The organism is Bacillus sp. ISL-77, assembly GCF_018613105.1.
In genome coordinates this window covers 57,672-108,316 of the sequence record NZ_JAGGQY010000032.1, presented here as the reverse complement: position 1 = coordinate 108,316, position 50,645 = coordinate 57,672, and the positions used below count along the sequence as shown (strand labels likewise).

General features: G+C 37.0%; 52 protein-coding genes (1 of these 52 only partly in view). 40 read left to right on the top strand and 12 right to left on the bottom strand.

The genetic code is table 11. The features are described from left to right. Nucleotides 1-30 precede the first annotated feature (30 nt). Entirely contained in the window at nt 31-453 is a 423-nt protein-coding gene (locus J7E77_RS12680) for an alpha/beta fold hydrolase (protein WP_251028060.1), read from the bottom strand. Nucleotides 454-951: 498 nt separating this feature from the next. Here J7E77_RS12680 and J7E77_RS12675 point away from each other — a divergent pair, with 498 nt between their 5' ends. Genes J7E77_RS12675 through J7E77_RS12650 form a run of 6 tightly spaced genes read left to right on the top strand, consistent with a single transcriptional unit; the run spans nt 952 to nt 6,194 of the window. Further along, entirely contained in the window at nt 952-2,586 is a 1,635-nt protein-coding gene (locus J7E77_RS12675; RefSeq protein WP_214714782.1) for a long-chain-fatty-acid--CoA ligase, read from the top strand. A gap of 18 nt (nt 2,587-2,604) precedes the next feature. Further along, nucleotides 2,605-3,384, top strand: coding sequence for an SDR family oxidoreductase (locus J7E77_RS12670; RefSeq protein ID WP_214714781.1), 780 nt, complete (start codon nt 2,605-2,607; stop codon nt 3,382-3,384). 36 nt (nt 3,385-3,420) lie between these two features. Then, entirely contained in the window at nt 3,421-3,903 is a 483-nt protein-coding gene (locus J7E77_RS12665; protein ID WP_214714780.1) for a hypothetical protein, read from the top strand. After that, nucleotides 3,887-4,510, top strand: coding sequence for a hypothetical protein (locus J7E77_RS12660; RefSeq protein WP_214714778.1), 624 nt, complete (start codon nt 3,887-3,889; stop codon nt 4,508-4,510). The genes J7E77_RS12665 and J7E77_RS12660 overlap by 17 nt, the downstream gene beginning before the upstream one ends. Nucleotides 4,511-4,532: 22 nt before the next feature. Beyond that, on the top strand, nt 4,533-5,099 hold the full coding sequence (locus J7E77_RS12655) for a polyhydroxyalkanoate biosynthesis repressor PhaR (RefSeq protein WP_214714776.1): 567 nt from the start codon (nt 4,533-4,535) through the stop codon (nt 5,097-5,099). 21 nt (nt 5,100-5,120) lie between these two features. Then, entirely contained in the window at nt 5,121-6,194 is a 1,074-nt protein-coding gene (locus tag J7E77_RS12650) for an alpha/beta fold hydrolase (protein ID WP_214714774.1), read from the top strand. Nucleotides 6,195-6,271: 77 nt separating this feature from the next. Here the strand turns inward: J7E77_RS12650 and J7E77_RS12645 are convergent, their stop codons facing one another. Then, nucleotides 6,272-7,054: an alpha/beta fold hydrolase gene (locus tag J7E77_RS12645; RefSeq protein WP_251026790.1), complete on the bottom strand. Its 783-nt coding sequence runs from the start codon at nt 7,052-7,054 to the stop codon at nt 6,272-6,274. A gap of 334 nt (nt 7,055-7,388) precedes the next feature. On the opposite strand from J7E77_RS12645, the gene J7E77_RS12640 reads away from it, so the two are divergent. From J7E77_RS12640 to J7E77_RS12630, 3 genes are all read left to right on the top strand, one after another. Then, nucleotides 7,389-8,528, top strand: coding sequence for a sensor histidine kinase (locus J7E77_RS12640; RefSeq protein ID WP_214714773.1), 1,140 nt, complete (start codon nt 7,389-7,391; stop codon nt 8,526-8,528). Next, nucleotides 8,525-9,124, top strand: a complete 600-nt coding sequence (locus tag J7E77_RS12635) for a response regulator transcription factor (protein ID WP_088086152.1) — start codon at nt 8,525-8,527, stop codon at nt 9,122-9,124. Before J7E77_RS12640 ends, J7E77_RS12635 begins: the two co-directional genes overlap by 4 nt. 239 nt (nt 9,125-9,363) lie before the next feature. After that, entirely contained in the window at nt 9,364-10,596 is a 1,233-nt protein-coding gene (locus tag J7E77_RS12630; RefSeq protein ID WP_214714791.1) for a multidrug effflux MFS transporter, read from the top strand. Nucleotides 10,597-10,648: 52 nt separating this feature from the next. On the opposite strand, the gene J7E77_RS12625 is transcribed toward J7E77_RS12630, so the two are convergent. Continuing rightward, nucleotides 10,649-11,497 (bottom strand): alpha/beta fold hydrolase, encoded by an 849-nt coding sequence (locus tag J7E77_RS12625; RefSeq protein WP_214714772.1) that lies wholly within the window; start codon nt 11,495-11,497, stop codon nt 10,649-10,651. 362 nt (nt 11,498-11,859) lie between these two features. Here J7E77_RS12625 and J7E77_RS12620 point away from each other — a divergent pair, with 362 nt between their 5' ends. Continuing rightward, nucleotides 11,860-12,054, top strand: coding sequence for an IDEAL domain-containing protein (locus J7E77_RS12620; protein ID WP_214714770.1), 195 nt, complete (start codon nt 11,860-11,862; stop codon nt 12,052-12,054). A gap of 79 nt (nt 12,055-12,133) precedes the next feature. Here the strand turns inward: J7E77_RS12620 and J7E77_RS12615 are convergent, their stop codons facing one another. Then, a complete protein-coding gene (locus tag J7E77_RS12615; RefSeq protein WP_214714769.1) occupies nt 12,134-12,388 on the bottom strand; it encodes a hypothetical protein in 255 nt (84 codons plus the stop codon). 126 nt (nt 12,389-12,514) lie between these two features. On the opposite strand from J7E77_RS12615, the gene pabB reads away from it, so the two are divergent. The 6 genes from pabB (at nt 12,515) to J7E77_RS12585 (ending at nt 18,984) form a co-directional block, all read left to right on the top strand. Next, nucleotides 12,515-13,906, top strand: a complete 1,392-nt coding sequence (pabB, locus tag J7E77_RS12610) for an aminodeoxychorismate synthase, component I (protein ID WP_214714767.1) — start codon at nt 12,515-12,517, stop codon at nt 13,904-13,906. 6 nt (nt 13,907-13,912) lie between these two features. Further along, nucleotides 13,913-14,506 carry an aminodeoxychorismate/anthranilate synthase component II gene (gene pabA / locus J7E77_RS12605; protein WP_214714765.1) on the top strand — a complete coding sequence of 198 codons (594 nt, stop codon included), beginning with the start codon at nt 13,913-13,915 and terminating at the stop codon, nt 14,504-14,506. 2 nt (nt 14,507-14,508) lie between these two features. Beyond that, complete coding sequence (pabC, locus tag J7E77_RS12600; RefSeq protein ID WP_214714763.1) at nt 14,509-15,375, top strand: aminodeoxychorismate lyase; 867 nt, start codon at nt 14,509-14,511, stop codon at nt 15,373-15,375. 2 nt (nt 15,376-15,377) lie between these two features. Then, nucleotides 15,378-16,148, top strand: coding sequence for a nucleotidyltransferase domain-containing protein (locus J7E77_RS12595; protein ID WP_214714761.1), 771 nt, complete (start codon nt 15,378-15,380; stop codon nt 16,146-16,148). Between the two features lie 159 nt (nt 16,149-16,307). Then, the gene (locus J7E77_RS12590; RefSeq protein ID WP_251028059.1) at nt 16,308-17,957 is read left to right on the top strand and encodes a copper resistance CopC/CopD family protein; all 1,650 of its coding nucleotides are present in this window, start codon (nt 16,308-16,310) and stop codon (nt 17,955-17,957) included. A 448-nt stretch (nt 17,958-18,405) separates the two neighbouring features. Beyond that, entirely contained in the window at nt 18,406-18,984 is a 579-nt protein-coding gene (locus J7E77_RS12585) for a hypothetical protein (RefSeq protein WP_214714759.1), read from the top strand. Between the two features lie 55 nt (nt 18,985-19,039). Here J7E77_RS12585 and J7E77_RS12580 read toward each other — a convergent pair whose 3' ends face one another. Beyond that, a complete protein-coding gene (locus J7E77_RS12580) occupies nt 19,040-19,684 on the bottom strand; it encodes a YczE/YyaS/YitT family protein (RefSeq protein ID WP_214714789.1) in 645 nt (214 codons plus the stop codon). 183 nt (nt 19,685-19,867) lie between these two features. Here J7E77_RS12580 and J7E77_RS12575 point away from each other — a divergent pair, with 183 nt between their 5' ends. The 11 genes from J7E77_RS12575 (at nt 19,868) to J7E77_RS12530 (ending at nt 33,566) form a co-directional block, all read left to right on the top strand. Beyond that, nucleotides 19,868-21,049: an LL-diaminopimelate aminotransferase gene (locus tag J7E77_RS12575; protein ID WP_214714757.1), complete on the top strand. Its 1,182-nt coding sequence runs from the start codon at nt 19,868-19,870 to the stop codon at nt 21,047-21,049. A 148-nt stretch (nt 21,050-21,197) separates the two neighbouring features. Then, the gene (locus J7E77_RS12570) at nt 21,198-21,647 is read left to right on the top strand and encodes an SRPBCC family protein (RefSeq protein ID WP_214714755.1); all 450 of its coding nucleotides are present in this window, start codon (nt 21,198-21,200) and stop codon (nt 21,645-21,647) included. Between the two features lie 89 nt (nt 21,648-21,736). After that, the gene (locus J7E77_RS12565) at nt 21,737-22,879 is read left to right on the top strand and encodes a cadherin-like beta sandwich domain-containing protein (RefSeq protein ID WP_214714753.1); all 1,143 of its coding nucleotides are present in this window, start codon (nt 21,737-21,739) and stop codon (nt 22,877-22,879) included. A 178-nt stretch (nt 22,880-23,057) separates the two neighbouring features. Then, nucleotides 23,058-25,817 carry a phosphoenolpyruvate carboxylase gene (gene ppc / locus J7E77_RS12560; RefSeq protein ID WP_214714751.1) on the top strand — a complete coding sequence of 920 codons (2,760 nt, stop codon included), beginning with the start codon at nt 23,058-23,060 and terminating at the stop codon, nt 25,815-25,817. 295 nt (nt 25,818-26,112) lie between these two features. Beyond that, the gene (gene adhE / locus J7E77_RS12555; protein WP_214714749.1) at nt 26,113-28,716 is read left to right on the top strand and encodes a bifunctional acetaldehyde-CoA/alcohol dehydrogenase; all 2,604 of its coding nucleotides are present in this window, start codon (nt 26,113-26,115) and stop codon (nt 28,714-28,716) included. A 237-nt stretch (nt 28,717-28,953) separates the two neighbouring features. Then, the gene (locus J7E77_RS31170; protein ID WP_285290556.1) at nt 28,954-29,085 is read left to right on the top strand and encodes a hypothetical protein; all 132 of its coding nucleotides are present in this window, start codon (nt 28,954-28,956) and stop codon (nt 29,083-29,085) included. A gap of 197 nt (nt 29,086-29,282) precedes the next feature. Then, nucleotides 29,283-29,720 (top strand): helix-turn-helix transcriptional regulator, encoded by a 438-nt coding sequence (locus tag J7E77_RS12550; protein WP_214714747.1) that lies wholly within the window; start codon nt 29,283-29,285, stop codon nt 29,718-29,720. Then, nucleotides 29,701-30,300, top strand: coding sequence for a hypothetical protein (locus J7E77_RS12545; protein WP_214714745.1), 600 nt, complete (start codon nt 29,701-29,703; stop codon nt 30,298-30,300). Before J7E77_RS12550 ends, J7E77_RS12545 begins: the two co-directional genes overlap by 20 nt. Before the next feature lie 368 nt (nt 30,301-30,668). After that, nucleotides 30,669-31,811 (top strand): coiled-coil domain-containing protein, encoded by a 1,143-nt coding sequence (locus tag J7E77_RS12540; RefSeq protein WP_251028058.1) that lies wholly within the window; start codon nt 30,669-30,671, stop codon nt 31,809-31,811. A 274-nt stretch (nt 31,812-32,085) separates the two neighbouring features. Further along, entirely contained in the window at nt 32,086-32,916 is an 831-nt protein-coding gene (locus J7E77_RS12535; RefSeq protein WP_214714743.1) for an undecaprenyl-diphosphate phosphatase, read from the top strand. A 221-nt stretch (nt 32,917-33,137) separates the two neighbouring features. After that, the gene (locus tag J7E77_RS12530; protein WP_214714741.1) at nt 33,138-33,566 is read left to right on the top strand and encodes a CotY/CotZ family spore coat protein; all 429 of its coding nucleotides are present in this window, start codon (nt 33,138-33,140) and stop codon (nt 33,564-33,566) included. A gap of 64 nt (nt 33,567-33,630) precedes the next feature. On the opposite strand, the gene J7E77_RS12525 is transcribed toward J7E77_RS12530, so the two are convergent. Beyond that, the gene (locus J7E77_RS12525) at nt 33,631-34,437 is read right to left on the bottom strand and encodes a glycerophosphodiester phosphodiesterase (protein ID WP_214714739.1); all 807 of its coding nucleotides are present in this window, start codon (nt 34,435-34,437) and stop codon (nt 33,631-33,633) included. Between the two features lie 250 nt (nt 34,438-34,687). On the opposite strand from J7E77_RS12525, the gene J7E77_RS12520 reads away from it, so the two are divergent. Both J7E77_RS12520 and J7E77_RS12515 read left to right on the top strand, forming a co-directional pair. Then, nucleotides 34,688-34,783, top strand: coding sequence for a YjcZ family sporulation protein (locus tag J7E77_RS12520; protein ID WP_026566235.1), 96 nt, complete (start codon nt 34,688-34,690; stop codon nt 34,781-34,783). A gap of 33 nt (nt 34,784-34,816) precedes the next feature. Beyond that, nucleotides 34,817-34,942, top strand: a complete 126-nt coding sequence (locus tag J7E77_RS12515; protein WP_374102968.1) for a YjcZ family sporulation protein — start codon at nt 34,817-34,819, stop codon at nt 34,940-34,942. Between the two features lie 26 nt (nt 34,943-34,968). Here the strand turns inward: J7E77_RS12515 and J7E77_RS12510 are convergent, their stop codons facing one another. The 3 genes from J7E77_RS12510 to J7E77_RS12500 all read right to left on the bottom strand — a co-directional run bounded on the left by J7E77_RS12510 (nt 34,969) and on the right by J7E77_RS12500 (nt 37,654). Beyond that, nucleotides 34,969-35,391 (bottom strand): YkvA family protein, encoded by a 423-nt coding sequence (locus J7E77_RS12510; protein WP_251028057.1) that lies wholly within the window; start codon nt 35,389-35,391, stop codon nt 34,969-34,971. A gap of 125 nt (nt 35,392-35,516) precedes the next feature. Beyond that, nucleotides 35,517-37,250, bottom strand: a complete 1,734-nt coding sequence (locus J7E77_RS12505; protein ID WP_251028056.1) for an AAA family ATPase — start codon at nt 37,248-37,250, stop codon at nt 35,517-35,519. Between the two features lie 143 nt (nt 37,251-37,393). Then, nucleotides 37,394-37,654: a hypothetical protein gene (locus J7E77_RS12500; RefSeq protein ID WP_098933116.1), complete on the bottom strand. Its 261-nt coding sequence runs from the start codon at nt 37,652-37,654 to the stop codon at nt 37,394-37,396. Between the two features lie 201 nt (nt 37,655-37,855). On the opposite strand from J7E77_RS12500, the gene J7E77_RS12495 reads away from it, so the two are divergent. The 4 genes from J7E77_RS12495 to J7E77_RS12480 all read left to right on the top strand — a co-directional run bounded on the left by J7E77_RS12495 (nt 37,856) and on the right by J7E77_RS12480 (nt 42,206). Further along, nucleotides 37,856-39,436: a peptide chain release factor 3 gene (locus J7E77_RS12495; RefSeq protein ID WP_098933115.1), complete on the top strand. Its 1,581-nt coding sequence runs from the start codon at nt 37,856-37,858 to the stop codon at nt 39,434-39,436. Between the two features lie 231 nt (nt 39,437-39,667). After that, complete coding sequence (locus J7E77_RS12490; RefSeq protein ID WP_214714733.1) at nt 39,668-40,135, top strand: hypothetical protein; 468 nt, start codon at nt 39,668-39,670, stop codon at nt 40,133-40,135. Nucleotides 40,136-40,386: 251 nt separating this feature from the next. Continuing rightward, complete coding sequence (gene sigI, locus J7E77_RS12485) at nt 40,387-41,133, top strand: RNA polymerase sigma factor SigI (RefSeq protein WP_214714732.1); 747 nt, start codon at nt 40,387-40,389, stop codon at nt 41,131-41,133. After that, nucleotides 41,130-42,206, top strand: a complete 1,077-nt coding sequence (locus J7E77_RS12480; RefSeq protein ID WP_214714729.1) for an anti-sigma factor domain-containing protein — start codon at nt 41,130-41,132, stop codon at nt 42,204-42,206. The genes sigI and J7E77_RS12480 overlap by 4 nt, the downstream gene beginning before the upstream one ends. A 123-nt stretch (nt 42,207-42,329) precedes the next feature. On the opposite strand, the gene J7E77_RS12475 is transcribed toward J7E77_RS12480, so the two are convergent. Next, complete coding sequence (locus tag J7E77_RS12475; protein WP_214714727.1) at nt 42,330-42,533, bottom strand: alpha/beta-type small acid-soluble spore protein; 204 nt, start codon at nt 42,531-42,533, stop codon at nt 42,330-42,332. A 150-nt stretch (nt 42,534-42,683) separates the two neighbouring features. Continuing rightward, complete coding sequence (locus J7E77_RS12470; RefSeq protein WP_214714725.1) at nt 42,684-43,037, bottom strand: DUF3905 domain-containing protein; 354 nt, start codon at nt 43,035-43,037, stop codon at nt 42,684-42,686. A 136-nt stretch (nt 43,038-43,173) separates the two neighbouring features. On the opposite strand from J7E77_RS12470, the gene J7E77_RS12465 reads away from it, so the two are divergent. Both J7E77_RS12465 and J7E77_RS12460 read left to right on the top strand, forming a co-directional pair. After that, on the top strand, nt 43,174-43,335 hold the full coding sequence (locus tag J7E77_RS12465) for a hypothetical protein (RefSeq protein ID WP_166257651.1): 162 nt from the start codon (nt 43,174-43,176) through the stop codon (nt 43,333-43,335). Continuing rightward, entirely contained in the window at nt 43,335-43,472 is a 138-nt protein-coding gene (locus tag J7E77_RS12460) for a hypothetical protein (protein WP_168242602.1), read from the top strand. The genes J7E77_RS12465 and J7E77_RS12460 overlap by 1 nt, the downstream gene beginning before the upstream one ends. Nucleotides 43,473-43,492: 20 nt before the next feature. Here J7E77_RS12460 and J7E77_RS12455 read toward each other — a convergent pair whose 3' ends face one another. Beyond that, nucleotides 43,493-45,238, bottom strand: coding sequence for a B12-binding domain-containing radical SAM protein (locus tag J7E77_RS12455; RefSeq protein ID WP_214714723.1), 1,746 nt, complete (start codon nt 45,236-45,238; stop codon nt 43,493-43,495). A 235-nt stretch (nt 45,239-45,473) separates the two neighbouring features. On the opposite strand from J7E77_RS12455, the gene J7E77_RS12450 reads away from it, so the two are divergent. The 5 genes from J7E77_RS12450 to J7E77_RS12430 form a co-directional block, all read left to right on the top strand. After that, nucleotides 45,474-46,202, top strand: a complete 729-nt coding sequence (locus J7E77_RS12450) for a FadR/GntR family transcriptional regulator (RefSeq protein ID WP_214714721.1) — start codon at nt 45,474-45,476, stop codon at nt 46,200-46,202. Between the two features lie 311 nt (nt 46,203-46,513). Next, nucleotides 46,514-47,233 carry a (Fe-S)-binding protein gene (locus J7E77_RS12445; protein WP_214714718.1) on the top strand — a complete coding sequence of 240 codons (720 nt, stop codon included), beginning with the start codon at nt 46,514-46,516 and terminating at the stop codon, nt 47,231-47,233. A gap of 45 nt (nt 47,234-47,278) precedes the next feature. After that, on the top strand, nt 47,279-48,703 hold the full coding sequence (locus J7E77_RS12440) for a LutB/LldF family L-lactate oxidation iron-sulfur protein (RefSeq protein ID WP_214714716.1): 1,425 nt from the start codon (nt 47,279-47,281) through the stop codon (nt 48,701-48,703). Nucleotides 48,704-48,705: 2 nt separating this feature from the next. Continuing rightward, entirely contained in the window at nt 48,706-49,425 is a 720-nt protein-coding gene (locus J7E77_RS12435; protein WP_251028055.1) for a LutC/YkgG family protein, read from the top strand. Nucleotides 49,426-49,704: 279 nt separating this feature from the next. Further along, a protein-coding gene (locus J7E77_RS12430; protein WP_214714714.1) for a 2-oxoacid:acceptor oxidoreductase family protein crosses the window boundary here: on the top strand, nt 49,705-50,645 show its 5' portion. Its footprint extends 73 nt past the window's final position; 941 of the gene's 1,014 nt are visible here — the first part of the coding sequence; its start codon is at nt 49,705-49,707; its stop codon lies beyond the right edge, outside the window.

The following is a 50,645-nucleotide window of genomic DNA, read 5'->3' as shown; positions in this document are numbered from 1 at the left end:
GCCTTTTGTCTACAATCTGGAGGGGAGGAATCATCCTCCCCTTAACTTACTTTTGAGTGTTTTTTTCAAAAAATTGCGAAGAATCCTGTTAAAGGCATCCTTTTGCTCTAACTTTGCAATATGACCAGTATTCCTTATAATGACAAATTCAGAGTGTCGAATTTTTTTATGCATTAAAAGCTGCATCCATACAGGAATTACTGAATCATATTGCGACCCCATGATTAACGTAGGGACTTTAATTTTAGGAAGTAAATTTAAATTATTGACTTCTAGACAGGCTTTAACTGATTTAAGAAAGACTTCATGGTTTGGTTTGTAAAATTTTTGAAAGTCTTCATAAATTTTTCCTTTCCATGAATTAAGTGAAATACGTGCAGCTATGTCTTTTGGAAGACTAGGATTAATTGAAAGTGAACGAACTCTCCGATAGTTTGATAGATATTTTTTCATTAGTAATGTACTCACCATGTCCATGTAAATCAGGAATAATCAAGTCATACTGATCCGCAAATTCAAACTGATTGTTCCAGCCCTCCTTTACCTCCCCAAGACCATGAATAAAGACCAAAGGTTCACCTTCACCAAAACGTAAGTAAGGAATTTTAGAGCAACTAATAGACACCTCACTCAAATTTCACCATTTGGACAATGTTGGAATAAAAAAATATTCCGACAATTTTCGCTATATTTTTAGTAATTGCAAAAATAGCTAGATAACTAATGCTTGGTATTCTAGAGGCTCGTATTTGGTCTTTCGAGGAAACGTGGATTTTTGTTGAATTTTGTCGAGGGTGCGAGGTTTACAAGTTTTCATTTAACTACAATAATCGTAACTATATTAATATTTTAATTAAGGATAATGACGAAAGATTGGAAGAATTTGCAGCCTTATTTATACGGAATATTTATTATTTGACATTAAATCATCCTAAGGAGGCAACGTATCTAATGGTTTATCAGCAAAAACCGTGGTTAAAAATTTATGACCCAAGTCTTGACGAGCATGTAAATATTGAACACAAATCACTTTACGATTTTTTACAAGGTTCAGTAAACCTTTATAACGAAAAGCCTGCATTCACCTTTTATGGCAAGGTTTGGTCCTTCAACGATACAAAAGTGATTACAGATCAATTTGCGTCTGCCTTACATCGAACTGGATTTGCTAAAGGTGATCGTTTATCTATTATGCTTCCAAATTCCCCGCATTACATATTCATGCTTTTTGGCACTTTTTGTCTTGGTGGAATCGCTGTTCAAGTTAATCCAATGTATGTAGAAAGAGAAATTGAACATGTATTAAATGATTCTGGCTCAGAATACATAGTCGTACTAGATGCATTTTATCCAAAGATTAAAGCAATTCAATCAACTACATCTTTAAAAAAGGTAATCGTTGTCAGTTTCGGTGGAGCTAGAATAGACCTTGCTGAAGGCGATCATTATTTTGATGAATTCCTGCATAAGAAAGTAAATATTCCAGAGGTTGAGATTAATCATAATGAGGACGTAGCACTTTTACAATACACAGGAGGAACGACTGGTGTTTCTAAAGGTGTTATGCTTACTCATTACAATATTCTAGCCAATGTCACCCAAGTTTGTGATTTTAGCTATCGGCCATGTAAAAATTTACCTGATGATTTGAAGATGATTACGGTTCTGCCAATGTTCCATGTTTATGGACTCTCTAGCATTGCGCTATGTGGTATTAGGGAAGGGGCAAATCAAATCGTTTTACCTCGCTTTGATTCTAAAGAAATCATGGAAACAGTAAAGCGTGAAAAACCATTTCAAATGTCAGCTGTTCCAACCATGTTTACTGCATTAAACAGTCAATCAGGTTTAGAAGAAAGCGGATTTAATGATTTATACTACATAAGCTGTGGTGGAGCACCGCTGCCCGTTGAAACTGTAAAAGCCTTCGAGAAGAAAACAGGTGCAATGCTTTATAATGGCTATGGTCTTTCCGAGTCAGCTCCAACAGCCATTTTTAGTCCACCATTCGTCCCGAGGAAATATGGAAGTGTTGGAATTCCTGTCCAAAGTACGGTCGCAAGAATAGTTCATGAAACGGATGACGGATATGTCGATGCACCAGTTGGAGAAGAAGGGGAATTAATTATCCAAGGTCCGCAGGTGATGAAAGGCTATTGGAACCGCCCAGAAGAAACAGCCAAAGTATTAAAGGATGGCTGGCTGTTTACAGGTGATATCGCAAAAATGGATGAAGACGGCTATTTTTATATTGTAGACCGGAAGAAGGATATGATTATTGCGAGCGGATACAATGTTTATCCTAGTGAAATCGAGGAAGTGCTTCATCATCTAGAAGCTATCGAAGAGGTGCTTGTCATTGGTGTCCCAGATTTATACCGCGGTGAAACCGTAAAGGCATTTGTCAAATTGAAAGAAGGATATACCATTTCTGCAGAGGAAATCAAACAATTTGGTAAGGAAAACCTTGCCCCATATAAGGCACCAAAACTAGTAGAAATACTTGAGGAGCTTCCAAAATCATCTGTCGGAAAACTTCTTAGAAGAGTATTAAGAGACCAAGAGAAATCAGGGGTTAAAGCCTAATAGAGAGGGAGAGATCCGATGAATAATCAAGAACTTTTCAGTTTAAAAGGGAAAACGGCTATTATCACTGGCGGCGGAAGAGGCTTAGGACAGCAAATCGCAGTCGCATATGCGGAAGCAGGAGCAAATGTGGTGGTTTGTTCACGTAATCTTGATGCCTGTCAGCAATTTAGTGAAGCCCTCAAAGAAAAGGGGGTTCGTACGCTAGCATTAAAATGTGATGTATCCATTCCAAACGATATCCAACTTGTCGTCGACGAAACCATGAAGGAATTTGGACGGATTGATATTTTGGTTAATAACAGTGGTACCAGTTGGGGAGCACCTGCATTAGAGATGCCTGCCGATAAATGGGATAAGGTAATGGATATTAACCTTAAGGCGGTGTTCCTATTTTCTCAAGCCGTTGGAAAAATAATGGTGGAGCAAAAGGCTGGTAAGATTATCAACATTGCATCAATTGCTGGCATGGGCGGTCAAGATCCATTAGTAATGGATGCGATTGGTTATGCTGCAAGCAAAGGCGCTGTCATTACATTAACAAAGGATTTAGCCGTTAAATTAGCACCATTTAATGTTCATGTGAATGCAATTGCCCCTGGATTTTTCCCGACTAAAATGGCTAAAGCCATCTTGGACTATTCAGGTGAAAAAATACTTGAGAGAACACCAGCAGGCCGTTTTGGTTCTGATGATGATATGAAAGGACCTGCACTTTTCTTAGCTTCGGATGCTTCTAACTATGTGTATGGTCATGTACTTGTCGTTGACGGGGGCACGACTGCCAGTGTACAGTAAAAGGTAGATACTGACTGGTAGTTAAGAGGGGTATAAATGAAGTACACCCATCAAGAAATGGATGCTTTTTATAAAAAGCTTGAAAAAAAATGGAATGAACAAATCCATGCCCGTACCAACAAACGCAGCTTTACTTTAGCTTTTGGGAGGGCATTGGAAGTACATGTGAAACAGATAAGAATTCACAAAAGGTTAACAACTAGGTGGTTAAAGCATTTAGACCTTCCGAATAAGGATGAAATAAGTGCAATTTCTGTAAGAATCGTAGATTATGAGGAAAAATTAGATTTTTTTGATGATGCGATCTACGATATTAAACAAAGCCAGTTGAAGAACAATACCCAGTTAAGAATGGTTCGGAAGTCATGTGAAGCCCTACTATCCGTTTTAGAAATGGAAGTAAAGGATATCCACGACTGCAAGATAAAAAGCCTAGAATCAGAGCTTTTAGAATTAAAACAATTATTTTTTACAAATCATTTAAATTTGGAGGAGAATAACAATGACGAAAAAAACTGAAACTGTACTAGAAGTTGAAAACCAAGAAACTGTGGTAGATGGGGAAAAGGATTTAACAAGTCTAGACCTTGTATGGAAACTTGGCTTTAATGAATTGGATGCCTGGGCAGAGCGCTTTAACAAACAGGATGAACTTTTCTTAGAGGCTGTAAAGAACTATGTGGAAAAGCTTAAACAGAATCAGGAAAATGCTATCACGATTGCTGCTCAATTTGGCATGGAACTTAAAGGGTGGGAGAAAGCAGCACGCGAAGAATTGCTTGTGACCACAACTTCACTACAGAACTTTTTTCCAGTGAAATCCTATGAAGAAATTAACCAAGTAGTAGATGACATTCAAAATAAAACTGCAAATCTATTATTAACACCTACTCAAGCGTTAATAACTGGTCAATTGGAAGTACTAGATAAATATGTGGAAACAGTTGAACAATATATTGCTTATCGAAAAAATGGCAGAGAAAAATATATTGAGAGTGTAAAGAAAACTAGCAATGTTTTATTTGAAAATCAAAAAGTATTTGTGAACATGTTAACTAAACAAGTCAAAACAGCGATGCTGCCATTTCAAAATTATATGAAGGACGTAACCGAGCAACCTAAATAATAACAATATAGGAGTGTAAGTAATGTCAGGTAAAAAACCTTACGATCCATATGAATCCCTTCATAAGTTAAGTTTATTGTGGGAAAAACAGATTAATGATTTTATCTATCTGTTGACTGATAACAAAGATTTCGTGAAAACGTCCAAATTTGGGACTGAAATTAATTCCCGTTTTCTGGAGGAATTAAAAAAGAATCAAGAAGCACTTGCTAGTGTACTAAATTTGCCTACTAAAAATGATGTCTCTAATGTTGCTACTTTAACGATCCAAGCAGAAGAGAAAATTGGAGCACTTGAGGAACAAATTTGGGAACTTCAAGATTCCATGAAGACGCAAAGCAAAGAGATTGAGAGTGTTGTAGAAATTTCCAAAGAAATTATTAAACTGACAAAGCAGCTTAAAATGGAATTAGTAAAAACGAAAAAAGAGCAGATAGACACAAAAGAATTACATGCCGAACTTCAAGAAATGAAGTTTGAAATCATGAAATTAACAAATTTTAAAGAAGAATTTGAGACTTTAAAGGGTCTTATTCTTAAAGGCACAAGTACGGAACAAGAGTTAACTGGATCAGGCTCATCCAAATAAAAATGAAACGGTGGTATGACATTGTCAACTGAAACACCATTAATGGGGTTCATTCCCGAATTGGATTATCAGAAAGAAATGGAACGTTGGGCTAATGTCTATAAGATTTTAAGTGAACCTGAGCCTAAGACAGGTCAGACTCCAAGAACTGAAGTATGGAAAAAAAATAAATCAGTTTTATGGTATTATCCTCCAAAACAGAAGAAGTATGAGATTCCTTTGTTTTTCGTGTATTCGTTATTTAATAAACCCTACATTTTAGATATAGACCCAAAGACAAGTGTAATTAAGAACCTAACCGACATGGGCTATGATGTGTATTTATTGGATTGGGGTACACCAGGCTATGAAGATAAAAAAATCGGTCTTGACACCTATATCGAGAAATATTTAAAAACAGCGGTGAAACGGGCTGTTCGCCATTCTGGAGTAGAAGAAATTACATTAATTGGCTACTGTTTAGGCGGGACGATTGCCGCAATCTATGCATCGATTGCGGAAGAACCAATAAAAAATTTAATTGTTGCAACCGTACCAATTGATTTCTCTACATTTATCGGACAAGATAAATGGGCTGAGGGCCTCAAAGAGGGAGATTTTAACATTGATCATTTCCTTGATGTTTATGGGGTGGTCCCGCCTAAATATGTTGAAATGATGTTTAGAGCGGTTGGATCACCTATTTATTTTACTAACTATACGATGCTTTTAAATCGAGCCCACGATCAGCGGTATGTTGATAAGTGGCGTCGAATGAATAAGTGGACTCTTGATCAGGTTCCTTTTACTGGGGAGGCTTATAAACAATTGGGTAATGACCTAATTAGGGATAACAAGCTGGTTAAAGGGGAATTAGTAGTTGGAAACAAAAAGGCAGATTTGCGGAATATTGATGCCAATCTATTCGTTATCTCTGGATCTAGAGACAATTTAGTTCTAGAAGAACAAAGTAAGCCAATTATGGATTTAGTATCTAGTAAGGATAAAACGTATCTTTGCGTTGAATCAGGCCATGTCGGACTAGCGTTATCTGGCTTATTTGCAGGAATTGTTGATCAATGGGCATCCAGTCGCTCAAATCCGCTTTCAAAATGATTGTGTAATAAAGTTTGGTACAAGGAAATATATAATAAATATAGGCAATGAAGTAGAGGAAGGAGAATCCTTCCTCTCTAACTTGCCGTTTTATGTTTGTTCAAAAATGTCCGAAGAACTTCGTTAAATTCATCTTTTGCCTCTAACTTAACAATATGGCCAGTATTTCTGAAAATAACAAATTCTGAATGGCGAATTTGTTTATGCATCATGCATTGAATCCATATAGGGGTTACGGTATCATACTGCCCGCCAATAATTAAGGTTGGAACTTTTATCTTAGGGAGTAAAGTTAAATTATTTACTTTTAGACATGCCTCCATTGCTTTAAAGAAAAATTCTTTGTTAGGCTTGTAAAATTTTGAAAAGTTTTCGAAATTTTCCTTTGACCAAGAATAGAGGCAGACCTTTGCTGAACTTTCTGTTATAGCCTCAAGAGCTTTATTTTCTGCGCGTAATTTCCTGAGTTTTATAAATAGTTTGCCCAGTTCTCTTGGAGCATAATGTAAAGTGCTTACCAGCATTAGGGAACGGCACATTTCTGGCGCTTGACGATATATTTCTTGTGCTACCACTCCACCCATAGAAAGTCCACATATGTGTGCGCTTTCAAATCCAAGCCCTTTCACTAGACTAATTACATCACGAGCAAAGCTTTCTATCGATATCTCCCCAGGTGAAGTATACTCTCCATGTCCGCGTAAATCAGGGATAATTAAGTCAAACTGGTTCGCAAATTCAAACTGATGTGACCATCCCTCCTTCACCTCACCAAGACCGTGAATAAAGACTAACGGCTCACCTGCACCAAGACGCAAATAAGGAATTCCGGAGCAACTTTTGAATATTTCACTCATCATTCATTCCTCCTAGTTGTTTTATAATAACCTTTATGCCCAATATTGGAACGGAGTAAACGGGTATAATATTCTGATTATCTTATTATATAATTATTAATGGAAAAGTATTACATATGGGTGTAAAACACATATATAGGTACAGGTAGTCTCCTTATCCTTTAAAGTGAGAAAACAAGTGGAAGGAATGCAGATGGTAACTAAAATGAAAAAATGTTGTCAGGTTTAAAGGAGTAAAGTTTTTAGCTAAAATGAATGCTGTAAGGGAGAAAAACTAAGCTGCTTTGAGTTATGATAGATAGATAAGAGGATTTTAAGTGAAAATGAGGTTTCGTTCATGATAAAAAAATATATGACATTTCAAAAAAATAATGGTATTGCACCGTATATTTGGACAATTCTTGGTATATTACCGTTTTACTTTATTTTTCAATCACCTTCCACAATTGAAATTGTTGTAGGAATTTTACTCACGCTGCTATTCTTTATCTTTTACCGAATTGCGTTTATTTCAAAAGGCTGGCCGGTTTATCTATGGACGTTGATCTTGATCGGTATTTCGATCACTGCGAACAGCCTATTCAATTATGTTTATTTTGCATTTTTCCTTGCCTACTTTATCGGCAATATTAAAGATAGGATTGCCTTTTTGACCTTGTATTTTATTCATTTGTTTAGTACATCGGTATCAATTAACTTCAGTATCGTCATGCATGAAAAATTATTTCTACAGCAATTGCCTTTTGTAATCATCATTTGGATTAGTGTGATCCTTCTCCCGTTTAGCATCCATAACCGGAAGGAGAGAGGGCAGCTTGAAGAAAAGCTAGTGGATGCGAATAAACGGATTTCGGAACTAGTCAAAATAGAAGAGCGCCAGCGGATTGCCCGGGACCTTCATGATACACTCGGTCAAAAGCTTTCACTCATTGGATTGAAGTCAGATTTGGCACGAAAGTTAATCTTGAAAGATCCTGATCAGGCACGGAATGAATTGAAGGATGTTCAGCAAACAGCTCGGACGGCATTAAGTGAAGTTAGAAAAATGGTTTCTTCGATGCGTGGGATCCGCTTGAAGGACGAAATCCTCCGTGTTGAACAAATCCTAAACGCTGCCCAAATAAATTTTGTGCGTGAAGGGGATTTTACACCATCAAATGTCTCGCTGTTAACGGAGAATATTTTAAGCATGTGTTTGAAAGAGGCCGTAAATAATGTCGTTAAACATAGTGAAGCTAAGTCATGTTCCATATCGATGGAACAAACGATGAAGGAATTGGTAATAAGAGTTCAGGATGATGGTATCTTTAAGGGAGAGAAGGAAAAGTTAGCAGCAGGTCATGGGCTGATTGGCATGAAAGAACGGCTGGAATTTATTAATGGCAGTCTAGATATTTTGACAAAAGAGGGAACAACGTTAATCATAAGTGTACCTAATGATGTCAAACCTGGTTTGGATAAGGAGGATAAAAAATGATTAAAATCGTGATAGCTGAAGACCAGCAAATGCTTTTAGGAGCCTTTGGTTCATTACTAAATTTAGAAGATGATATGGAAGTTGTTGGAAAGGCCTCAAACGGAGAAGAGGCCGTTGCGCTGGTGAAAAAGTTTCAACCTGATGTCTGTATTATGGATATTGAAATGCCTGGCAAGAGCGGACTGGAGGCGGCTGAAGAGTTGAAGGGTCTTGGCTGTAAAGTTATCATTTTAACCACCTTTGCCCGGACCGGTTACTTCCAACGGGCATTAAAAGCTGGTGTGAGCGGCTATTTGTTGAAGGATAGTCCTAGTGAAGAGTTGGCTAACTCCATCCGAAGTGTGATGTCAGGAAAACGAATTTATGCGCCAGAATTAATGGACGATGTATATGGAGAAGAAAACCCGTTAACTGACCGGGAAAAAGAGGTGCTAGAGCTTGTAGCTGACGGAAAAAATACGAAAGAAATCGCGGAAGAACTTAGCATCAAAACAGGAACTGTCAGAAATTACATCTCGATCATCCTCGACAAACTTGAGGTTAAAAATAGAATCGAAGCAATTACTCAATCTAAAGAAAAGGGCTGGTTCAAATAAAGAGTGTTTTTACGGTGTCAGGCACCGTTAAAACACTTTTTTTTTTTCACATGATCTAAGTAGGTCAGACACTTGGGGAAGTGTAAATCCTAAATAAATGATTAAATTTTTCTTGAATTATAATCACGTGATAATCCTCTATTAAGATTGCAAATAAGTTTTATTTTTTTGAAAAGTGTAGTTTACTATAATAGAAAGTAAATAAAGGAAGTTTATTACAGAAAGGGATTGATTTTTTGATGGGAGAATCAATAAAAGATGAGATAGATGGCAGCAAGGTAATGCCCCGCTCCCAACGGTTATGGATGGCTGGTATCCTCGGTACGTTAGCAGCATTCGGTCCCTTGTCGATTGATATGTATTTACCTGCTCTTCCTGAGTTAGCAAAAGATTTTCACTCAAATCCGTCACTGGTTCAATTTAGTTTAACCTTTTTCTTGCTGGGATTAGCTTTTGGTCAGCTGTTTTCTGGTCCACTTAGTGATGTTTATGGGCGCCGTAAGCCGTTGCTTATCGGATTAATCACTTATTTTGTTGTTTCACTATTATGTGTGTTTAGTCCCTCGATTTGGACATTTATTATTTTACGATTAATTCAAGGGCTCGCAGGTTCCGCTGGAATTGTTATTTCACGGGCGGTTGTTCGGGATTTATATTCAGGTTCAGAATTAACCAAATTCTTTGCGTTGCTTGCATTGGTTAATGGCCTCGCTCCGATTCTAGCACCTGTTGTGGGTGCACAGTTCTTAAAAATTGTACCTTGGCAAGGTATATTTATCGTCTTAAGTATAATCGGATTGCTGATGTCCATTGTTGTATTTTTTTGGCTTCCAGAAACACATCCTGAAGAAAAAAGGGCTGCAGGAGGGTTGAAAAATACGTTTATTACCTTTAAAAACCTCATTTTAGATCGCAGTTTCATGGGATATGCTTTAGTACAAGGACTTGTTTTTGCTGCTATGTTTGCGTATATTTCAGGCTCACCTTTTGTGGTGCAGAATATATATGGTGGCTCTGCCCAAATGTTTAGTTTGATCTTTGCTATAAATGGGGTTGGAATCATGATTGCTAGTCAAACGACAGGAAGATTGGCTGGTCGAATACACGAGTCAAAGCTGTTCGTTTTTGGAATCGGGATGTCTTTTTTTGGTGGAATTATATTACTGCTTCTTTTGATTTTACATGCTGACTTACTAATTGTCTTACTGCCACTATTCTTTGTGGTAACCAGTGTCGGGGTGGTTAATACGGCAGGATTTTCCCTTGCTATGCAAAAACAAGGGAAGTCTGCAGGCAGTGCATCTGCTCTTTTAGGAGTCATGTCTCTTTCCTTTGGAGGAATTGTTGCTCCCCTTGTGGGATTAGGAGGAGAACATACAGCGATACCAATGGGAATTGTCATCGCTTGTGCTGGTGGGGGAGCGGTCCTTTTATACATGTTTCTTGTACATAACAAAAACCAAACAAATTGAGGTTACAAGGGTAAGTAAATTTCGGCTTCAAATTCTACTGTAAAAACGGCAGCTACGCTTCAGCTGCCGTTTTGTAATTATCAATAAAGCCTTTAATATATTCAAATACTTCCAAAGGGCGCTCTTCTGGAAGGGCATGGCCAGTATCTTTTAACACAATCAACTCAGAGTTGGTTAGGTCTTTATTTAGCTTTTCTCCTACATTAAGCGGCATCGATTTATCATGATCCCCCCAAAGTAATAAACAAGGTGTTTTGATTTGGTTTAGGATCTCAACGGGCAAGTCTCCCTCACGGTCACGAATCATTCTTGTAAGCGCGACGAAAATCTCATCTTCTAAAAAAGGCTGTAAGTACCCATTTATCATTTCTTCGTTGATAATGGCATGGTTAAATAGTGCGTCTTGAAGATTCTTTTTTACACCAGTCCGTGCAAACCAATATTTTACGAAGAGATGGAAATAGGGAAGGTAGCTAGTCAAGATTAAGGGCAATTTAGAGCGTTTAAGATAAGCTGAACTGCAGAGTAGAATGGCTGTGTCTGCTAGCTCTGGCATCATATGAAGGATATTTAATACAATTTGCCCACCCATGGAATGACCAATAAAGGTCATTTTTTTTAACCCCAAAGACTCCGTAAGTTTTATGACAGTTTGGGCTAAATTCTTGTAGGAATAGACATAACGGTTACATTTCGCACTTTTCCCAAATGGGGGAAGATCAACGGATAGTACCTGGTAGTCTTTCTTCAATAATGAGATCAAATGGCGAAATGTGAAGGTGGAAGAAAGGAACCCATGTAATAATATAAACGTTTTTTCCGATGTTTGATTTGGATAAAATTCATAATATACATTAATGTTATTAACTGGTCGATAACCTGATAAGACTGTTTGTTCCATCTAAATCCCTCACCTGCTCCGTCAATAAAATAGATGAGTATAATGTTCCCCAAAAATCGATACATACACAAAAAAATCTGCAGATAGCAAAACAGCCCAAACATAGTTCTAAAATAAAAATTTTCAAAAAGTTAGTACAAAAAACCTATACAAATCTGATAATATTTAAAATAAATGGATATTTTTGGTGTGCGTCCATCCGTCGTGGACAAATGGGGAAAGTGTCTTTTTTCGGTGCCTGACACCAGCTTTTTGTGTTTTTGATCATTTGGTAAAAATTTTTTTTAGATTTTTGAAATAAAGTGTTTGAATTTTTAGAAAACTCCTTGTATAATTAGAAAAAACGTAAGGAGTTGATTTCCATGGAAAAGAAATTACTTAATTCACCACAACATTCGGATGAGAATACAGATGCTGTAGTTGCTGAGATGTTTCTAAACAATGCCCTGCTAGAGTTTAAGAGGGAGAAAATCCGCAAGGAAATCGACCACACATTACAACATGGGGATAAAGAATTATTCCTAAGGTTAACAGAAGAGCTAAAGAAAATTTCTTAAATCATTTACTAACTAATCCTATTACTATTAAAAAAGAAGCCCTATCCAACCATTGGATGGGCTTCTTTCTGTTTTCAGCTCAGCTATTGTCGTCATCGGCCTTGTTATCGTCATCACCTCTGTGTCTGTTCTGATGAGCACCGTCATCGGCAGTTGTAATATCACCACTGTTATTATCATCAGCTTTTACTATTATCACTGTTTGACCATGTTCTGTTTCAATTTCTACCTTTTTCCCATTAACTTTTGATCCTATCTTTTTGTCATCCTGATGAATCGAGTCATCCACTCGAGTATCCTTTTTTGAAGCTCCCACAGCCACTGCTCCACTCAAAATAAGTAACCATTAAGGACTGAATAAAAGTTCTCTCTCCATGTGTGTCAGTTACCAATTCTTCAGTGGTGCCTGACACCCATTTCAAGTATGATATAAAAAGAAAAACAATTAGGGGTGGAATGTTTGCATCAACTTCATTTGTACAGTAAAAAAATTCCTTATTCTTATTCAAGATTTTTCAGTCAGTTTCGTGTACTTGCTGAGAATAGCACCCATCATGTGCTATTGGAAAGTGGGCGTGGCGGGCGTTACAGTATTGCTGCGTTCCAGCCTGAAACGATTATCAAAGGTAAGAATCGTATACTTGAAATTCACAATGAAAAGGGTTCTGAGAGGTTGGAAGGAAATCCGCTTCACTTATTGAAGGAATGGATGAGCCAGTATCATGTTGATAAAATAGAAGGTCTACCGAGTTTCCTCGGCGGTGCGATTGGTTACATAAGCTATGATCATGCTCGTAACATAGAAAAACTGCCTGAGATAGCAAAAGATGATTTAGAAATGCCGGAAATTTACTTTTTCATAGTAAAGGAATGGTTTATTTACGATCATGAACAAGACCTATTATGGCTGTTGATAGTGGCTGAAAACGATCAGAATATTGATAATCGGTTAGCATTTTGGGAACAACGCTGGCTTCATGAATCATCATCTAATCCACCTCATAAAGCAGATAAGATTGACTTGGATCAATTAGAGGTTTCGATGACAGAAGATGAATTTAAACAGGCAGTAACAAAAGTACAACAATATATTTCACAAGGTGATGTGTTCCAGGTGAACCTAGCAGTCCGCCAATCAAAACCGATTGAAGTTGAGGCACTTAAAGTGTATGAACAATTAAGATACTTAAATCCATCTCCATATATGGCCTATCTTCATACACCAGACTTTCAGCTTGTAAGTGGATCACCAGAACTGCTTGTTAAAAAAAATGGACAAGAAGTAAGCACCCGACCCATCGCCGGCACTCGTTCAAGAGGTAAGAACCACGAAGAAGATATCAAACTGGCCAATGAATTAATTGAAAACGAAAAGGAACGAGCGGAACATGTAATGCTAGTGGATTTAGAACGGAATGATCTTGGAAGGGTATGTAAGTACGGAACAGTTGAGGTCAATGAATTTATGGTCATTGAAAAATACTCACATGTGATGCACATCGTCTCCAATGTAAGGGGGGAATTGGCGGAAGACAAATCTAGCATTGATATTATAGATGCTGTTTTCCCCGGTGGAACCATTACAGGCGCGCCTAAGGTTCGAACAATGGAGATAATAGAAGAGCTTGAGCCTGTCCAACGGGGAATTTATACGGGATCACTCGGTTGGATTGATTTTAGTGGTGATCTAGAATTAAACATTATCATCCGAACCATGCTCATTAAAGATGGAATGGCACATGTTCAAGCTGGTGCCGGGATTGTTATTGATTCTAATCCAAAGCATGAATACAAAGAATCTATGAAAAAGGCTGCTGCATTATGGAAGGCAAAAGAAATGGCAGAGGAGTAAGCAAAAATGATTTTTATGATAGATAATTATGATTCCTTTACCTTTAACTTAGTGCAATATTTAGGTGCACTTGGAGAAGAATTAGTGGTCAAGCGAAATAATCAAACGTCAATTGCCGAGATTTCAGAACTACAGCCTGAATTCTTAATGGTTTCTCCAGGGCCATGTAGTCCAAATGAAGCGGGAATAAGCTTGGATGCAATAAAAGCATTTGCAGGGAAAATCCCGATATTTGGTGTGTGTCTAGGTCAGCAAGCAATTGCCCAAGCTTTTAATGGAGAGGTTATTCGAGCAGAAAGACTCATGCACGGGAAAACATCCGATATGTATCATGATGGAAAGACGATTTTTCAAGGTTTACCGAACCCTTTTCCAGCGACACGATACCACTCATTGATTGTCAAAAGAGAGACTCTTCCAGATTGTTTTGAGATTTCTGCATGGACAAAAGACGGGGAAATTATGGCGATTCGTCATAAGGAATTACCAATTGAAGGAGTTCAGTTTCACCCCGAATCTATTTTGACTACTTCGGGAAAAGATCTTTTGCGCAACTTCGTCCATCATTATAAAAATATTTTAATGCAAAAGGGTCATTAAGTATGGTGATTTATTTAAACGGACAATTTTTAAAAAAAGAAGATGCGATGATTTCCCCGTTGGATCATGGTTTTTTATATGGAATGGGATTATTTGAAACATTTCGAGTGTATGAAGGGTTTCCCTTTTTATTAGATGATCATCTAGCACGTCTAAATCAAGGTTTAGACGTGCTTAACATTAACTACCGATTTCATCGTGAAGAAACGAATAGAATCTTGCAGGATTTACTGAAAATAAACAATTTATCTAATGCCTATATCCGCTTGAATGTCTCAGCCGGAATAGGTGATGTTGGTTTGCAGGTGGAACCTTACAAGGAACCGAACATCCTTATTTTTCCTAAGCCGTTACCGCTGGCAGGAGAATTATCGGAAAAAAAGGCTGTTTTATTGAAGTTGAGGCGGAACAGTCCAGAAGGAATTGAACGAGTAAAGTCACATCATTTTATGAATAATATCTTGGCAAAAAGAGAGATTGGAAATGCTGCTGATATTGAAGGTATTTTCCGAACTGAGGATGGATACTTGGCTGAAGGGATCGTATCTAATATCTTTTGGGTAAAAGGTAACGTCTTATATACTCCTTCAGTACAAACAGGTATTTTAAATGGGATTACACGGCAGTTTGTTATCGAATTAGCGAAGAAACATAATCTTTGTGTTAAAGAGGGATTGTATTTATTAAAACACGTTCTTGAGGCCGATGAGATGTTTGTGACCAATTCAATACAGGAAATCGTACCAATTACTACATTTGAGGGTCATCAATTACCAGGTAAACAGGGACAAGTAGTTCAACAATTACATCGCGAATATCGCCATTATTGTCAAAGTCTGTGGTCAAGGAATGGTTTAGGGAGTGAATAACTTTGAAAGAAAAAATACTAACAGAAATCAAAAAAATAGAAGAAGAATATGGAGTAAGAATCTGTCTTGCTGTAGAGTCAGGAAGCAGAGCATGGGGCTTCCCATCCAAGGATAGTGATTACGATGTCCGGTTTATTTATGTCCATAAAATGGACTGGTATTTGAGCATTGATCAAAAGCGAGATGTGATTGAACTGCCAATTAATGATCTCCTTGATATTAATGGCTGGGAATTGCGTAAAGCCCTCCAACTTTTTAGAAAATCAAATCCCCCGCTAATGGAGTGGCTCCATTCGGGGATAGTTTATTATCAGGCTTTTTCGTTAGTAGATAAATTGAAAGCAATTCAAAATCAAGTGTTTTTGCCACAGTCAGCACTCTACCACTACTTAAATATGGCAAAAGGTAATTTTCGTGATTACCTCCGAAGCGATCAAGTGAAAATTAAAAAATACTTTTATGTCCTTCGTCCAGTTTTAGCTTGTATGTGGATTGAAAGATATAATTCAGTACCGCCGATTGAATTTCAGACATTGGTAGAGGAACTCCTTGTTGAGGGGCCACTTAAGAAGGAAATCCTTACCTTGTTAGAAAGGAAAATTAGCGGGGATGAACTAAACCTCGAACCAAAGATTACTTCCATTAATGACTTTTTGGAGAAAGAAATCAACCGGCTTGAAGAATACACCAAAACCCTTAGAGCCTCCAAAGAGGATATGACTCCAATTCTAGATGATTTATTCAGAGAAGTCCTCGATGAGGTTTGGGCTTAAATATTACTGCAAAAAGTTCAACAATTATTCACAAGTTGCTCCTATAAAGATATTGTTAATATTCTTATTTATCATTATTATAGTATCGACAGTGAAAACTTTATTGCATGTGATATATATCAACTACTACACGATTCTAACAACAAGGGGAGTGATGGATTGCAAATAAAAGAAAAAGTCAGCTCATTTCTTGTTATCCTGTCCCTGTTTTTACTTTTATTTCCGTCTATTTCATCAGCACACGCCTATATAAAAAAATCGACACCATTAGAAAATGAGACGGTGGAAAAAGCACCAACCGAAGTAACGATAAAATTTGATGAAATCATCCAGTCTGCCTTTAACTCAATTAAGGTTTTTGATTCAGAAGGAAATCGAGTCGATCAAAAAAATGGACGGATTGATCCAAAGCAACCTTTTATCCTAAAGAGCGGATTAAAGAAGAACCTTCCATATGGATCCTATCGAATAAAGTGGAAGGTGGTTTCAAGCGACGGCCATCCTGTTGAAGGTGTAATTCCTTTTCAAATTGGTGAAAAAGGTCAAGACTCTACCTCCATTGATAATGAAACGAAAGGCTACACCCCTAAAGCGGATCTAATCATTATCCGATGGCTGCAATATCTGAGCAATGCGTTCTATGTCGGGCTCATCTTTTTTTATATGGTTATTGTGCCCAAGGAATTACGGGAAACAGGTTCAGTCGATAAGAAGTTCCGTAAGCTAATAAGCACAGGTTTGATTCTTCTATTTCTTAGTATTCTGTTAAGTCTGCCATTACAGGCAACGCTTGAATCTAGTTATCCTTGGAGTGAAGTGTTTAACTTCTCAATCATCGAAAATATCTTAATGAACACAAATTATGGTCAATTTTGGGTTATTCAAATAGCTCTCCTTATAACTCTTGCCCTGCTCACTTCTTTTATAGGCATGGCCGATAGCACGAAGCGAGCCATTTTGTGGACTTGCTTTTGTCTTGGGGCAGCCTTGTTATTGACAAAGGCATTGACGAGTCATGCCGCAGCACAACCAAATCAGTTATTAACAATAGCAATGGATTTTCTTCATTTACTTGCTGCATCGATTTGGATCGGAAGTTTAACCGGTTTTGTCTCATTGCTTTCATTACGTAAGAACACAGAGATAAAGCAAAATTATTTGAAAATGATAAAAAGTTTCTCCAAATGGGGACTGATTCTTGTTCTTTTTTTAACTTTAACAGGATTGTTTGCCAGTTTTTTATATATTCCAAACCTTTCAGCACTTATCCAAACGAACTATGGAAAAGTCTTAATGTGGAAACTTATTTTGTTTTTGGTGATGCTGCTCCTTGCAGCTGTGAATTTTATTAAAGGAAAAAGGGGAACCACTAAGGGACTGAAGGCATCTCTAAAGGGTGAGCTTACCTTTGGTTTGTTAATCTTAGTTCTATCTGTTGTTTTAACCAATTTACCAACAGCCATTCAATCTCCGGGACCATTTAAGGAAACTAACATAGTGAACCAAGGCAAGCAAGTGACTTTGGAAGCAACACCTAATATTATTGGAGTGAATTTATTTGAAATCACCTTAAAAGACCGAGAAGGAAAACCAATTAAAGAAATTGAACAAATTCACTTAACCTTTACCATGCTTGAAATGGACATGGGAAAAGAAACCGTTAGTTTAACAAAAACGGCTGAAGGCAAGTATGAAGTGAAGGGGTTGCATTTTAGCATGGCTGGTCATTGGAACGTACATGTCCATGTTCTAACCAAGTCGTTAGAAAGTATCGACACTGATTTCAAAGTTTTAGTGGGAAGTCAATAAAAAACTTATCACTAATTTAATCAGGAATAGCTTCATTGCTTTCATTTACAGCCTTGGTTATAGCAATCCGTAAAAATAATAAAAAAACAGAAGATGCCATGTGTATCTTCTGTTTTTTTATAAGCTTTTCTTATATAAAGTAATTAAAATTTTGTAATGGCTAATACTTTTATATTTGTAAAAAATACTAAATTTTCCCTTAGAACTGTTATAATTCTAAATAAGAAAGAACTATAATAATATTATCGGTCCTTCATATTAGGAGTATTTTGGATATTTATTTGCATCCTTTTGCAAAAAAAGACTGTTCCTAAGGCTTAGGTCTTAGAAGAAAATAAATCTGCAGATTGTTTTCCCTTTTATTTGAATTAATTATGATTAACTTATAGAAAATATAAGGGTTAGAATTTACTATATTTTCCTCCCAATCGAATAGGGGGTTTTAAAAATGAGCAGGAAAGTTTATGTTCTTCTAACGGACACGGGTACAGTTTTAGGGAAAATGATTAAGCTCTATACAAAAAAACCACTTAATCATGCCTCAATTGTGATTGATGAACAATTCAACAAGGTTTATAGTTTTGGGAGAAGAAATCCAAGAAATCCTTTCTTTGCAGGATTTGTGGAAGAAAACGTCCGTGGTGGTCTATTTAGGAATGCCGATTGTGCTATTTATTGCATAACGATCACCGAAAAACAATTTCAAAAAATGATCTGTAAATTAAGGGATATGGAAGACCATAAGGAAGAATACAGGTACAATCTCATTGGGTTAATTGCTGTGATGCTGAATATGGAGATGACCCGTAAAAATGCCTTCTTTTGTTCCCATTTTGTTGCAGCCATCTTGGAAGAATCCGGGATTGATATTAAAAGTCAAAAGCCTCTATCCCTTGTAACTCCCCATGATATAAAAGAGTCGGCACCCTTAGAATTAATTTATGAAGGGAAATTGTCGGCCTTCATCACCGATTCCCATCGAAAATATTATAAAGAGTTTACTCCTGAGAGTGTCGAAGTTATTTAACTGAAATAACGGAAATTAAGTCACCACTTCCAACAGGTGCTTAATTTCCGTTATTTTAAATAACAATACCTTCTTGCGTTTTGCTGTTTTTCCTTTTGACAGTTTCTACTAATGACTTAAATAGCTTAAGAGAATGATGGAAAATAGGACTTTGAATGAATGTATAAAGGAAAGTAGCAATAAATACAGGACCACTTAATAATAAACCGATCATTAATACAATGCTTTCAACTATGATGCGTGCTTGACTTACTGACAACTTTGTTTTATCAGAAATCGAAAGCATGAAGCCATCACGTGGACCAGCGCCAATCCCTGCTGCTACATACATGCCGCCACCAATCCCTGTAATCATGATTCCACTGAGGAGAATGAGGTAATCCAACCATGTGCCAGTTGCTTTTGGGAGAATATCCAACCAGAGAAAAAAGTCCATGATAGGTCCAATACATAGGGCATTTAGGATTGTACCTATGCTAATATAGCTCCGTGCAACAAAAAAGGAAATGAAGATCAGAATTAACCCGCAAATCACTCCCCAAGTACCAATAGTTAAACCAAAATGCTGATATAGGGCGACATTTAGTACTTCCCATGGGTGTAACCCAACATATTTAACCTTAACGGCAATCGCATTTCCCAAGCCGAAAAAGGTTAATCCTGCAAAAAATAAGAAATACTGAAAGAATTTCATCTTCAGTTACCTCCACTTACTTATCGTTTTTCGAATATTTAAACCTTTCATAAGATTCTAAAGGATGAATCAATAATAATCAATTGTTAATTAGAAATATAGAATTGTAATCATTAGACTGATATAATTTGAAATATATTTGAATAGTTGAAATTATTATTTTACAAAATTGTGATTGAGGGGATATCTATGAATCTCGTTGCTTCTGAAAAAGTAAAAAGGATGTCGGCAAGTATTTTCCAAGAAATAGCTAATCGGAAACAAGAGGCTATCAAAGATGGTAAAGATGTAATTGATTTAAGTGTAGGGAGTCCAGATTTTCCACCGCCTTCATTTGTCGTGGAAACATTAAGTGACTACGCTAAAGACCCCAGTAAGTATGGCTACACACTGAAAGGGATACCTGAATTTAATGAGGCAGTTGGTTTTTTTTATAAGCAAAGATATGCTGTTGAACTTAAACCCAGTAGTGAGGTATTGCAGTTGATGGGGTCGCAGGATGGTCTCGCCCATTTGGCTACAGCCTTAATTAATCCAGGTGACTATGTGCTGGTGCCGGATCCAGGGTATCCAATCTATGAGGCTAGCGTAAACATTGCGGGTGGTGTTATCTACCCAATGCCGTTATTAGCAGAAAACAAGTTTCAACCAGAGCTGGATGAAATCCCGTTAGAAGTTTTACATAAAACGAAAATGATGATTATCAGTTATCCTGGGAATCCAGTCACAGCATTAGCGGATAAGGCTTTTTTTGAAAAGGTAGTTGAATTTGCTAAACTTCATGATATTTTGGTTGTTCATGATTTTGCTTATTCTGAGTTGATATTCGATGGGAATCCACAAATAAGTTTCTTGTCGGTTCCCGGTGCAAAAGAGGTTGGAATTGAATTCAATTCGCTTTCAAAGACCTTTAATATGGCGGGTTGCCGGATAGGCTATGTTGTTGGCAATGAGCAAGCTATCGACATCTTGGCTTCCTTTAAATCCCATATTGATTATGGAGTTTTTTATCCAATCCAAATGGCAGCTGTGATGGCATTAACTTCAGATTTTTCATTCCTTCAAACACAGGTGAATGAATATGAAATTCGTCGCGATGCGTTGATTTCTGGGCTTGAAAAAAGCGGCTGGCAAGTAACTAAGTCTCCTGCCACCATGTTTGTGTGGGCAAGAATTCCTGCAGGATGGAATTCCCGTGAGTTTGCCTTTGAATTAATTGACCAAGCGGGTGTGGCAGTGATTCCTGGGGATGCGTTTGGAGATCTTGGTGAAGGATATGTCCGAATCGCCATGGTACAACCTCCAGATCGCCTTTCACTGGCGGCAGAACGGATTCATGAATTCCTAATGGGATACTCATTAAAAAAATAATTAAAAAATCCTAACATCTTAAGTATTAGGATTTTTCTAATGAACTGCTACTTGCCTCTTCTATAAACAGAAAATTCCACATATATTTTTTAAAAGGACCTTCTGCACTTTGAAGGTCTTTTACTTTGACGACGAAAGAGGGATACAAATGCTAAGCGATTTACAACATCTAGAATTAGATATCCCGATTGAAGTGATTTGGGACTTTATTCGAGACGAAAATAATTGGGCACCGCTTGTACCAGGTTATATTCAACATGAAAAAATAAATGAACGTCAAATCTGCTGGGAATTTAAGAGTGACCTCGGCGTTATGAAAAAGAAGGTTAGTTTATTGATTGATATTAAAGAGTGGAATGAACCTGCCAGGGTAAGTTTTGAATTAAAAAGGGCAAACGAAAAGTATTTGGGTGAAGGCTACTTTGAAGCAAAAGCATTAAATAGAAATAAAACTCGAGTGACAGGCTTTCTTGAAATCAATGCATCAGGGCCGATGGGCTCCTTAGCAAATTCGCTATTTAAAAAAGCGCTCCAAAAATCGGATGAAGAAGTAGCATCAGTAATCTCTACAAAGCTAGAAGAATTTCATCGCAGATAAAAATTAAACTTAAGATAAACTTAAGCTATGAATGATAAAGTTAGTCCAAATTCCACTATCTCCAAAGATAGTAGACAGGAGGATTGACTATGAAAGAACCGATTCAAAGCAAAGCCCTAAATGTAATGCTTGTAATTTCAATGGTATGGATGGGGGTTGGAACGTACATACCAACAGCATATGCTGAAACAAATACGTCTCCAGTCCAAGAGGACCAACAAGAAGGCAAACTATCAAAAATAGAGATAGAAGGAATTAAGCTAGACCAGCTGTTTTCAGCAGATTCAAAGGAATATTCTGCCACAGTAAAAAACGAGGTTCAATCGATTAAGTTATTAGTAGAAAGCAGCAATCCAGATTCATCGATTACAATAAATGGGCAGACGGTTATAAGTGGAGTTGTCGGTGCATATTCCCTTCAAACAGGTGAGAATAAATTTATTATTTCCGTGGATAATGGCAGTAACTCAACCAATACCTATAACCTGACTATAATGAGAGAGGAAAATGATAATAATTTCTTGCAAAGTATTAACCTATCAAAAGGGCAGTTATCACCAAACTTTTCTTCTACTGGTACAGACTACAAGGTAGTTGTTCCAAATGACGTTCCTGTGATTACCATTAAACCTACATCTGTTGAAACAACATCAACTATTAAGGTGAATGAAACTTTAGTAACAAAAGATGGCGCTGTAGTAGAACTTCCCGTCGGAGAGTCGGATATTATTATAGCTGTAACAGCTGAAAATGGTGAGAAAAGAATTTATACCTTACACATTACAAGAGCAGCTGCTGAGATTAAAACCAATACCAATGCCAATACCAATACCAATGCCAATTCAAATCAGAATAATAAACCGGGTCTTTCCCAATCAACATCGCAACCAAATAATCTGCCCAATTCTACCCAACCTACATCACAACAGGCGAGTTCTTTGACCGTAGAAAAAACAAGTAAAGCGTTACTTTCCTCACTGTCAGTTTCAGAAGGATCCTGGGATAGCACCTTTACGAGTGATGAGTTTACCTACCATGTAACCGTGTCAAGTGATATGGACGAGGTAACTCTTAACCCGATTGCAAAATCCAGCAATTCAGAAATTTTGATTGAAGGCAGTACTAAGGAAACAATTAAGCTAGAAGACGACTCGAAAACGATTATTTCTATTATCGTAACAAACGAAGATGATCGAAAAACATATGTGCTAGTATTTGATAAAGAATCTTAAAATGAAGAACTTTTATATTTTTTTTTACTTGAAGAAACCTGCATTTGACAGGTTTTTTTGAATCAGAATAAACTTTATTTTTAAAAAACAGCACTTATTTTCTAACATGATGCAAAAAATTATGTTATATTAATAAATAAAAAATTTACCGAATTTTCGATTAAGGGAAGGTGGCAGTATGACTATAGAATTGAAATTGAATGACAGCAGTCTTCCGTTGCGACAAGACGTGAAATTACTGGCTAACATGCTTGGTGAGATTCTGCTCAATCACGGTGGTACCGAACTACTGGATAAAGTGGAAAAAATACGTTTAATGTGTAAGACATTAAGAGAAAATTTTGATCAAGCTATCTATGATGCATTAAAGGAAGAAATTGCTAGTCTAAGCGCACCTTTAAGGAAACAAGTTATTCGAGCATTCTCCATGTATTTCCATTTAATTAATGCCGCAGAACAGAATCATCGTATTCGTAGACGGAGGCAGTACCAACTAGAGGATGAAACTATTGTCCAACCCGCCTCAATAGAGAGTGCTATTCTTTCGCTTAAAGAGAACAATATTAAGGAAGATGTCATTCAAGATATCCTTAATACTTTGTCACTTGAACTCGTTATTACAGCCCATCCAACAGAGGCAACTAAGCGTTCAATTCTTGAAATTCAGCAGCGGATTGCTGTTATCCTAAAAAGTCTCGATCATCCGTTATTAACAAGTAGAGAAAGAAAAAAGCTTGAAGAGAGTTTGTTTAATGAAGTTTCAATTCTTTGGCAAACGGATGAATTACGGCAAACTAAGCCTACGGTTTTAGACGAAGTGAGAAACGGACTATATTATTTTGATCAGACCCTTTTCGAGGTTCTTCCTGAAATCCATCAGGAAGTGGCAGATTGTTTAGAGAAGAATTACACTCAAACACAATGGGCAGTTCCAAATTTTCTCCGTTTTGGATCATGGATCGGTGGAGACCGTGATGGGAATCCCAATGTTACACACGATGTTACTTGGGAGACACTAAATAGGCAAAGAAGACTCGTTTTAAAAAAATATAAAAATGTTCTCGTTGATTTAATGAAACGATACAGTCATTCCACTTCAAGAGTGGAGGTAAGTAATGATCTTCTTAAGTTAATTGAACTAGAAGATACCTATTTAACCGATGAGAAAAAATGGCCAATTCAAACGGAAGTGTACCGTCGAGCATTTGCTATCATTATTGAACGAGTAAAACAAGTAGGTAAAACGGACTTGGGCTATAAATCTTCCGATGAATTACTAGAAGACTTATTTATTATTAAAAAAAGTTTGAAACAGCATCATCCAGCAGCACATGAATTAATGACTATTCAAAAGCTGATTCGACAAGTTCAATTGTTTGGTTTTCATTTAGCGACACTAGATATTCGGAATCATAGTGGTGAACATGAAGCAGCCATGACCGAAATATTGCGCAAAGTCAATATCTCTGAAAATTATGCAGAGTTGGCGGAAGAAGAAAAACTAAAAATCCTGCAAAATATCCTAAAGGATCCTCGCCCGCTTCTATTATTAAATGAAGATTATTCGGCGGAAACACAGGAAATGATTAAAGTATTCCAAATGATCAAGAAGGCACACGAAGAATTCGGGAAGCGGTCCATTTCCGTTTATCTTGTGAGCATGACAAAATCCCCAAGTGATTTACTAGAGGTACTTGTTCTTGCTAAAGAGGCTGGGATTTATCGACTGCACGCAGATGGGACCTTAGAAAGTCATTTACATGTGGCTCCATTGCTGGAAACAATTGACGATTTAACCGCTGGGCCAAAAATTATGGAAACACTATTCGAAATGCCTGGCTATCGAAATCATTTGCAAATTATGGGGGATCAGCAGGAAATAATGCTTGGTTACTCGGATGGAAGCAAAGATGGTGGTACATTGACAGCTAACTGGAAACTATATAAAGCTCAAATTGAAATTCATGAAATGGCAAAGAGATACCAGATCGGACTTAAGTTCTTCCATGGACGTGGTGGTTCGTTAGGCCGTGGCGGCGGTCCATTAAATAAAAGTATCCTGTCTCAACCGGCAGAAACAATTGGCGACGGTGTTAAAATTACGGAGCAAGGTGAGGTTTTATCTTCACGCTATTTACTTGAGGATATTGCTTATCGGAGTTTGGAACAGGCTACTTCCACGCTGCTCTTAACGGCAACACATATATCAAAAGAAGCGAAGCAAGGTTTTCAACGTGATCCAAAATGGGTTGAGTCGATTGAAGAAATTTCAAGCTTGGCTTTGACCAAATATCAATCACTTGTATTTGGAGATCCAGATTTCCTTACCTACTTCACGGAAGCGACACCACTAAGAGAGCTCGGAGACTTAAACATTGGCTCAAGGCCAATGAGCAGAAAAAATCAGGGCCGCTTTGAAGATTTAAGGGCAATTCCATGGGTGTTTGCTTGGACTCAAAGCCGTCAATTGCTTCCAGCATGGTACGCAGCAGGTACTGGTTTGGCAGGATTTGCAGCTAATGGAGAACAAAATTTGCAGATGCTTCAGCAAATGTATGAAAAATGGCCGTTCTTCCAATCAACGATTGATAACCTGCAAATGGCATTAATGAAAGCTGATATTACGACAGCCAGAGAATACTTATCCCTTGTGAAAGACCAGACCATTGCAGAACGGATCTTTACTAATATTCTTGAAGAATACGAAACAACAAAAGAAGTTCTCCTTAGAATTACAGGTGATAATGAATTGTTAGATCATACACCAAATATAAAGGAATCGGTATATAGAAGAAATCCATATGTCGATCCGCTAAACTTTTTACAAGTTGAATTAATAAAAGAACTAAGAAATCAAGAAGATCCTAATGAAGAACTTTTAATTGAAGTTTTGCTGACAATTAGTGGGATCTCTGCAGGATTACGAAATACTGGTTGATATTGAAGGACAAGCCATAAACTCTCTCGAAAGAAGAGTTTATGGCTTTTTTCAAATATAAGCGAAGGTGATGAAATATCATGTTGCGTAAATTTTGAACACTTAGTGAATTTTTTTAAAATGAATGGTTATTCATTCATTCTCGCGCGCAATTCAACAATTTTCGATTTATCGACCGTGATATATTTTAGCCAGTAAAGAAAAGGGAGTGACCTTAATAGCATTTGAATTATAACAAACCTATATTCAGTCGAATTTCCGAAATGAAATGAAATGAATTAGGAGGAGATATTAATTGGCAGTTGAAGAAAGGGCAGTACTAGATAAACAAATGATTACTTCAATAATTGATACATTAGCTAATAACGCTGCGAAGGCGCTCGGTGAATTCCGTTGTTTCAATCAAGAAATGATCGACGAAGTCGTCAAACAAATGGCTCTCATCGCACTTCAAAATCATAAGAATCTAGCAAAGTCTGCCGTTAGTGAAACAAGAAGAGGTGTTTATGAAGATAAAGTATTCAAAAACATGTTTGCCACAGAGTTTATTTACAACAATATTCGAGATATGAAAACTGTTGGTGTCATTAGCGAAAACGAAAATGAAGGAATGGTAGAGATTGCCGAGCCAGTTGGTGTCATTGCGGCGGTCATTCCGATTACAAATCCGACGTCCACAGTTATTTTTAAATCATTGATTTCGCTTAAAACAAGGAATCCAATTATTTTTGCTTTTCCGCTATTTGGGCAAAAATGCTGTACTGAGACAGCAAAATTACTTAAGGAGGCCGCTATAAAGGCAGGCGCTCCAGAAAATTGTATTCAATGGATTGAAGTTCCCTCACACGAAGCCTTTCAGGCCTTAATGAAGCATCCGAAGATATCCCTCATCCTAGCAACAGGTGGACCAAATTTAGTAAAGGCGGCTTACAGTTCAGGCAAACCTGCACTTGGAGTTGGCGCTGGAAATGTCCCTTGTTATATTGAAAAAACCGCTAACATCAAACGCGCTGTCAACGACATTATCTTATCAAAAACATTTGATAATGGCATGATCTGTGCTTCTGAACAAGCTCTTATAATCGATCAAGAAATTTATGAAGAAGTAAAGCAAGAAATGATAGCAAATAATTGTTATTTTCTTAATGAAGAAGAGCGATTAATGGTGGAAAAGGTCGCAGTTTTTGAAAAAACCAATTCTATCAATCATTTAATCGTTGGATTGCCCGCCTCGAAGATTGCTAAATTGGCTGGAGTAAATGTCCATAAAAATACCAAGATCCTCATTGCTGAATTAAAGGGAGTAGGTCCGAAATATCCGCTTTCATGTGAAAAACTAAGCCCGCTTCTTGCCTGTTACAAGGTTAATAGTTTTGCAGAAGGCATGGTTATTGCTGAGGAAACATTGGAATACGGTGGACTTGGACACTCAGCTGCGATTCATACAGCTGATCAAACTTTAGTAGATATGTTCGCACTACGGATGAAAGCCGGCCGAATCATGGTCAATACACCATCGACCCATGGGGCAATTGGGGATATTTATAACACATCATTACCGTCATTAACGATCGGATGTGGAACTTATGGGGGGAACTCGGTGTCACAAAATGTTGGAGCACAAAATTTGATAAATATTAAAAAGGTTGCAAAAAGAAGAACGTTTACCCAATGGTTTAAAGTGCCATCACAGATTTTCTTTGAGAAAAATTCAATTCAAACGCTTGCTTCAATCCCAGATATCTCAAAAGCATTTATTGTCACAAGCGGAAGCCCTGTGAAAAATGGCTATGTCGACAAGGTACTTTATTATCTTAAAAAGAATCCAAGTAAAATCCAATTTGAAACATTCTCCGAAATTGAACCAGAACCGGACATTGATACAGTTATGACTGGTGCGGAAAGAATGAGAAAATTTCAGCCGGATTGTATTATTGCCCTTGGTGGTGGTTCAGTAATGGATGCTGCGAAAGCGATGTGGTTATTCTACGAACATCCAGAAACTGATTTTCATAGTTTAATGCAAAAATTCTTTGACCCAAGTAAGAGAGTTGTAAAATTCCCAGCTCTTCGTGGAAAAGCAAAATTTGTTGCGATTCCGACTACTTCTGGAACGGGTTCAGAGGTCACTGCTTTTTCTGTCATATCAGATAATAATGCAAATATTAAATACCCACTTGCAGATTTCCAATTGACACCTGATGTTGCAATTATCGACCCGCAGTTTGTCATGACCGTTCCAAAGCAGGTTACTGCTGATACAGGGATGGATGTCCTGACACATGCAATTGAGTCCTATGTCTCAGTATTGGCGAATGACTATACAGATGGACTTGCATTGAAAGCAATTCAACTTGTCTTTAAGTATTTGCCACTTGCTTATAGGGACGGCAGTGATGAACTAGCTCGCGAAAAAATGCACAATGCATCGACAATTGCAGGGATGGCTTTCGCCAATTCCTTCCTAGGGATAAATCATAGCCTTGCCCATGTATTAGGTGCAGAATTTAATATCCCACACGGACGTGCCAATGCGATTCTTTTGCCGCATGTAATCCGTTACAATGCAGCAAAACCAAATAAATTCATGACCTACCCTAAATATGAAAGTTTTATTGCAGACGAGCGCTATGCTGAAATTGCCAAAATGCTTGGCCTACCTGCAAGTACAACGGAGGAAGGTGTTGAAAGCCTAATTCAGGCAATTATTAAGCTTGCTGAGGACCTGGAAATTCCAATGAGTATCGAAGCAAACGGAGTCAATAAAACAGAATTTGAAAGCAAAGTAACAGCTCTCGCAGAACTTGCCTTCGACGACCAAGACACAATTGCCAATCCAAAACAACCATTTATTAGCGAACTTGCGGAGATATACCATCAGGCATTTAGTGGGATATAAACTTAAAAACCAGACATTTACAAAACTCTTTTTTAAAACAATAAATTAAGTGATTAAGCGGGTGCTTCAATATCACCAGAAAGTCTAATTGAGTTTGCAAAAATCAATCTTGCAACATATAAAGTTCCAAAAGAAATTGAATTTTTAGTATAAAACTTCCGGATTATCGGAAATAAACGTTGAACTAGAAGCGAATTTACTAGGGATTCATTAATATCTCTTGAAAGGATGCGAGTAATGATGACTGACAAAAACGAAATAGAAAAAGACCAAGTAAAAGAGACAAAATCAAAGAAGAAAAAACAAGAAATTGAAACCTCTCTTGAAACTGAAACAAAACAGGAGGGAGAAACTGGAGTAGTAGTGTAAATAAGGTACCCCCAACTTGCTAATTAATGCTTTTTCCATTTCACACCACCTTCTTATTTTCAATAGTTTATTACCAAAATAAGAGAAATGTAAACGTTGTTATTTTACTATTATTCATATTTATTTACTGTGTTGACAAAATATTACCAATAGGTGTAAAATACATATATATATATATTGGGTGAGGTGATAAAGATATGGTGAATCAAGACAATCAAACAATTAATCCTTCGAAAAATTTTGTGCTACCATTTATTTTATTGCTTCTTAGCAAGGTTTCTCTTCATGGATATGAACTTAGCCAGAAGCTAGAGGCATTCGGGTTTAAGACACTTGATCAGGGAAATTTATACAGGTTGTTAAGACAACTTGAAAAGGACGAGCTTCTATCATCAGAATGGGATACTACCGGGAGTGGTCCTGCTAAAAGAAGGTACTCCATAACGAATGCCGGGATCACATTCTTAAAGGGATATGCCAATCAACTTGAATCCTACCAATCGTTATTGGATCAATTTTTCAAAATGTATTCCAGTTTCTTTGAGCTCTATTTGCCTTCATTTCATAAGAAGGATTCCATAGAGAAAGTCAATAATAGAAAGAGGAGGAAAGACGATGGCACAGAAGAAGAATGAAACCGTTCTATCTGCAGTAGAAACAATTAATCAAGCAGCAGAGGAATCGGTAGCCGTAGGTTCATTTGTTAACACATTTTGGGATCAATTCGAGCTATCACGTGAACGTGCAGAACAGTTACGGGAAAATGGCGAGGATGCATATATTAATGCATTAAAGGAAGTCATCAAATTTAATAAGCAATTTAGGAAATCCGTTTCAAATTTGTATCAACAGTCGAAAAATACTAACAAGGAAATGGTCTCAGAACTGATGCATCAATTACCATTCGGTAAAGAAGATGTCAAGGACGAGGTGTTACCAATACCCGAAACTGAAGAGCTTAAGAAACAATTTGTAGAGGTTTCAGGACAATTAGAGAACCTCGCTCTTACACCAATTCAGTCTATCTTTCATGTTGTTGAACAAATGGAAGATAATATTGAAAAAAGTGCAGAATCTAGTGTAGCTTATGGACGTGAACGCCGAAATGCCTGGCTCCAAGTAAGGAAGGAATATGTTAAATTTGCAAGAGATTCTCATTTGAATCTTGTTGACAGAAGCAAATCCAGTTTTAAAGAATTCATTAAACCGCAATAATTATTTTTACCTACTAAGGAGAATTATAAACTTTGAGGATCCACATAGGTAAATTTTATTATATATTAGAACCACAATCTCTTTTCTTTAAGAAACAAGAGATCGTGGTTCTTTTATTTTTGTTGGCACTTTAGAGTTAAGCTAAAAATGAACACTTTGTTAAATCCTTTCCAAAAGTTACCGATGAAATGTTAATGTAATATTATTATTACCTAGTTGACAAATTTAGAAGTTATACTTCTAATTAAGACAAAATAGGATGATACAGGGTTGCTTTATTGGAATTAAGAAGGCAGAGGTGTAAATTGAAAAAGAAGTTATTTGCACTATGTACCACAATTGTTATGGGACTAGGGAGTGTTTTCTCGTTGCCAGTAGTAAACGCAAAGGCAGATAATCCTACAATTAAAAGTATAGAAGAGCAGCGTTCTGGTCTTCAGACAGATATAACAAAAGCAAATCAGGAAATTTCTCAAGTACAAGATGAATTAACAAAATTATCGGAACAAATTAAAAGAGTTGATGAGGCAATTAAAGATAATAATAAAATGATAGTTCAAACAGAAGAAAAAGTAAAAGCAGCACAGTCCAAAGTGAAAGTTCTTCAGCAAGAAGTTATGGATATACAAGAGAGAATCGATAAACGGAATGAAATAATAAAAAAACGTGCTCTATCCCTACAAGCAAGTGGTGGCAAGGTTAGTTATATTGACGTCATCCTTGGAGCTTCTAACTTTAGTGACTTCGTGGGTCGACTTGGCGCTGTTTCAACCCTGGTAGAAGCGGACCAAGATCTTGTAACGAATCATATAGAGGACCAAAAAGAAGTGCAACTGAAACAATCCTCCGTAGTAAAAAAGCTAAACGATTTGCAAAACATGAAAACGGAGCTTGTTGGAATGCAAGCACAGATAATAGAACAAAAAGTGCAAAATGATGCACTTAAACAAGAACTAAAACTAAAAGAGCAAGAAAAACTTACTGTAATGGTAGATTTACAAATGCAAGATGGTACGCTTGCATCAAAGGAAGCACAAATAAAAAGTGATACCTCTAAGGATGAGAATACCGAACCTGTTAATATTAATGTTTCGATACCAACTACCACAAATGAAGCACTTAATATTGTCATCCACGCAGGTGATAAGTACATAGGGAACTCTGTTTATGTTTTTGGCGGGGGAAGAAATTCTTATGATGTAGCCAATGGAAGATTTGATTGTTCTGGATTTGTTGCATGGGCGTTCAGACAGGCAGGGATTAAAGTTGGTGCCCATACCGATATTTTGAAAAATACTGGAATCAGAGTATCAATGAGTGAAGCACGACCTGGGGACCTTGTATTCTTTGATACTTATAAAATAGACGGACATGTGGGGATTTATCTTGGTGGAGGTAAATTCATTGGTTCACAAAGCTCGACGGGGATTGCGATTGCAGATTTAACGAGTGGTTACTATAAAAAGAAATTTTATGGACGTGTCATGAGAATCATCAACGACAAACAATAAAAAGAAGCGATGCATCGCTCCTTTTTATTGATGCTAATAATTAAATGTTGTAGAGGAAATTGTCGGGTGTGGCCATGTAATTTAGCGGACCACATTTTTGTTTGTGGCGAAAAGTAAATAAATGAAACTATTACATGAATTACGTCGTTATTAATAACGAGGTGTAAAAATAAAAAAAGATATTGCAAAGTAGTTAGTTAATGAGTAGAATAAATAGGTTGTAAATCATCATGACTTACGATACTGTCGCAATAGATTAGGAGAAAATCACAATATGGAATTACTTTTGATTATTAAAGCCATTATCCTTGGATTAGTAGAAGGTTTAACAGAATTTGCACCAGTTTCCTCCACAGGTCACATGATTATCGTTGATGATATGTGGTTGCAATCTGAAAAGTTTTTGACACAGCATGGAGCCAACACGTTTAAAATTGTTATTCAACTTGGTTCGATTCTTGCGGTTGTCGTCACCTTTAAGGACCGCTTCATCGATTTATTAGGTCTAGGCCGCTTCAATAAGAAAGTTGTTAACGAGAAAGGCCGTCTTAAATTAACACAAGTTATTGTCGGTTTAATTCCTGCAGGTGTTTTAGGCGTTCTCTTTAATGACTATATTGATGACCACTTATTTTCAACCGCAACGGTTTTAATTGGTTTAGTTATTGGTGCTATATTAATGATTCTTGCAGATTTTATTGGTCCAAAACATCCGAAAACACAAACAGTTGATCAGATTTCCTATGGACAAGCTTTGGCTGTTGGTTTATTTCAATGTTTATCCTTATGGCCTGGATTTTCTCGTTCAGGATCAACTATCTCAGGTGGCGTATTACTGGGAATGAGTCACCGTGCTGCAGCGGATTTTACCTTTATCATGGCTGTGCCAATTATGGCAGGTGCAAGTTTACTCTCCCTATTAAAAAACTGGGAATATATGACGATTGATGCCTTGCCATTCTTTATTGCAGGATTTATTAGTGCCTTTATTTTTGCGTTATTCTCCATCCGCTTTTTCTTAAAGCTGATTAACAAAATTAAACTTTTGCCGTTTGCAATTTATCGCATTGTTTTGGCATTAATTCTTTATATTATTTTCTTTTAAATTTTAGCCAGCTTACAAAATGTAAGCTGCTTTTTTTTGTTTCAAACTTTGCAGCCAGTTTTTTGCTTATATTTACCCAAATAAACATAAACGGTTAAGAACCTATCTAGAAATAATTAGTCATTTACCTGTTTTCCGTAAGAAAGTTGCCTATACCACAATTGCTGAATAGAATATTTTAAAATAAGGGATTGTTCAACGGGACGGAAGGAGGGAAAGACATGGAAAAAGGACGGTACGAGGAGCATTGTTTATGTAATGAAATGGAACAGTTGCTTGATGAACAACAAAGATTATCCTTTGAAGGTTTTCGATTTGTATGCGATAAAATTGGGTTTGATACCATTCCCTTTGTCCTTTCTAATAGTAAATGTCCATTTGAGGTATTGGGGAAAACGAAGAGTGGTCTATTTTTTACTACTCAAGTATTCAGATTAGAAAGTCTTGATTCAAGGCATTGCTGTGCAAAGCTATCGCTGCTTTTGCCTGTAGATATAGATGGTTTTCCAGTAGACCTTTGTGACGAAGTATTTTCATTAATAAAAACGAATAACTGTATTTTAGTTGATCTATCTTGTTTTTGCAGTATTCAACCTTTATCCCCCAGATTAGTTAATCGGGAACTGCCCATTGTTGAACCGAAATGTTAATAAAAAGAGCAGATTAGGGTCTAATCAGGAAATAAAATATAGCCCCAGACCCTAATCGATTTTCTTAACACAAATCTGGAAAGTCAGTAATAATACCTTCGACATGTAGATTTTTTAAAGTATTTACCTCATACTTTTTTTTCGCTGTCCATATAATCGTTTTTAATCCATGTTGATGAATTCTTTTAATAAGCCTTTTATTAACCATGGTTATTTTAGGATTTACATAAGAAACATAACTTGCAAAAGACCTTAAATCTTTATTTGAAATAATATTTACACCCGAATTCTTTACTAAAACTCCAATCGGGATGGAAGGAAGCAGTTCATGAAAACGTTTAAGTGAACCACGATCAAATGATTGAACAATTATATGATTTTCTCCTGATGTTAAATTTCTTTTGATTAGTTCTTCGGCAGTCTTTTCCACCATTTGCGGATAAAGTGAGGGTTTTTTTAATTCAAGTAAAATACCAATTTTCCCTGCAAACTCATCGAGAAACTCAGAGAGGGAAGGGATCTTCTCACCAGCAAATTTACTATGGAACCAACTTCCTGCATCAAGGTTTTGAATTTCTTTCAAGGTGAGGTCCTTTACCTTCCCTTTCCCATTCGTTGTCCTGTTAACGGTTGAATCATGAATCACGACCAATTCATCGTCTTTTGTCATTTGGACATCGATTTCAAGGTAATCTACACCTAAGTCTACGGCTTTCTTAAAAGATGCAAATGTATTCTCAGGGCAGTATCCAGCTGCACCTCTATGGCCAATTTTCAAGGGAGAGTGTTGTTTATCCTTTAAGCTTAACCGTGTCATCAATCGATAAGATACCATGAAAATCAGAAACAAAAGGGTTGCGGCATTCCTCAAGTTTGGAACTCCAATCTATATTTATTTGTGAACATGTTATGAAAAACAGTGGCATTTGTCAACTAAACGAAGAGAATTTTATAAAAATGAATTCAGCTAGATCATACTTTTCTATTTTGAAAATTGCTTTTTGTTGCTAAGAATGGGCTTCTTCTTTTTTTTCAAAACTGGGTAATTTGGATATGTGTCTATCGCACATTTTTATCTATGTGAATAGGATATATGGAAATCAGAAAAGGAGGTAATGTAAATGTCTGGTGCAGCTGGTGGCTACGGCGGCGGATTTGCCCTACTAGTCGTTTTATTTATTTTGTTAATCATTATTGGGGCTTCATGGTGCTACTAAGTTTTCTATTAATATAAAAAGGAGGTCATGAAAATGTTTGGATATGGTGGACATTGTGGTTATGGATATGGTGGTGGCTGCGGTTACGGTGGTGGATTCGCTTTAATCGTAGTATTATTTATCCTCTTGATTATTGTAGGTGCAGCTTGTTTTAGATAATGACATAAATAAGAGAACCCGCTTGGTTAATCAAGCGGGTTTTCTTGTGCTAACATATTGGCTCGTTTCCATTTACTAAATGCATCTAATTCGCTGGAAATTTTCTTTACGGTAAAGCCAATCAAGGCGGCGTCATCCAATATGCCAAGCCCGATGATGAAATCTGGTACTAAATCAAGTGGTGAAACAAAATAAAGCAGGGTTCCGACAACGGTAAGAATTGTACTGGGAGAGACATTTTTATATTCACCTTTCGAATAAGATTTAACCAGATCAAAAAATAATTGCAATTTTTCCCAAACTTCTCCTAAGTTTTGTTTTTTCTCATTTGCCATTTTTATTGCTTTGTTTAGTAAGCCTTGTGTTTTTTGCTGATCGCCGAGGAAATCTTTAGCTTTGACATTATATTTTTGCTGCTCTTTTTCAAAAATCTTCTTTTTACTTAACAACCTTTCCACTTCCTTTTTTTAAAGACCATCCTTAGTGTTCCACCAAATTAAAAAAACCATGAGATAATAAATCACCAATAAAAACAAAAACCAGGCGCATGAGCACCTGGTTTTCTACTACTATATTAAACAATGTTTTCATTTAAATTAGTCTGCGTTCCCCATACAATATCTTCGATTTCAGAGCCTTCAAGGGTTTCTTTCTTTAATAAAGCCTCGACCAATTGCTGATATTGATTATGATGACTATTAATGAGATTTTCTGCTTTTTCTAATGCTTTTCCAAATAGTTCCTGCATTTTTTCTTCTTTATCTTGTTTATTGAAGGTCAACTGGAACCCTTCTTGAAGCATTCCGGTATCCACCATTTGTTCAATGATTTGTTTTGCCTGCTGCACGTCTCCACCTACACCGATACTGTGTTCACCCAAATGCATTCTTTCGGCTACTCCGCCGGCTAATACCATTGCCACACGCTCTAGTAAGTCACTGGTTGTCGACAAGTGTAGTTCCTTTGGAATGGGTGCAACATAACCCAACGCCTCACCGCGAGGGATAATGGTTGCTTTTCTAACAGAACCTGGCTTCGTTAGCGATGCCACAATGGCATGACCTGCTTCATGGATGGCAACCCTCCGCTTTGTTTCAAGGTCTTGCAATGAACGGGAAGTACTCCCTAAGATGGTTCTATCCAAGGCATAGTCAAGATCATGCTTCTTAATCATATCCTGCCCGTTTCGAACGGCTCTCCTACTTGCCGTTTCAAAAAGGGACTGAAGTTCTGCGCCTGAAAAACCAGAGGTACTTTCTGCTAATTCATCTAATTTTGAAAATACATCTTTAGCAAAAGACTTTCCTTTAGCATGAATACCAATGATTTCTCTTCTGCCTTTTGTATCGGGCAGCGGTACATGAAAAGAGAAGTCGATTCTTCCTGGTCGCAGAAAGGCTTCATCAAGCAAGTCTTTTCTATTGGTTGCAGCAATAAATAGAATTCCATCATTTGAATGTCCGCCATCAAGCTGTACAAGTAATTCAGTCAATGTTTTTTCTGCTTCCTCGCCACCATGTGCCTTTCTTTTAGCAGCTAGAGCATCTACTTCATCGATGAAAATAACAGCAGGACTTTGCTTTCTAGCCGTTTTAAACAAGGAACGGACCCGACTGGCCCCTACACCAATGAACATTTCATTAAAAGCTGATCCACTGGCTGTAAAAAATGAAGCATTTAGTTCACGAGCAATTGCTTGTGCAAGTAAGGTTTTACCAGTTCCAGGCGGTCCGTACAACAGTATGCCTTTCGGTGGTTTAATTCCTAATTTTGTTGCTCGTTCCGGTTCTTTAAGGGTAGTAAGTGTTTGTAATATTTCTTCCTTCATTTCGTCTCCGAGACCACCTACATCTTTTAAGCTAATAGAAGGAAGCGCGCGAGAATTGGCGACACTATTTTTCATTGAATTATTTAGTCCAAGGCTGCCCTTTGTTTTTTGAAGAGCGAATGCTGCTCCAGCCAGAAGAAGAATAACACCACCTAAAATCCACTTTCCATATTTACTGCTAGTGGAATAAGAGTATTCAATATTATATTTTCCAACCAGTTTGTCTAACATTTGACTATTGGGAGGAACATGGGAAATAAATTCGCCTTCCCTTGTTTGAATATAAAGGCTCCCATCAGGTTTTTCAATTAGTTTAACTACTTTTCCTTGTTGATCTTGAATGGATTTCTCAACAGAAGAGAAGGGAATAGCGACTTCATTATTTGTGGTCTGGACGACCCAGATCGTTCCTGCAATAACTAATATAAACGCTGCAATTAGCGGAATAAACTTTGAAACTTTTCGTATACTTTGATTCAATGCCTTCATCTCCTTCAACAGAATACTACTCTATTATAAAGGGATTTCCAGAAAAATGGATGTGGGAATCGTTGGGAAACTCTTGTGTCGTAATGAAAAGACACCAGCACTTTTTTGAATAGGTGTGGTTTCTTTTATAAAGATTAGGATAATAGACGTAGATGTGGAATAATTGGCATCAATACACTCTGAGCAATCACACCAATACTTGCACCTATACTCGATGCTTTACTCCATTTAAAAACATGAACTTTTTCGTCTTTTCCTTCATACAAAAATAATAGCTGTTCGCCTTCTTCAGCAATTCCAATTTTTTTATAAGAAATGTTGTTCTCCTTTAAAACAATATCAAAGGCTTTATGCAATAAATTTATGGTCTGCTGATCAATTTTTATAATATTCATTTACCGTTACCTCCGTTGTGGTTATGTATGAACGGTCCTTAATACAATGATTTCCGCGTACCTCCATTATATTCTTTCTGAACACGGGATTAAAGAAATAATCGTTGCTGATCCATATTGAAATATTGCAAAGTTAGCGTTTCAGAGATAAGATTGAGGTTATGGACAAAAATTTTTATTGTCAAAAGAGAGGAAAACGAAATGGGTAACAATTTTAAAGAAGATGTATTGTCACGCCGGACATTTGCGATTATTTCCCACCCTGATGCCGGTAAAACCACGCTAACTGAAAAATTATTATTATTCGGCGGTGCCATTCGTGATGCGGGCACTGTAAAAGCGAAAAAAACGGGAAAGTTTGCTACAAGTGATTGGATGGAAATTGAAAAGCAGCGGGGAATATCGGTAACCTCCAGTGTAATGCAATTTGACTATGATGGATTCCGTGTCAATATTTTGGATACTCCTGGCCACCAGGATTTCAGTGAAGATACGTACCGTACTTTGATGGCTGTAGATAGTGCTGTGATGATCGTCGATGCTGCAAAAGGGATTGAGGCACAAACACTCAAGCTTTTTAAAGTATGCCGGATGCGTGGTATTCCAATTTTTACATTTATGAATAAACTTGATCGCCAAGGCAAGCCGCCACTTGAACTTTTGGCTGAATTAGAAGAGGTTCTCGGCATTGAATCATATCCGATGAACTGGCCGATTGGGATGGGGAAAGAGTTCCTTGGAATTTATGATCGATTTAACAATAGGGTTGAACAGTTCCGTGTCGATGAGGAAGAACGATTTATTCCATTAAATGAAGACGGGGAAATAGCCGGGGACCACCCGCTAAAAACGTCGGGACTTTATGATCAAACACTTGATGAAATCATGTTGCTTAATGAGGCTGGAAATGAATTTTCAGCGGAAAAAGTAGCAGCTGGTAACCTGACACCTGTTTTCTTTGGTAGTGCACTAACTGCCTTTGGTGTCCAAACATTTCTTGAGTCTTACCTAGAGTTTGCTCCGCCCCCAAAGGCGCGTAATTCATCCATTGGGGAAATTGATCCATTAGGGAACCAATTTTCAGGTTTTGTCTTTAAAATTCAAGCAAATATGAATCCTGCACACCGAGACAGGATTGCTTTCGTACGAGTGTGTTCTGGGAAATTTGAGCGAGGAATGACAGTGAATATTCCGCGTTTGAATAAACAAATAAAGCTTTCTCAATCGACATCGTTTATGGCGGAAGAACGAAATACGGTAGATGAGGCAGTTAGTGGAGATATTATCGGCTTATACGATACAGGCACTTACCAAATTGGCGACACACTGACTTCTGGGAAGGATGACTTTCAATATGAAAGACTGCCTCAGTTTACACCAGAACTGTATGTCAGGGTTTCTGCCAAAAACGTGATGAAGCAAAAATCATTTTATAAAGGAATTCAGCAGCTCGTCCAAGAAGGAGCAATTCAGCTTTATAAAACAATTAAAACGGATGACTATTTATTAGGTGCAGTTGGTCAATTGCAGTTTGAGGTTTTTGAGCATCGAATGAGAAATGAGTATAATGCAGAAGTATTGATGGAACGGATGGGGTCGAAAATAGCTCGTTGGGTTGAAGGTGAAACCGTCGATGAAAATTTATCGAGTTCCCGTTCTCTTCTAGTTAAAGACAGATATGACCATTATGTATTTTTGTTTGAAAATGACTTTGCTCTCCGTTGGTTCCAAGAGAAAAATCCAACAGTTAAACTCTATAATCCAATGGATCAGGAGACTTAAGAAAAGTGGCGGGTTTGATACCTGCCCTTTTCTACGGATTAATAAAACAGAAAATTCAGACTAGTTGCTGAGATTGGGTTAGATTTGCCCAATACTACTTGCGCATTCTAAAAAAGAATTAAGGTTTGGAAAAAATATTGAATTTATGTTATTTTTTGACATAGTCTGGATAAGCTAAGTTGAGGTGTTCTTTAGCTTACAAAAATATGCCATGAGAAGCGGGATTGTACGATGAAAAAGATGAGCAAACTCGAAGCTGTTTTATGGAATATTGCTTTTCCTGGTTTTAGTCAATTGTTAATGGGTCAATATATCAAAGGAATATTGTTCGTTGCATTAGAAGTAATGATAAATGCCAATAGTCGCTTTAATACGGCGATTATGTACAGCTTCTTAGGAGAAATTGACAAAGCAGGGGCGGTTCTTAACTATCAATGGCTTATGTTTTATCCATGTGTCTATATGTTTTCCATGTGGGATGGTTATCGTTCTGCCATGCCTGAAGAGGAAAAATACACATTTTTACCATTTGTCTTCGGTGCTTACTTCGTCACTGTGGGTTTAATGCTGTCACCTAAAGTCACGATTCTAAAAGTTCACCCAGGCCCTGTATTTTTACCGATGTTGTTTTTAATTCCTGGGCTGCTGATTGGTTTTTCGTTTAAATTTTTAATGTCATTAAAGCTTCGAAAAAAATGATCGAATAAAAAGCTTCAAATCAGGATATATCTGGTTTGAAGTTTTTTATTGGGAAAAATTTTTTTATTATAACCCCCACAAAAGGATTCAGAAGAAACGTAACTATGTAGTAAAAAGAAAAAGGCAATAATCCTCTAAACAATAAACAGGAAATGATAGGCATTCTTGGGGCTATCTTTTTCTAAATGCTTGACCCCATAAAGTCAAATATAACAGTCGTATGTTATAATTGGTCGAATAGAGGTGAGCAAATGCTAAGTTTATTGTTTATGGCCAAAAAGAAAAAAAGAACTTTGGAAGAAACCGTTCTCTTAATTCAACAAGGTGAGCAATACCTACTTGACGAAATTATCAGTGCTTATAAGCCATTTATTGCAAAAACAGTGTCTTCAGTATGTAGACGATATATCTATGAAACCGATGATGAATTTAGCATTGGTCTCATCGCATTTAACGAAGCGATTGAGAAATACTCAACTGAGCGAGGAAGTTCTTTATTGAGTTTTTCCGAAGTCATAATCAAAAGAAGAGTTATTGACTATATCCGTAAACAGTCAAAAAATCAACACCTAAGTTTTGATTTAACCAATGATACCAAAGACGAAGAATCAGCAGGAACAATCATTGTTAACGAGCTCTCACTTGATGACTACAATAAAAAGAATGATGATCAATTAAGGAAAGATGAAATCCTTCACTTTCAAAAATTATTAACTACCTTTGATTTAAGTTTCGGTGACTTAGTTGAGAATTCACCTAAGCACTTCGACGCCCGAAAAAATGCCATTATAATAGCTAAAATGTTAGTAGAAGATCAGGAGTTAAAAGAATTGTTATTTACGAACAAGCGTCTTCCAATTAAGCAATTAGAAAAAATGGTAGATGTCAGCAGAAAGACGATTGAACGAAACAGGAAATATATTATTGCCATTGCACTTATTTTAGCGGGTGATTATATCTTTATGAAAGATTATATAAAGGGGGTGCTTGAAACATGAAAAAGGGAGTTGTAATGGAAATAGATGATGCATTCCTAACGCTTTTAACCCCTGAAGGTGAATTTTTGCATGCCAAGAGACAAAATCAGCCATATGCAATTGGTGAAGAAATACACTTTTTTCCGATTGAAAGTGGTAAAACTTCGAATCATTTAAATACATTAAAAAATGTATTTAAATTAAAACCAGTTTGGGCGCTAATGGCAGCATTATTTATCTTCCTCGGTTCGTTTTTTCCCATGTATCAAAATAATAAGGCATATGCCTATATGTCCATCGATGTAAATCCAAGTATTGAGTTAAGTATTAATAAAAAAATGCAGGTTGTAGAGATAACTGGTTATAACAAAGAAGGAAAAGAGATTATTTCCCAATTGAATAAATGGGAAAAAGAGGATGTTTCTAAAGTAGCTCAAACAATTTTAGCTGAAATGAAAAAAGAAGGCTACTTGAATACTAAGGAAAACATTATTATTTCCACGGTCCGGACAAAAGAGGCTGAAGGTAAGATTGATAAAAAGCTTCAAGAGAATATTGATGAGATCAAGGCGTCAGTGAACAAACAAAAGTTAGAAATTACAGTTTTAAAAGCTACGGAAAGTGAATGGAAAAAAGCTCATAAGCTTGGTATCACAACTGGGAAATACAAGAAAAACAAAGTTCAGGGTTCTATTAATCAAAATATGAAGACAAAAGATAAGGGCGGAAAAATTGAAAGTAAAGCTGTACCCTTAAGTCCTCCAAACAAATTTCCCCCGGGTCAAGTCAAAAAACAAGTAGAAAATAAGGCCGTTCAAAACAAAGGGATTGCTGAAAATAAAAAGCAAATTGAAAAAAAATGGGTGAATGGAAAATTGACCGCACCTGGACAACTAAAAAGAATCGAAGAAGATCAACGAAAACAGAAACCGCCACAGCAAAAAAAACAAAATAATCAAAGGGAAAAATCATCCGAGAATAAAAATTCAAAAATCAACGAAAAACATAAAGAGAAAGACAATCAAAAAGTTGATGGCAAAAACATTGGACAACATCAAGTAAAATATACTCCAAAATATAAAGATAAAAAATAGTGAAAAACATGACGAAAAACATAATGGGAAAAGTAGCCAGGAACATCAACGAAAATATAATTACCATCAAACGAATAAATAAAGTCCGGATATACATTCCGGACTTTTTTCCATATTATTAAATTATTTTTGTGTAAATTGTCCAGAAAGTTGTGCTTGAGCTTGTTGTACAAGGCGTTTTGTAATTTCGCCACCTACAGACCCGTTTGCTCTTGAAACTGTATCTGACCCTAAATTAACACCGAATTCTTGGGCAATTTCGTATTTTACCTGATCTAGATATTGTTCAATCCCAGGCACTAACAACTTGTTCCTGCTATTGGCCATTTTATACAACTCCTTCTTTTGGTACAGAGATAATTTCACCTCTGTATAAATATTATTAATTTATTTTTGTGATTTATAAGTGGTAATGTTTTTCGGTATTGGAAATTAAATTCTGCCTATGCCCTAATGGAAGGTCCCGACTCTTTAATGTTAATCGCTTCCTTTACTAACATCTTTTGTGGGATGCATAAAAGGATAAGCTTGTGGTTTCTTTTTACTTTCTAATAATTCACGATTTTCAGCTGTGTTCCAGCCGATATCATTTGTAGGGTGAACCCATTCATCTCCAGCCATGATAGCTGGGTCTGTATCCTTTGTCCAGGTTTCTAATGGTGAATTAGAAGAGGCGTATATACTATCACCAATAGTCACACCATGTCTATTTACAAAAGGAGGCTCCATCTTTATTCCAGTACCTTCAAAGCTTGGGGCATTAATTTGATGTGGCATTGTTTCATTCATGCTTACCTGATCTGCAGACCCTGTATTTTTCGCATTTTTCATTTTTACATCACTCCTGTTTTTTCTTATTTTCTTCGAGTCATGGGATTTTATTTATGAAAAATAAGGAAAGGAATGATAACTCTATATTTGTTCAAAACTATGGTAGTAAGATTAATTTTTAAGGGAGGATTATTCCATGGCTAAACGCAAAGCAGAATTTGATGCAGTAGAAAAATATACAAAAACACCACATAAAAATGTTCAGGAAAGTGAATTTTCTGCGGAATTTACCGATAATAACAATGCTATAAGGTTTCAAAATCGAAATTCAAAATTAGGAAAAAAGGGAAGAAGCTAATGAAAAGCCGCCGTAAAACTCCACCACGTATTCCGACTGAAGAATTCAGCATTGAATTTGGCGATGTTAACGGCACAAAATTATATGATATTCTCCAGGTTTCACAAAAAGAGAAGAAAAACAATAAAAAGAAATAAGCCGGCAATGCCGGCTTTAGTTAGTTCTCAAGAAATGAAAATATTAGTGTACGGCCCTTCATAGGGTCAAAATAAGCTAATACACAGGAAGGCTGTTTATTAATCTTACCAGTTGTTTGATACAATGCTAAATCGAAGGATATTTCTTCCAACATGGTATGTTTATATAAGTCCTTTTCATCAAGGCCTAGATCAATAAACGATGGTCCTAACATCGAAGGGTGTTCAGAAATTTGTTTGTAAATTTGTGTTCTCTTTTCCTTATCAAAGCTAGCTTCCCACCAAGGTTTTCTCGGTTTATATTTATGGTTCTTTAGATAATCATATTTCATCAGGCCTATTATCACATCTAGGTCATTAACCTTTTGATGGCCCAAAAACGCATGAAGTCTGCGAAATAAATCCTCAAGCTGATGACCAATTCTGGACCAGCCTTGTTTTTCCCAGTAGGAACCAAATTGTTGGAAGAAATCAAAAGGGGATGGAAAAACATTTGTTATTAAGAATTCAACTGTTTCATCCATCCGGTGATCATTCCAATACTTTTCCAAAACATCCTCAACTTGCTTGATTCTAACGATATCATTAAATGAGAGTACGTTATTACTTAATATTTCATATGGAGAATGATCCATATAAACATATTTTTGTTCAGCAGCACGTAGTCGGACTCCAGTTCCTCGAAGCATTTTTAAAAAACCTAACTGTAGTTCTTCCGGACGTAACTCAAAAACATCATTAAACGTTTTTCGAAAAGAAGCGTAATCTTCTTCTGGTAAACCAGCAATTAAATCAAGATGCTGATCAATTTTTTTACCTTCCTTCACCATTGTGACGGTTCTACAAAGTTTTGAATAATTTTGTTTGCGCATCACAAGTTCATTTGTAAAGTCATTAGTTGATTGGACTCCGATTTCAAAGCGGAAAAGTCCCTTAGGTGCTTCTTGGTTGAGAAATTCAATTACTTCAGGCCGCATAATATCTGCAGTGATTTCAAACTGAAAAACGGTACCGGGGAGATGTTCATCAATTAAGAACTGGAACATTTCCATAGCATAGCTCCTGCTAATATTAAAGGTTCGGTCCACAAATTTGATGGTTTTTGCACCATGAGTCATTAAATATCGTATATCGTCTTTAATTTTTTCACGATCAAAATATCGGACACCAACTTCAATAGACGACAAACAAAATTGGCAGCTAAATGGACAACCGCGACTAGTTTCAATATAGGTGACTCTTTTGCCTAAATGAGCGATATCTTCAGGGAAGCGATAGGGTGACGGTAATTCCTTAAGGTCTAGCTTATTCATTTGGGGAGTAATGACAACTTGCTGATCATCACGGAAGGCGACACCAGGTACTATTTTATAATTACGGTTTTTTTGGATTTCAGCTAGAAGCTGTTTAAAGGTTTGTTCACCTTCACCCATAACAATAAAGTCAACCTCAGGTATCTTCTCCATCCATTCGCGGGTATCATAAGTTACTTCCGGGCCTCCTAGAACAATAATTATCGATGGATCCACTTTTTTTATCAAATTTACAACCTTAATGGTTTCCTCGATGTTCCATATATAACAGCTAAATCCAATGACTTCAGGATTCAGTTGATAAAGATCTGTTACGATATTTAAGACCGGGTCCTTTATTGTATATTCTTTGATCTGTATATTGAATTCTGGTGCTGCATAAGCCTTTAAATATCGAATCGCTAAGTTAGTATGTATATACTTAGCATTCAAGGTAGAACAAATAACATTCATAAAAAAACTCCTTTACATAAATGAAAACAATATATTATTATAACTTATTTTAGACCAAAAGAATAGGAAGCAAACAATCAAAAAGCCCTTGCAGGCTGAGCATGAGCTTTCGTGTATTGTTCAAATTAAGGAATCATATTTTTTAGGATAGAGTAGAAGTTAGATGCAGATTTTTTTAAAGTCTGTATAATAAAGATGCGTCCAAATTACGAAATGGTTGTTAGGGGCTGGATGGGTGAATTATAAAAAGATTAAACCAAAGAAGATATATGAAGAAGTAGCAGAAGCTATTTATGAAATGATTCGAACGGGTCAAGTAAAACCTGGTGAAAAACTTGATTCAGTACAACAGCTGGCGGAAAATTTTCAAGTGGGGAGGTCTGCCATTCGCGAAGCATTAACCTCATTAAGAGCGATGGGCCTCATTGAAATGAAGCAAGGAGAAGGTACATTTGTAAATGAGTTTGAAACAGATCAAATAACCTTTCCACTATCAACAGCTATGTTAATGAATAAAGAGGATATAGCTCAATTATTAGAGGTTCGTAAGATAATTGAAATAGGTACAGCAGCTGCAGCTGCTAAAAAGAGAACCAATCAGCAGCTCATAACTATGGAGAGAGCATTGGAAGAAATGAAATATGCAAATGGGGATGAGGAACTCGGTGAAAAAGCTGATTTACAATTTCATCTTGCTTTGGCAGATGCAGCACAGAACCCACTGCTGCTTAGCTTAATGAATCATGTTTCTGGATTAATGGAAGAAACAATGAAGGAAACTAGGAGAGTATGGCTTTTTTCTAAGCAAACAACGGTAGAACGTCTTTATAATGAACATATTGCTATTTATGAAGCAATAAAAGAGCAAGATGTAGATAAAGCTAGCAAGTTTATGCTTATTCACTTAGAAAATGTTGAGGCTCTCCTACAAAAATATTTTCAATCCACCAATTTATCTAGGTAGTATTTTGGCGAAAGTATTATTAAAAACATGTGGCTCCAATTTATTAGGAACGCATGTTTTTTTAATAGCTCTGTTAAAGTTAATTGTTGATTTTGGCACTATGTTGATTGGAGCGGAAATCAACATAGTGCCAAAATCAAAATAGCCTTTAAATAATAATTTTTTTTTGAAAGCACTTTCTTTACAGCGTGTTTTTTTGTATTGTAGTAAGGTAGATATTAATTAATATATATTTTTCATTCAAGTCATCTGATGACCAGTTCACCTGTATGATTTGAAGATAATCAGATATTTAGGAGAGGAAGACAAACATGAAGGTTACACTTTTTGCGACTTGTATTGTAGATATGTTTCAAAGTAATGTAGGGAAAGCAACAGTAGAATTGCTGGAAAGGCTTGGATGTGAAATAGATTTTCCTGAATCCCAAGTATGCTGTGGACAGCCATCGTATAACAGTGGTTATGTTAAAGAATCAAAAGAAGCAATGAAGCGTATGATTGATACTTTTATAGATGCCGAGTACATTGTATCTCCATCCGGTTCCTGCATCACAATGTTCCACGAATATCCACACATATTTAAGGGCGACCCTGTTTGGGAACCAAAAGCAAAAAAATTGGCGAAAAAGTCATTTGAACTTACACAATTTATTGTAGATGTCATGAAAATTGAAGATGTTGGTGCCCGTTTTGAAGGAAGTGTAACATACCATACCTCTTGTCACATGACGAGATTGTTAGGAGTTAAAAAAGCTCCTATGATTCTATTAAGCAATGTAAAAGGCCTTAAGTTTACTGAATTGCCTGGAAAGGAACAATGCTGTGGTTTCGGCGGAACTTTTTCGGTTAAAATGGCACAAATCTCAGAGCAAATGGTCGATGAAAAAGTTCGCCATGTTGAAGAAACCGGTGCTGAATACCTTATCGGTGCTGATGCAGCATGCTTAATGAATATCGGTGGACGGATAGATCGAGTAGGAAAGCCAATCAAAGTACTGCATATTGCTGAGGTATTAAATAGCCGTGGATAGTTATTTACTTGCTTAATAAATTTACTTGAGTGGAGGAATGGTCGTATGTCAATGAAGATTAGCACGGATCAATTTAAAGAACGTGTTGATAAAGGGATCCATGATGACTTCATGCGGGGTGCCGTTGCAGGAGCACAGGACGGTATGGGCGTAAAAAGGCGTGTTGCAACAGAAGAATTAGGAAACTGGGAAGAGTGGCGCTCACATGGGGAAGAAATTCGTCAACATGTGTTAGAGCACTTAGATTATTACTTAGAGCAATTAAGTGAAAATGTAGCTAAGCGGGGTGGGCATGTATTTTTTGCTCAGACCAAGGAAGAAGCTAATGATTATATTCGTGAAATAGTTAAGAAAAAAGAAGCAAAGAAAATTGTTAAATCCAAATCAATGGTAACAGAGGAAATCAGCTTAAATGCAATGCTGGAACAAGAAGGCTGTGAGGTAATTGAAACGGATCTAGGCGAATACATTCTTCAAGTTGATGATCATGATCCGCCATCTCATATTGTCGTGCCCGCCCTGCATAAAAATAAAGAACAAATTCGTGACGTGTTTACTGAAAAGCTTGGTTATAAAAAGACTTCAAAACCAGAAGAATTAGCCTGGCATGCACGTGAAATGCTTAGGAAGGAATACCTATCAGCCGATATTGGTATAACCGGATGTAACTTTGCAGTGGCAGAGACCGGGTCTTTTAGTTTGGTGACGAATGAAGGAAATGCTGATTTAGTTACCGCGTTACCAAAAACACAAATTACCGTCATGGGTATGGAAAGACTTGTCCCTACCTTTGAAGAGATGGAAGTTCTTGTTAGTTTATTAACGAGAAGCGCCGTAGGGCAAAAATTAACCAGTTATATTACCGTGTTAACAGGACCAAAAGAAGCGTTGGATACGGATGGTCCGGAGGAATTCCACCTTGTCATTGTCGATAATGGCAGATCCAACATTCTTGGCGGGGAATTCCAGTCGGTATTGCAATGTATCCGTTGTGCTGCTTGTATTAATGTATGCCCAGTGTATCGTCATGTGGGCGGACACTCCTACGGCTCGATCTATTCTGGCCCAATAGGTGCGGTCCTGTCTCCTTTATTAGGTGGATATGACGAATTCAAAGAATTGCCTTACGCATCAACTCTATGTGGTGCTTGCACTGAGGTATGCCCGGTAAAAATACCGTTACATAACCTTCTCCACAAACACCGTGAAAACATTGTCGAAAAAGAAGGAAAAGCACCTATTTCCGAGAAACTGGCGATGAAGGCTTTTGGTTTAGGGGCAGCATCACCACTCTTATACAAGCTTGGTTCGAAAATGGCACCAGCTGCAATGAACCCGTTTACGGTTGGAGAGAAAATATCAAAAGGGCCAGGTCCATTAAAGGCTTGGACAGATATTCGTGAGTTTCCGGCACCAAATAAAGAGCGATTCAGAGATTGGTTTAAAAACCGTGAAAAAGGAGGCAAATAATCATGGTAGGGACGATTCAAAATCGGGATAAATTTTTAAATCAAATTGCCGACCGCCTTGAACGCCCACGAATTTCCTCTGCGGTTGAAAGGCCGACTTGGAAATTCCAGCCCCAATATGAGGTGTTAAAGGATGCTACTCAGGACGATTTGTTAGAGGTATTAACAGAACAATGTAAGAAAATCCATACAAACCTCTATGTAACTGACAGCAAAGATTTAGCAACTACGCTTAACAAAGTGGTTTCAGGCTATGGTGGCGGCCCAATTGTAACCTGGAAAGATGAGCGCTTTTCTCAGTGGGGGCTGGATCCGCTATTTAAGCAAGAATGGCCTAGCCGGAAAATGGAAGTATTTGAATGGAATCACACCAAAGGGAAAGAAAATATCGCGAAAGCGGAAAAGGCTAATGTCGGGATTACCATAAGTGAAATAACACTTGCAGAATCCGGCACGGTGGTTTTGTTTAGCGATGAGAATAAAGGAAGAACAGTTAGCTTTTTACCAGCAACCTATATTGCACTTGTACCGAAAAGCACTTTAGTTCCACGGATTACGCAAGCTGCTCAAAAGATGAGGGAGATTCACAAGAAAACGGGGCATGTTGCTTCATGCATCAATTTTATTACCGGACCAAGTAACTCTGCGGATATTGAATTGAATCTAGTAGTTGGTGTCCATGGGCCAGTAAAAGCTTCCTATATTGTTATTAACGATCTTTAAACAAATGAAATGGTCTGTATCCTGAAATGGTTGCAGATCATTTTTTTTATAATCTGTTATACAACATAAAATCACCTGTTATATAATTATGAAAGCTCTTTAAAGTCATATATGGTAACCCTTATTCAATAAAAATTTTATGTGTTTCAAAATAATAATCGTTATGTTTGACTTTTATCACAGCTTAATAAAAATAGTTGTCTTACAATAGTTTTTGGGAAGTTAAATTTTTATGTCTATTTCGTGTTATTTTATTGAACGAAGTTAGGGAGGGACATTATGTCTATTTTACCGAAAAAAAATGAATTAGGATTTTTTGAAATCCGTCTTGAATCAATTGGGGGGCTGGGAGCTAACCTTGCTGGAAAAATGTTAGCGGAGGCTGGTGTTTTAAGTCTTGGCTTGAAAGGATCCAATTTTTCATCCTACGGCTCTGAGAAAAAAGGGTCTCCAGTAAAGAGTTTCATTCGCTTTTGTGAATCAGATGTAGAAATTAGAGATCATAGTCCAATTGAACAACCACATATTGTTGGTGTTTTCCATGAAGCCTTATATAGAACGGTTGATGTTGTTAGCGGTTTGAATGCTGATAGTATAGTCTTAGTAAATACAGCAAGGGATTTTGATGAAGTTAAAACGGATTTACAATTAGATTATGGTACACTAGCGATTGTTGATGCCCTACAGATAGCCGTAGAGGAAAAAACTAAAGTAAATACGGCAATGCTAGGAGCATTATATCGTATTTGTGATTTTCTAGATCCTGAATCCATGAGAGACGTGATTCGGAAAACGTTTACGAAGAAATACCCGCATCTTGTTGAACCAAATATCCGCACTTTTGACCGCGGTTATAATGAGGTTCAATTTAAAACATATGAAGTGCCAGAAGGGGCTGAAGGAAAAGCCTTCACACGCCCACTTCCACAGCTTGGATACATGACTCAGGAAATCGGTGGTGTCATGGTTTCTCAAGCAAATAGTATTTTAAAAGATTTAAGTGGTTCACGCCAAGGATTCCTTCCGGAGTTCCAACAAGACAAATGTATTCACTGTGCTGCATGTGACAACGTTTGTCCTGACTTTTGCTTCGTTTGGGAAGAAGGAGAAGATAAGCGTGGAAGAAAACAAATGTTCCTTCAAGGTATTGATTACCAATACTGTAAAGGCTGCCTGAAATGCGTGGAAGCATGCCCAACCGACGCACTCGGTGATCTTCG

What these genes read in the sequence shown, in the direction of transcription:
- J7E77_RS12500 (WP_098933116.1), bottom strand. Translation starts at nt 37,654, where the DNA reads ATGAATATTATAAAAATTGATCAGCAGACCATAAATTTATTGCATAAA.
- J7E77_RS12570 (WP_214714755.1), top strand. Translation starts at nt 21,198, where the DNA reads ATGCTAAGCGATTTACAACATCTAGAATTAGATATCCCGATTGAAGTG.
- ppc (WP_214714751.1), top strand. Translation starts at nt 23,058, where the DNA reads ATGACTATAGAATTGAAATTGAATGACAGCAGTCTTCCGTTGCGACAA.
- J7E77_RS12670 (WP_214714781.1), top strand. Translation starts at nt 2,605, where the DNA reads ATGAATAATCAAGAACTTTTCAGTTTAAAAGGGAAAACGGCTATTATC.
- J7E77_RS12530 (WP_214714741.1), top strand. Translation starts at nt 33,138, where the DNA reads ATGGAAAAAGGACGGTACGAGGAGCATTGTTTATGTAATGAAATGGAA.
- J7E77_RS12445 (WP_214714718.1), top strand. Translation starts at nt 46,514, where the DNA reads ATGAAGGTTACACTTTTTGCGACTTGTATTGTAGATATGTTTCAAAGT.
- J7E77_RS12520 (WP_026566235.1), top strand. Translation starts at nt 34,688, where the DNA reads ATGTCTGGTGCAGCTGGTGGCTACGGCGGCGGATTTGCCCTACTAGTC.
- pabC (WP_214714763.1), top strand. Translation starts at nt 14,509, where the DNA reads ATGGTGATTTATTTAAACGGACAATTTTTAAAAAAAGAAGATGCGATG.
- J7E77_RS12625 (WP_214714772.1), bottom strand. Translation starts at nt 11,497, where the DNA reads ATGGAACAAACAGTCTTATCAGGTTATCGACCAGTTAATAACATTAAT.
- J7E77_RS12475 (WP_214714727.1), bottom strand. Translation starts at nt 42,533, where the DNA reads ATGGCCAATAGCAGGAACAAGTTGTTAGTGCCTGGGATTGAACAATAT.
- J7E77_RS12585 (WP_214714759.1), top strand. Translation starts at nt 18,406, where the DNA reads ATGAGCAGGAAAGTTTATGTTCTTCTAACGGACACGGGTACAGTTTTA.
- J7E77_RS12620 (WP_214714770.1), top strand. Translation starts at nt 11,860, where the DNA reads ATGGAAAAGAAATTACTTAATTCACCACAACATTCGGATGAGAATACA.
- pabA (WP_214714765.1), top strand. Translation starts at nt 13,913, where the DNA reads ATGATTTTTATGATAGATAATTATGATTCCTTTACCTTTAACTTAGTG.
- J7E77_RS12480 (WP_214714729.1), top strand. Translation starts at nt 41,130, where the DNA reads ATGAAAAAGGGAGTTGTAATGGAAATAGATGATGCATTCCTAACGCTT.
- J7E77_RS12535 (WP_214714743.1), top strand. Translation starts at nt 32,086, where the DNA reads ATGGAATTACTTTTGATTATTAAAGCCATTATCCTTGGATTAGTAGAA.
- J7E77_RS12665 (WP_214714780.1), top strand. Translation starts at nt 3,421, where the DNA reads ATGAAGTACACCCATCAAGAAATGGATGCTTTTTATAAAAAGCTTGAA.
- J7E77_RS12660 (WP_214714778.1), top strand. Translation starts at nt 3,887, where the DNA reads ATGACGAAAAAAACTGAAACTGTACTAGAAGTTGAAAACCAAGAAACT.
- J7E77_RS12545 (WP_214714745.1), top strand. Translation starts at nt 29,701, where the DNA reads ATGGCACAGAAGAAGAATGAAACCGTTCTATCTGCAGTAGAAACAATT.
- J7E77_RS12630 (WP_214714791.1), top strand. Translation starts at nt 9,364, where the DNA reads ATGGGAGAATCAATAAAAGATGAGATAGATGGCAGCAAGGTAATGCCC.
- J7E77_RS12495 (WP_098933115.1), top strand. Translation starts at nt 37,856, where the DNA reads ATGGGTAACAATTTTAAAGAAGATGTATTGTCACGCCGGACATTTGCG.
- J7E77_RS12575 (WP_214714757.1), top strand. Translation starts at nt 19,868, where the DNA reads ATGAATCTCGTTGCTTCTGAAAAAGTAAAAAGGATGTCGGCAAGTATT.
- J7E77_RS12515 (WP_374102968.1), top strand. Translation starts at nt 34,817, where the DNA reads ATGTTTGGATATGGTGGACATTGTGGTTATGGATATGGTGGTGGCTGC.
- J7E77_RS12675 (WP_214714782.1), top strand. Translation starts at nt 952, where the DNA reads ATGGTTTATCAGCAAAAACCGTGGTTAAAAATTTATGACCCAAGTCTT.
- J7E77_RS12635 (WP_088086152.1), top strand. Translation starts at nt 8,525, where the DNA reads ATGATTAAAATCGTGATAGCTGAAGACCAGCAAATGCTTTTAGGAGCC.
- J7E77_RS12550 (WP_214714747.1), top strand. Translation starts at nt 29,283, where the DNA reads ATGGTGAATCAAGACAATCAAACAATTAATCCTTCGAAAAATTTTGTG.
- J7E77_RS12680 (WP_251028060.1), bottom strand. Translation starts at nt 453, where the DNA reads ATGAAAAAATATCTATCAAACTATCGGAGAGTTCGTTCACTTTCAATT.
- J7E77_RS12645 (WP_251026790.1), bottom strand. Translation starts at nt 7,054, where the DNA reads ATGATGAGTGAAATATTCAAAAGTTGCTCCGGAATTCCTTATTTGCGT.
- J7E77_RS12470 (WP_214714725.1), bottom strand. Translation starts at nt 43,037, where the DNA reads ATGAAAAATGCGAAAAATACAGGGTCTGCAGATCAGGTAAGCATGAAT.
- J7E77_RS12565 (WP_214714753.1), top strand. Translation starts at nt 21,737, where the DNA reads ATGAAAGAACCGATTCAAAGCAAAGCCCTAAATGTAATGCTTGTAATT.
- sigI (WP_214714732.1), top strand. Translation starts at nt 40,387, where the DNA reads ATGCTAAGTTTATTGTTTATGGCCAAAAAGAAAAAAAGAACTTTGGAA.
- J7E77_RS12435 (WP_251028055.1), top strand. Translation starts at nt 48,706, where the DNA reads ATGGTAGGGACGATTCAAAATCGGGATAAATTTTTAAATCAAATTGCC.
- J7E77_RS12465 (WP_166257651.1), top strand. Translation starts at nt 43,174, where the DNA reads ATGGCTAAACGCAAAGCAGAATTTGATGCAGTAGAAAAATATACAAAA.
- J7E77_RS31170 (WP_285290556.1), top strand. Translation starts at nt 28,954, where the DNA reads ATGATGACTGACAAAAACGAAATAGAAAAAGACCAAGTAAAAGAGACA.
- J7E77_RS12640 (WP_214714773.1), top strand. Translation starts at nt 7,389, where the DNA reads ATGATAAAAAAATATATGACATTTCAAAAAAATAATGGTATTGCACCG.
- J7E77_RS12455 (WP_214714723.1), bottom strand. Translation starts at nt 45,238, where the DNA reads ATGAATGTTATTTGTTCTACCTTGAATGCTAAGTATATACATACTAAC.
- J7E77_RS12490 (WP_214714733.1), top strand. Translation starts at nt 39,668, where the DNA reads ATGAAAAAGATGAGCAAACTCGAAGCTGTTTTATGGAATATTGCTTTT.
- J7E77_RS12460 (WP_168242602.1), top strand. Translation starts at nt 43,335, where the DNA reads ATGAAAAGCCGCCGTAAAACTCCACCACGTATTCCGACTGAAGAATTC.
- J7E77_RS12655 (WP_214714776.1), top strand. Translation starts at nt 4,533, where the DNA reads ATGTCAGGTAAAAAACCTTACGATCCATATGAATCCCTTCATAAGTTA.
- J7E77_RS12440 (WP_214714716.1), top strand. Translation starts at nt 47,279, where the DNA reads ATGTCAATGAAGATTAGCACGGATCAATTTAAAGAACGTGTTGATAAA.